Annotated in this window: 51 protein-coding genes (1 of these 51 running past the window's edge); 29 read left to right on the top strand and 22 right to left on the bottom strand. The window is 33.0% G+C overall.

Annotation, left to right across the window (positions count from 1 at the left end; translation table 11 throughout):
* A protein-coding gene (locus NJT12_RS04640) for a cytochrome c biogenesis protein CcsA (RefSeq protein WP_271334736.1) crosses the window boundary here: on the bottom strand, nt 1-2,579 show its 5' portion. The gene continues 634 nt to the left of window position 1, outside the view; only the first 2,579 of its 3,213 coding nucleotides appear in the window; it begins with the start codon at nt 2,577-2,579; its stop codon lies off the left edge, out of view.
* Nucleotides 2,580-2,962: 383 nt separating this feature from the next.
* Between NJT12_RS04640 and NJT12_RS04635 the strand changes: the two genes are divergently transcribed.
* The 12 genes from NJT12_RS04635 to NJT12_RS04580 all read left to right on the top strand — a co-directional run bounded on the left by NJT12_RS04635 (nt 2,963) and on the right by NJT12_RS04580 (nt 16,269).
* Nucleotides 2,963-3,724 (top strand): Rossmann-like and DUF2520 domain-containing protein, encoded by a 762-nt coding sequence (locus NJT12_RS04635; RefSeq protein ID WP_271334735.1) that lies wholly within the window; start codon nt 2,963-2,965, stop codon nt 3,722-3,724.
* A complete protein-coding gene (locus tag NJT12_RS04630) occupies nt 3,708-4,235 on the top strand; it encodes a KdsC family phosphatase (RefSeq protein ID WP_271334734.1) in 528 nt (175 codons plus the stop codon). The genes NJT12_RS04635 and NJT12_RS04630 overlap by 17 nt, the downstream gene beginning before the upstream one ends.
* Nucleotides 4,236-4,411: 176 nt before the next feature.
* The gene (locus NJT12_RS04625) at nt 4,412-5,338 is read left to right on the top strand and encodes a geranylgeranylglycerol-phosphate geranylgeranyltransferase (protein ID WP_271334733.1); all 927 of its coding nucleotides are present in this window, start codon (nt 4,412-4,414) and stop codon (nt 5,336-5,338) included.
* The gene (locus NJT12_RS04620; protein WP_271334732.1) at nt 5,331-5,915 is read left to right on the top strand and encodes a Maf-like protein; all 585 of its coding nucleotides are present in this window, start codon (nt 5,331-5,333) and stop codon (nt 5,913-5,915) included. The genes NJT12_RS04625 and NJT12_RS04620 overlap by 8 nt, the downstream gene beginning before the upstream one ends.
* A gap of 11 nt (nt 5,916-5,926) precedes the next feature.
* Nucleotides 5,927-6,457, top strand: coding sequence for a mechanosensitive ion channel domain-containing protein (locus tag NJT12_RS04615; RefSeq protein ID WP_271334731.1), 531 nt, complete (start codon nt 5,927-5,929; stop codon nt 6,455-6,457).
* A 109-nt stretch (nt 6,458-6,566) separates the two neighbouring features.
* Nucleotides 6,567-7,667, top strand: a complete 1,101-nt coding sequence (locus NJT12_RS04610) for an AI-2E family transporter (RefSeq protein WP_271334730.1) — start codon at nt 6,567-6,569, stop codon at nt 7,665-7,667.
* Nucleotides 7,668-7,750: 83 nt separating this feature from the next.
* Nucleotides 7,751-9,574, top strand: coding sequence for a BamA/TamA family outer membrane protein (locus NJT12_RS04605; RefSeq protein WP_271334729.1), 1,824 nt, complete (start codon nt 7,751-7,753; stop codon nt 9,572-9,574).
* 192 nt (nt 9,575-9,766) lie between these two features.
* Nucleotides 9,767-10,288 (top strand): hypothetical protein, encoded by a 522-nt coding sequence (locus NJT12_RS04600; protein WP_271334728.1) that lies wholly within the window; start codon nt 9,767-9,769, stop codon nt 10,286-10,288.
* A gap of 178 nt (nt 10,289-10,466) precedes the next feature.
* On the top strand, nt 10,467-12,998 hold the full coding sequence (locus NJT12_RS04595; protein ID WP_271334727.1) for a PIG-L family deacetylase: 2,532 nt from the start codon (nt 10,467-10,469) through the stop codon (nt 12,996-12,998).
* A 122-nt stretch (nt 12,999-13,120) separates the two neighbouring features.
* On the top strand, nt 13,121-14,857 hold the full coding sequence (locus NJT12_RS04590) for a sodium:solute symporter family protein (protein WP_271334726.1): 1,737 nt from the start codon (nt 13,121-13,123) through the stop codon (nt 14,855-14,857).
* An 18-nt stretch (nt 14,858-14,875) separates the two neighbouring features.
* Nucleotides 14,876-15,367, top strand: a complete 492-nt coding sequence (locus NJT12_RS04585) for a hypothetical protein (RefSeq protein WP_271334725.1) — start codon at nt 14,876-14,878, stop codon at nt 15,365-15,367.
* Between the two features lie 272 nt (nt 15,368-15,639).
* Nucleotides 15,640-16,269, top strand: a complete 630-nt coding sequence (locus NJT12_RS04580; protein ID WP_271334724.1) for an MCP four helix bundle domain-containing protein — start codon at nt 15,640-15,642, stop codon at nt 16,267-16,269.
* A 145-nt stretch (nt 16,270-16,414) separates the two neighbouring features.
* Here NJT12_RS04580 and NJT12_RS04575 read toward each other — a convergent pair whose 3' ends face one another.
* The 5 genes from NJT12_RS04575 to NJT12_RS04555 form a co-directional block, all read right to left on the bottom strand.
* Entirely contained in the window at nt 16,415-17,257 is an 843-nt protein-coding gene (locus tag NJT12_RS04575) for a DUF2911 domain-containing protein (protein ID WP_271334723.1), read from the bottom strand.
* A gap of 69 nt (nt 17,258-17,326) precedes the next feature.
* Nucleotides 17,327-17,989, bottom strand: coding sequence for an HAD family hydrolase (locus tag NJT12_RS04570; protein ID WP_271334722.1), 663 nt, complete (start codon nt 17,987-17,989; stop codon nt 17,327-17,329).
* A gap of 154 nt (nt 17,990-18,143) precedes the next feature.
* A complete protein-coding gene (locus NJT12_RS04565; protein ID WP_271334721.1) occupies nt 18,144-18,860 on the bottom strand; it encodes a tRNA threonylcarbamoyladenosine dehydratase in 717 nt (238 codons plus the stop codon).
* A gap of 343 nt (nt 18,861-19,203) precedes the next feature.
* Nucleotides 19,204-19,869: a TatD family hydrolase gene (locus NJT12_RS04560; RefSeq protein WP_271334720.1), complete on the bottom strand. Its 666-nt coding sequence runs from the start codon at nt 19,867-19,869 to the stop codon at nt 19,204-19,206.
* Complete coding sequence (locus NJT12_RS04555; RefSeq protein ID WP_271334719.1) at nt 19,869-20,468, bottom strand: DUF1684 domain-containing protein; 600 nt, start codon at nt 20,466-20,468, stop codon at nt 19,869-19,871. Before NJT12_RS04555 ends, NJT12_RS04560 begins: the two co-directional genes overlap by 1 nt.
* Nucleotides 20,469-20,565: 97 nt before the next feature.
* Between NJT12_RS04555 and NJT12_RS04550 the strand changes: the two genes are divergently transcribed.
* The 6 genes from NJT12_RS04550 to NJT12_RS04525 all read left to right on the top strand — a co-directional run bounded on the left by NJT12_RS04550 (nt 20,566) and on the right by NJT12_RS04525 (nt 27,185).
* Complete coding sequence (locus tag NJT12_RS04550; protein ID WP_271334718.1) at nt 20,566-21,783, top strand: MDR family MFS transporter; 1,218 nt, start codon at nt 20,566-20,568, stop codon at nt 21,781-21,783.
* Nucleotides 21,784-22,089: 306 nt separating this feature from the next.
* The gene (locus tag NJT12_RS04545) at nt 22,090-22,458 is read left to right on the top strand and encodes a BlaI/MecI/CopY family transcriptional regulator (protein ID WP_271334717.1); all 369 of its coding nucleotides are present in this window, start codon (nt 22,090-22,092) and stop codon (nt 22,456-22,458) included.
* A 6-nt stretch (nt 22,459-22,464) separates the two neighbouring features.
* Nucleotides 22,465-24,108 carry a M56 family metallopeptidase gene (locus tag NJT12_RS04540; protein ID WP_271334716.1) on the top strand — a complete coding sequence of 548 codons (1,644 nt, stop codon included), beginning with the start codon at nt 22,465-22,467 and terminating at the stop codon, nt 24,106-24,108.
* Nucleotides 24,109-24,177: 69 nt separating this feature from the next.
* Nucleotides 24,178-25,953: a M56 family metallopeptidase gene (locus NJT12_RS04535; RefSeq protein WP_271334715.1), complete on the top strand. Its 1,776-nt coding sequence runs from the start codon at nt 24,178-24,180 to the stop codon at nt 25,951-25,953.
* A gap of 138 nt (nt 25,954-26,091) precedes the next feature.
* Nucleotides 26,092-26,232 carry an SsrA-binding protein gene (locus NJT12_RS04530; RefSeq protein ID WP_264537765.1) on the top strand — a complete coding sequence of 47 codons (141 nt, stop codon included), beginning with the start codon at nt 26,092-26,094 and terminating at the stop codon, nt 26,230-26,232.
* 107 nt (nt 26,233-26,339) lie between these two features.
* Nucleotides 26,340-27,185, top strand: coding sequence for an EamA family transporter (locus NJT12_RS04525; RefSeq protein WP_271334714.1), 846 nt, complete (start codon nt 26,340-26,342; stop codon nt 27,183-27,185).
* Nucleotides 27,186-27,279: 94 nt separating this feature from the next.
* On the opposite strand, the gene NJT12_RS04520 is transcribed toward NJT12_RS04525, so the two are convergent.
* Nucleotides 27,280-27,834, bottom strand: a complete 555-nt coding sequence (locus NJT12_RS04520) for a fasciclin domain-containing protein (protein ID WP_271334713.1) — start codon at nt 27,832-27,834, stop codon at nt 27,280-27,282.
* A gap of 212 nt (nt 27,835-28,046) precedes the next feature.
* Between NJT12_RS04520 and NJT12_RS04515 the strand changes: the two genes are divergently transcribed.
* Nucleotides 28,047-28,979, top strand: a complete 933-nt coding sequence (locus NJT12_RS04515; RefSeq protein WP_271334712.1) for a cation diffusion facilitator family transporter — start codon at nt 28,047-28,049, stop codon at nt 28,977-28,979.
* 95 nt (nt 28,980-29,074) lie between these two features.
* Nucleotides 29,075-29,605 (top strand): ExbD/TolR family protein, encoded by a 531-nt coding sequence (locus tag NJT12_RS04510; RefSeq protein WP_271334711.1) that lies wholly within the window; start codon nt 29,075-29,077, stop codon nt 29,603-29,605.
* 302 nt (nt 29,606-29,907) lie between these two features.
* Here the strand turns inward: NJT12_RS04510 and rpsA are convergent, their stop codons facing one another.
* Together rpsA and NJT12_RS04500 are read right to left on the bottom strand one after the other, a co-directional pair.
* A complete protein-coding gene (gene rpsA, locus NJT12_RS04505; protein ID WP_271334710.1) occupies nt 29,908-31,686 on the bottom strand; it encodes a 30S ribosomal protein S1 in 1,779 nt (592 codons plus the stop codon).
* A gap of 362 nt (nt 31,687-32,048) precedes the next feature.
* Nucleotides 32,049-32,591, bottom strand: a complete 543-nt coding sequence (locus NJT12_RS04500; protein WP_271334709.1) for a hypothetical protein — start codon at nt 32,589-32,591, stop codon at nt 32,049-32,051.
* Between the two features lie 92 nt (nt 32,592-32,683).
* Here NJT12_RS04500 and NJT12_RS04495 point away from each other — a divergent pair, with 92 nt between their 5' ends.
* The 3 genes from NJT12_RS04495 to dctP all read left to right on the top strand — a co-directional run bounded on the left by NJT12_RS04495 (nt 32,684) and on the right by dctP (nt 34,449).
* Complete coding sequence (locus NJT12_RS04495; protein ID WP_271334708.1) at nt 32,684-33,193, top strand: hypothetical protein; 510 nt, start codon at nt 32,684-32,686, stop codon at nt 33,191-33,193.
* Nucleotides 33,194-33,481: 288 nt separating this feature from the next.
* Nucleotides 33,482-34,015, top strand: coding sequence for a type 2 periplasmic-binding domain-containing protein (locus NJT12_RS04490; protein ID WP_271334707.1), 534 nt, complete (start codon nt 33,482-33,484; stop codon nt 34,013-34,015).
* Nucleotides 33,988-34,449 (top strand): TRAP transporter substrate-binding protein DctP, encoded by a 462-nt coding sequence (gene dctP / locus NJT12_RS04485; protein ID WP_271334706.1) that lies wholly within the window; start codon nt 33,988-33,990, stop codon nt 34,447-34,449. The genes NJT12_RS04490 and dctP overlap by 28 nt, the downstream gene beginning before the upstream one ends.
* 67 nt (nt 34,450-34,516) lie before the next feature.
* On the opposite strand, the gene NJT12_RS04480 is transcribed toward dctP, so the two are convergent.
* The 7 genes from NJT12_RS04480 to NJT12_RS04450 all read right to left on the bottom strand — a co-directional run bounded on the left by NJT12_RS04480 (nt 34,517) and on the right by NJT12_RS04450 (nt 42,129).
* Complete coding sequence (locus NJT12_RS04480) at nt 34,517-35,893, bottom strand: nucleoside permease (RefSeq protein ID WP_271334705.1); 1,377 nt, start codon at nt 35,891-35,893, stop codon at nt 34,517-34,519.
* Between the two features lie 68 nt (nt 35,894-35,961).
* Nucleotides 35,962-36,654: a (d)CMP kinase gene (gene cmk / locus NJT12_RS04475; RefSeq protein ID WP_271334704.1), complete on the bottom strand. Its 693-nt coding sequence runs from the start codon at nt 36,652-36,654 to the stop codon at nt 35,962-35,964.
* A 35-nt stretch (nt 36,655-36,689) separates the two neighbouring features.
* Nucleotides 36,690-37,292 (bottom strand): murein L,D-transpeptidase catalytic domain-containing protein, encoded by a 603-nt coding sequence (locus NJT12_RS04470; protein WP_271334703.1) that lies wholly within the window; start codon nt 37,290-37,292, stop codon nt 36,690-36,692.
* A gap of 121 nt (nt 37,293-37,413) precedes the next feature.
* Nucleotides 37,414-38,016: a murein L,D-transpeptidase catalytic domain-containing protein gene (locus NJT12_RS04465; protein WP_271334702.1), complete on the bottom strand. Its 603-nt coding sequence runs from the start codon at nt 38,014-38,016 to the stop codon at nt 37,414-37,416.
* Nucleotides 38,017-38,577: 561 nt separating this feature from the next.
* A complete protein-coding gene (gene lon, locus NJT12_RS04460; protein WP_271334701.1) occupies nt 38,578-41,031 on the bottom strand; it encodes an endopeptidase La in 2,454 nt (817 codons plus the stop codon).
* 240 nt (nt 41,032-41,271) lie between these two features.
* On the bottom strand, nt 41,272-41,622 hold the full coding sequence (locus NJT12_RS04455) for a hypothetical protein (protein WP_271334700.1): 351 nt from the start codon (nt 41,620-41,622) through the stop codon (nt 41,272-41,274).
* A gap of 132 nt (nt 41,623-41,754) precedes the next feature.
* Nucleotides 41,755-42,129, bottom strand: coding sequence for a DUF6252 domain-containing protein (locus NJT12_RS04450; RefSeq protein ID WP_271334886.1), 375 nt, complete (start codon nt 42,127-42,129; stop codon nt 41,755-41,757).
* Nucleotides 42,130-42,467: 338 nt separating this feature from the next.
* Here NJT12_RS04450 and NJT12_RS04445 point away from each other — a divergent pair, with 338 nt between their 5' ends.
* From NJT12_RS04445 to NJT12_RS04430, 4 genes are all read left to right on the top strand, one after another.
* Entirely contained in the window at nt 42,468-43,022 is a 555-nt protein-coding gene (locus tag NJT12_RS04445) for an RNA polymerase sigma factor (protein WP_271334699.1), read from the top strand.
* Nucleotides 43,023-43,106: 84 nt separating this feature from the next.
* Nucleotides 43,107-43,649 (top strand): anti-sigma factor, encoded by a 543-nt coding sequence (locus tag NJT12_RS04440; RefSeq protein WP_271334698.1) that lies wholly within the window; start codon nt 43,107-43,109, stop codon nt 43,647-43,649.
* On the top strand, nt 43,633-44,694 hold the full coding sequence (locus NJT12_RS04435) for a DUF4097 family beta strand repeat-containing protein (protein ID WP_271334697.1): 1,062 nt from the start codon (nt 43,633-43,635) through the stop codon (nt 44,692-44,694). The genes NJT12_RS04440 and NJT12_RS04435 overlap by 17 nt, the downstream gene beginning before the upstream one ends.
* A gap of 44 nt (nt 44,695-44,738) precedes the next feature.
* The gene (locus NJT12_RS04430) at nt 44,739-45,473 is read left to right on the top strand and encodes a head GIN domain-containing protein (RefSeq protein ID WP_271334696.1); all 735 of its coding nucleotides are present in this window, start codon (nt 44,739-44,741) and stop codon (nt 45,471-45,473) included.
* Nucleotides 45,474-45,561: 88 nt separating this feature from the next.
* Here NJT12_RS04430 and NJT12_RS04425 read toward each other — a convergent pair whose 3' ends face one another.
* The 6 genes from NJT12_RS04425 to NJT12_RS04400 form a co-directional block, all read right to left on the bottom strand.
* Nucleotides 45,562-46,881, bottom strand: a complete 1,320-nt coding sequence (locus tag NJT12_RS04425; protein WP_271334695.1) for an MFS transporter — start codon at nt 46,879-46,881, stop codon at nt 45,562-45,564.
* Between the two features lie 163 nt (nt 46,882-47,044).
* Nucleotides 47,045-47,857 carry a M48 family metallopeptidase gene (locus NJT12_RS04420; protein WP_271334694.1) on the bottom strand — a complete coding sequence of 271 codons (813 nt, stop codon included), beginning with the start codon at nt 47,855-47,857 and terminating at the stop codon, nt 47,045-47,047.
* An 86-nt stretch (nt 47,858-47,943) separates the two neighbouring features.
* A complete protein-coding gene (locus tag NJT12_RS04415) occupies nt 47,944-50,343 on the bottom strand; it encodes a glycoside hydrolase family 31 protein (RefSeq protein ID WP_271334693.1) in 2,400 nt (799 codons plus the stop codon).
* A 202-nt stretch (nt 50,344-50,545) separates the two neighbouring features.
* Complete coding sequence (gene glgB / locus NJT12_RS04410; protein ID WP_271334692.1) at nt 50,546-52,450, bottom strand: 1,4-alpha-glucan branching protein GlgB; 1,905 nt, start codon at nt 52,448-52,450, stop codon at nt 50,546-50,548.
* A 36-nt stretch (nt 52,451-52,486) separates the two neighbouring features.
* The gene (locus tag NJT12_RS04405) at nt 52,487-53,767 is read right to left on the bottom strand and encodes a glucose-1-phosphate adenylyltransferase (protein WP_271334691.1); all 1,281 of its coding nucleotides are present in this window, start codon (nt 53,765-53,767) and stop codon (nt 52,487-52,489) included.
* On the bottom strand, nt 53,757-55,184 hold the full coding sequence (locus NJT12_RS04400; protein ID WP_271334690.1) for a glycogen synthase: 1,428 nt from the start codon (nt 55,182-55,184) through the stop codon (nt 53,757-53,759). Before NJT12_RS04400 ends, NJT12_RS04405 begins: the two co-directional genes overlap by 11 nt.
* A gap of 138 nt (nt 55,185-55,322) precedes the next feature.
* Between NJT12_RS04400 and NJT12_RS04395 the strand changes: the two genes are divergently transcribed.
* Nucleotides 55,323-56,189 carry an alpha/beta fold hydrolase gene (locus NJT12_RS04395; RefSeq protein ID WP_271334689.1) on the top strand — a complete coding sequence of 289 codons (867 nt, stop codon included), beginning with the start codon at nt 55,323-55,325 and terminating at the stop codon, nt 56,187-56,189.
* Between the two features lie 48 nt (nt 56,190-56,237).
* Nucleotides 56,238-56,882, top strand: coding sequence for an endonuclease III domain-containing protein (locus NJT12_RS04390; RefSeq protein ID WP_271334688.1), 645 nt, complete (start codon nt 56,238-56,240; stop codon nt 56,880-56,882).
* Nucleotides 56,883-57,671 lie beyond the last annotated feature (789 nt).

The raw sequence follows: 57,671 nt of genomic DNA, 5'->3' as shown, positions 1-57,671 counted from the left end.
GCTGCTGATGCAACGGTAAGTTTTGATTTTCTGTCGAAAGCTAACCCAAAGAACATCGTTGCCCATGCTACATACACAATTGCTTCGTAAGCATTACTCCAAGGTGCGTGACCTGAAATGTACCAGCGGGCTATTAATGCGACTGTATGAAATGCAAATATTATCCCGATTAATACATGAAAACCGTTTACTGTTATGCGTAAAAACTTTTTATCGAAGAAAACATTAAACAAGGTAAAAATCAACATAAAAATTCCGGCAAGAGAATACCAATAGAACATCTTTGGTAAAATGTTATACGTATTATAAGCAATCTCAAGATCGATTTTTTTATCGCTTGGACGCACTTTACTTCCAAATTTCTTCTGAAAACCATTAATACTTTCTACCAAATGATCAGCAGTTTTAAAATCTCTTGAAATAGATCCGTTGTTCAAAGCACTAAAATACATTGGTAAAATCTGCTTGACATAAGTAGAATCCATTCCTTTTAATCCTGCATTTTGCAGTTCTAAATAAGAAATCCATTTATTGTTTGGATCGTTTGGAATCGGGAAAATTTTAAGAATACTTCCGCTTAATGCAGATTCCATTAAATTTACTTTTTTATCAGTTTCGATAAAATCTTTTTCAAAACTGTTTGGATTCCCTGCTTTGTAAGCCGCGTCTAAATAAGGAGATAATTTGTAATTTCCGTTTTCATCAAAGAATTTTACAAATGGTACCAGTTTTGCTTTTCTGTCTACGCCAATGATTTTACGAATACTATCATCTTTTGTATTTAAATAAATAAGCGGAACCTGGATCCAAACCTGAGCGTATTGCGTCATCGACAAGAAAACCTGATCAGAATTCATTCCGTTATACGTATCGCTCTGGCTTACTTTTCTCAACAATTCAGATGAGAAAGTGTTAATAGGTTTCATTCTACCACCGGCATCCTGAATAATCAGGCGGCCAAATTTAGCGGCATGTTCTACCGGAGCTTTGTAAATCGTCAACAGTGAATCTATTTGTTTCTGGCTTGGCGCTGCAGTTACATGATTGGCATGATCGTTAGGATCTGCAGGCGCATGATTATGATTGTGATCATGATCATCACCTGGTGTGTGAACGTGTGGCGCCTGAGCAAAACCACTAAAACTTAGCATTAAAATCAGGATCGTAATTAGTTTCTTCTTTTTTACATTCTCTAATTTGCGTTTTAGATCAGCAAAACGTGAATGTTTGGTAAACATAATCGCCATCAAACCAAAGTATAACATAAAATATCCTAAATAAGTAATAGAAGTTCCCCAGAAATCGTGATTTACAGACAATACTGTTCCTTTTTCGTCCGGATCAAATGAAGATTGAAAAAATCTGTATCCTTTATAATCTAAAACGTGGTTCATATAAATGTCAGCATCAAAAGTTTCGGTTGAATCCTGAACAGTTACTTTACTTTCAAAAGCGGAATAGCTTTTCTCTGTTCCTGGATATTTTGTTGCAATAAAATCATTTAATTTTATTTTAAAAGGCAGGATATATGTTTTACTTCCGTAGAACAAGCTATACTCTACTTTACCAATTTTTACAGTTTGTGGCTCCCCTACACTACCTTTAGAACCTAAAAGTCTTACTTCTTTTTCCTGACCGTCCGCTTTAATTTTTACAATTAAGGCATCGTGATGCGTTTTTGCTTTAAAGTCATTGTTCGATTCATAATCTACAACTCCTCTTACTGCAGGATCCGGGAAAACAATTCTAATATCTCCAATACTATATAAAGAACGCATCATAAGTGGCTGTACATTGTCTTTGGTAACAGCACCTTTTAATTTATCAGCCATTCTCATAAACTCTCCTTCAAAAGGAGTCTGAATAGTATATTTATCACCAGTGGTATTAATGTTGATTGCGCCATCAGTTGGTTTATTCAAAGCAAATAATACATTATGAATATTCTGAACTTCTCCTTCTTTCAGGAAATGCTCTTCACGTCCGCCAGCACCCGCTTCAACAAGTTTAAGGTATAAAGTCCCTTTTGGGTCCGGTTTTATCGTTTCTTTTGCTCCCATAATATAATTAACATAACTCACTTCAAAAGGAGTTTCGTCAAATTTACCTGAAAGTGTAAAATTGTTATTTGTTACAGGTGAAAACAATAACGCTTTATCAAAAGATCTGCGTTTCATTTCGCCTTTATATTCTCCGTCTGCAAAAACAGTTAAGAATGTTTTGTCTGAGTACACTTGGTTTTCGGCAGCACCTTCACGAATTGGCATCATGCCTTCGTAGCTGATGTAACGCGTAATAAATGCTCCTAAAAGAATAAAAATAAAGGCAAGATGCAGTATAAGCGTTGCCCATTTTTCTTTTTTATGCAATTGGTAGCGTTTGATGTTTCCGAAGAAATTGATCATAAAAAACACCATTATCGCTTCAAACCACCAGGTATTATAAATTAAAATTCGGGCTGTATCTGTATTGTACTTACTTTCGATAAAAGTACCAACACCCATTGCGATTGCAAATGTTAAAAAAAGAACAGACATTAATCGTGTAGAAAACAAAAAAGAGAATATTTTTTTATCCATTTTTGAGGAATTACATTGTATAAAAGTGGCACAAAAGTACTTAAAAATGTTGAGTTCCAATATTTGAACTTTGTTAATAAAAACTAAAAAACAAATCGGCATTACAGTTAAATTCGCAAAAATGTACGCTTAATTTTACAAACCAATATTGAGTGATATTTATTAGAGACTTTGTTATTAGATGAAGATTTATAAGTTCTTTATAATAGAACGCTGTTTCATCACGTTATGAAATCAAAGCTTAATTACTATCTGGCTCTGTAACAGTGTTTGCATATCGTTAACAAAATAATATCGGGTCAAAATACATTTAATCTGCGCAAACTGTGGCTAAACTTTACTATGACTATTCTCTTTAAAAAAAATAATGCTAATTTTGCGCTATGATTCGAATAACGTTAATTGGTTCCGGGAATGTTGCCCAACATTTGATAAAAACTTTCACTAAAAGTGAACTTGTTGAAATTGTACAGGTATTTTCGAGAAAGAAGGAAACACTGGCTTCCCTGATAGAATTCGATAAAATTGTAAACGATTTTGAAGATCTAAAAGAGGCTGATTTATACATTATTGCTGTTTCTGATAAAGCTATTGCAGACGTTTCGAAACAATTACCTTTTCAAAACCGAATTGTCGTCCATACTTCGGGTGCGGCTTCGCTTGATGTTTTGGATTCAAAAAACAGGAAAGGTGTTTTTTATCCACTTCAGACATTTTCTAAAAGTAAAGAAATTGATTTCTCAACAGTTCCGCTTTGTTTAGAGGCTGAAAACACTTTTGATTTTCGCGTTTTAGAAACTGTTGCAAAAAGTATTTCGAATGCTGTTTTTGCAATTAATTCAGATCAGAGAAAAGCGTTGCACGTTGCGGCGGTTTTTGTCAATAATTTCACGAATCATTTATATCAAATAGGACAGGAAATTTGTGAAGAACATCAGGTTCCGTTTGAAGTTTTGAAACCTTTAATTAAGGAAACTGCAGAGAAAATAAATACACTCGATCCCGTTGATGCTCAAACAGGACCTGCAAAACGTCATGATTCTAATACAATAGAAGCGCATTTGGAGTATTTAACCAAAGAAAATCAAAAAAATATTTATAAAATACTAACACAATCTATACAAGATAATGGCAAAACATTTTAAAGAGATAATGAACGACATCACAACTTTTGTTTTTGATGTTGATGGCGTACTTACAGACAGTTCGGTTTTTGTAACCAACGAAGGAGAAATGCTTCGTACCATGAATATTCGTGATGGTTATGCGATGAAAGCAGCTGTTGAAAGTGGTTTTAACGTATGTATTATTTCCGGAGGAAGCAATGAAGGTGTGCGTGTTAGATTAAAAAACTTAGGAATTACAGACATTCATTTAGGAACTCCTGACAAAGTAAAAACCTTTAAGGAATACACTGATTTATATAACATTAAACCTGAGCAGGTTTTGTATATGGGCGACGATATTCCTGATTTTCATGTAATGAAATTAGTAGGATTGCCAACTTGTCCGCAAGATGCAAGTCCTGAAATCAAGAACATTTGCCGTTATGTATCTCACGTAAAAGGTGGCAGAGGTGCCGCGCGTGACGTAATTGAACAAGTCATGAAAGTACAAGGAAAATGGATGGAATATTTTAACGGGCAGCACGATTAAGTTAATATTGTTTCGGGTTTCAGGTTTGAAATTACACAAACTGTTTGTGGATCAGTAAAACCTTAAGCGAAGAAAACCTAAAAAAAACTTTGTAACTCTGCCTCTTTTAACCTTTTTTATCTTTTAAAAAAAAACTTAGTCCATTACCAACTTAGCCACCCAGAACCTCAAAAAAAATGAAATTCCTAAAACTCATTCGATATAGAAACTTAATACTGCTTGCTTTTATGCAGGCATTATTTCGTTATGCATTTTTAAAAGAGCAAAATATACCTCTTGCTTTAAACGACTGGCAATTCGGATTATTGATTTTGAGTACGGTTTTACTGGCGGCAGCGGGTTATGTTATTAATAGTATTTATTGTGTTGCAGCTGATACGATCAATAAACCCGAAGATGTAGTAATTAACAAAGGTATTTCTGAAACGGCAGCTTATAATATTTACATAGGACTTAATATTACTGGTGTTGCCATTGGTTTTATTTTATCGAACATTATCATGAAGCCCAGCTTCGCTTCTCTTTTTATTCTAATTGCTTCTCTTCTTTATTTTTATGCTACTACCCTAAAGCAAATCATGATTTTAGGTAATTTTGTAGTGGCATTATTGCTTGCATTGAGTATTCTTATCATTGGTGTTTTTGATATTTTTCCGGTAATTAATCATGAAAATCAGGCACAAATGGCAAGTTTATTTTCCATCTTAACTGATTATGCGATATTTGCTTTTCTGATTAATTTTCTTCGCGAAATTATTAAAGATATAGAAGATGTAAATGGCGATTATAATCAAGGAATGAATACGTTGCCAATTGCAATAGGAATTAGCAGAACATCAAAAATTGCTATTGGTCTTGCTGTTATTCCGTTTCTTTTATGTTTGCTTTATATCAATAAATATTTCGTTCAGAACAAGCTTAATATTGCTACATTTTATGCCTTTGCTTTTGTTTTGGCACCACTTTTATATTTTATTGTAAAAATATTTTCAGCAAAATCTAAAAACGATTTTCATCATTTGAGTACCATCCTCAAACTGATTTTGTTTTTCGGAATCTTAACTATTTTAATTGTCCCCCTAAACATCAAGTACAATGCTTAAAGAAAAACTAAAACAATATACCTTAATTCTTGCTTCAGGATCACCTCGCAGACAGCAGTTTTTTAAAGACCTTGATCTTGATTTCGAAATTAGATTAAAAGAAATAGAAGAAATATATCCGCCGGAACTGGAAGCGGTTGAAATAACGGATTATTTAGCAGCGCTAAAAGCCAGTGCTTTTGATGGGGAATTAAAAGAAAATGAAATTTTAATAACCAGCGATACAATTGTCTGGCATCAAAACAAGGCTTTAGGTAAACCAAAAAGTCCCGAAGAAGCTTTTGAAATGATCAAATCTATGTCTGGTGCCACACATGAAGTTTTTACCTCAGTATGCTTTAGAACAAGCTTTACTTCGACTGTTATCAATGACGTTACTAAAGTTACTTTTAATGATTTATCAGACGAATCTATTTTATATTACATAGAAAACTACAAACCTTATGATAAAGCCGGTGCTTATGGTATTCAGGAATGGTTTGGTTTTATGGCAGTTGCAAAAGTCGAAGGCTCTTATACAAATGTTATGGGCTTGCCAACAGCTAAAGTTTACGAATATTTGAGTACTTTAGTTTAAAAAAAATATTTATGTTTTCCTTAAAAGAATATAGTCACGAAATATTAACTACGATAGTGCTACTTTTTGCTTTAGCGGCATTAAGAGTCATTATCGCAAAATTAATTCGTCGTTACGCCAGTACAAGCCAATTATTAGAGCATCGAACAAATCTCGTTATCAAGTATATTCATATCCTGATGAACATATTGGTAACGATTAGCCTGATTGTAATTTGGGGAGTCGAAACAAAAGATATCTTTATAACAGTTTCTTCTATTGCAACCGTAATTGGAGTCGCAATGTTTGCACAATGGTCGATTTTAAGCAATATTACTTCAGGAATGATTTTGTTTTTTTCTTTTCCTTTTAGAATTGGTGATACTATTAAAATTCATGATAAGGACTTTCCTATCGAAGCAGAAATTGAGGATATCAGTGCTTTTCACGTTAATCTAAAGACAAAAGAAGGAGAAAAAATCATTTTTCCAAACAACCTGCTGCTTCAAAAAGGTATTTCGATAATGCCAGCGCATTACGAGGACAAAGAGTTTTATGATTAAATTATAATGGGAATTTTATAAACTAATACTAAAAAGCTAAAACGATATTTTTTAAATAAAATATAATATTTGTTTTACCAATTACTAGTTTATTAAATCACCCAACAAAATGATTCATTCCATAAAATTACCATTTTATGCTAAACTTGCCTTAGTTTTAGTTAGCTTAATCAGTTTCGCTTTTATTTTTTGTATCGGAAAAGATATTATTACCCCCGTGCTAATGGCATTTTTATTTGCTGTATTATTAGTACCGATTTTTACTTTTTTGCATACCAGATTAAAATTTCCAAGACATCTTGCAGCTGCTTGCTGTATCTTGATTTTTGCCCTTTTTATTATTGGCATATTAGTTTTTATATCCTATCAGGTAAGCGATATTGCAAACGATTTTGAAACAATAAAGAAAAATGCCAATTCTTTTATAACAGACATCCATAATTTTATAAAAGATAAATTTCATGTCAGCATCGGGGAACAGAAAAAATATCTTGATACCGTAACCAAAGATTCCGTACAGAACGGAAAAGCCACAATTGGCTCTGCAATATTATCTATCAGCGATCTGCTTTTAGATTGCACTATTATCCCAATTTATACTTTCTTATTCCTTTTATATAAAGATCATTTTATATTATTTCTGGCTAAACTGATTAATAAAGAAGATCATTCTGCTTTAAAAGATATTTTATCTCAGATAAAAGTTTCAATCAACAATTATATTCTAAGTTTAATTTTTGAAATGATCGTAGTTTCCATTTTAACCGGTTTAGGACTTTGGATTATTGGCGTAAAATACTTTGTTTTATTAGGGTTGATTACCGGAATCCTGAATATGATTCCGTACATTGGTATTTTAATTGCAGGAATCATTACAGTCATGGCTTCTCTTACAGGAACTCCGGAATCATCTATTATCCTGGGTATTCTAATTGTAAATATTATTGTTCAGTTTATAGATAATAATATCCTTGTACCATTAATTATAAATTCTAAAGTAGAAATTAATGCTTTTGTTTCTATTATGGGAATTATCGTTGGAGGAGCGGCTGCCGGAATTTCGGGAATGTTTTTAGCCATTCCGCTTTTAGCCATTCTAAAAATTATATTTGACAGAATTGAATCTTTAGAGCCTTGGGGGTATCTTATGGGTAATCATATGCCTAAAAGATTTACATGGAGAATCCGAAAACTAAAAGCTGAAAACTAAATAGTGGTTAAATATTAAAAATAATCCGACAAATTTCTTATATTCATATCAAAATCAACTTTTAAGCCATCATCAATTATCTAATGTCTGTAAACAAAAAAATAGTAGTTTTCATTTTATTATGCTTCTGCTTACCAAATGCCTATGCCCAGACAGATAAGGTAAGAGATGCTCATGATAAAAAAGACAGTATTCAAGTATATAACAAGATTAAGAATTATTCTAAAAAAAATAAATTCACACAAACTCTGCATAAATTATTTTTTCGCGGAAGCAAAACCAGAAAAAAAGAAATCCTGGTACAAAATGACACTACAGATTTTAGCGGAAAAATTATTCGTAATATCAATATTGTAACCCTGGACCCCTTTGGACATTCTGTTAATGACACCACTCAAATGCCGAGAAACTGGGGAGAAAGAACAGGAAACAGGTTACACTTAAAAACAAAAAAGATTGCAATACTTAATTTGTTATTGTTTAAAAGAAATGCTGTTTACGACACATATAAAGTACAGGAATCTGAACGTTTAATTCGTTCTCAGAAATATGTAACAGCAGTGAGAATAACCAATAAAGTTGTTGGTGTAGCCTCAGATTCTGTCGACGTGACCATTCGGGTTTTAGATTCATGGAGTACTATTCCTAAATTTTCAATTTCCAGTAATCAGGTTTCTCTGGGGGTAAAAGAAAAAGACTTCTTTGGTTCAGGCCAGCAACTAGAATATCAATTTACGAATAGGTTTGATGATGGACGAAATGCTAATGAAGTTACCTATACTATACCTAATATCAAGAATACTTATATTGCAACTACTTTATTTTATAAAATGGATCTCGACAATAATTATACTAAAAGTATAAACGTCGAACGCCTTTTTTACTCTCCTTTAACCAAATGGGCTGGTGGTGTATATGTAGGTCAGAATTTTAGGAGAGATACTTTGCAGGCGCCGGATATGTCTTATGCGTATCAGCCTTTCAAAAACAACTTTCAGGATTTATGGGCAGGACATGCTTCAAAAGTATTTGAAGATGAAAGCGGTATAACAAATTTAGTAGCAAGCGCACGTTTTCTGAATATAAATTATAGTGAATCTCCATCTGATCTCTACGACCCTACGCGATTCTACTCTGACGAGAAATTTATCTTGTCCGGAATTGGACTTAACAGGCGTAAATTTATCAAAGACAGCTACATTTTTAGAAACGGACAAACTGAAGATGTACCTATTGGACGCATTTACGGAATTACATTAGGATATCAATATAAAAATACGTTTTGGCGGCCTTATGTTGGTGCACAATTCTCTTTTGGAAATTACTATCGATTAGGTTTTTTGAGTATGAATTTTGAAGCCGGAACATTTTTCCATCAGGGTAAAACTTATCAGACGGCATTTTCGATGGAAACCAATTATTTTACAAAACTTTACAGCATAGGAACATGGAAACTAAGACAGTTCGTGAACCCACAAGTTGTTATTGGTATAAATCGTGAAGATATTATTGGTGATCAACTGAATATAAATAATCAGAATGGTTTGGCAGGTTTTAATAGTGCTGTTTACGGTACCAATAAAATGCTTTTATCACTACAAACACAAACATACTCACCTCATGCCCTTTGGGGATTTCGTATGAATCCGTTTTTTAATTATGCAGTAGCAGTATTAGGAGCTCCAAAGAATGCGATGGGAAGAAACAAAGCATATCAAAAAGTGACTTTAGGCTTATTGATCAGTAATGACTATTTAGTATTCAGTTCATTTCAACTTTCAATTTCATATTATCCCACAATCCCTTATCAGGGAGACAATGTATTTAAAACAAATACTTTTGAAACTACTGATTTTGGTTTACAAAGTTTTGAGTTGGCAAAACCAAGAACTGTCGAATATAAATAATAAAAAAATACGATTCTTAACCAAATCTTAAGACGACAGAATCTTTTAAAAATCAAAACTTTACAATACAACCAGCAATATTCAATCGTTAAAATGCATACTTTCTCCGACGAAATACACTGAGTTTTCATTTTTTGGCACAGTATATGAATATTCATAAACAGAATAACATTAATATTAAAACTAAACAAAATGAAAACAATAAAAATAGCAATTGCGGGATTATTCCTTTTGGTTGCAAGTACCACACAAGCTCAGGTATCAATAAATGTTAACATAGGATCACCGCCTGCCTGGGGACCTGCAGGATATGCTCAAATGGAATATTATTACTTGCCGGATATCGAAGCTTATTATGATGTTAGAGCTTCTCAGTTTATTTATTTTGGAGGAGGAAGATGGGTAAGAGCGAGTCGCCTGCCAAGACAATACAGTAATTATGATTTGTACGGAGGTTATAAAGTAGTTCTTAACGATTACCACGGAAGAACACCATATACATACTTCGATCGTCACAAAGTAAGATATTATAAAGGATATCACGGAGCTCCTCAAAGACCCTACAGACCAAGAGAAGTTTATGGTTACAACGATCGTCGTAATGATCACAGAGATTATAAGCATTATGATAACAAACACTACGACAAACACGACAAACACGATAAACACGACAGACGTGATGATGATCACAGACATGGTTCAGGAAGAAGATAATCAATATCTAAATAAATTTTCGACACAAAAAGAGTATCAAATAAATTGATGCTCTTTTTTTTTGAATCAAATTTTCTTAAAAAAGAAAATCAATAACCAAACATTAACATTTCATTTAAATACGGTTCAAAGATATAATTAGTATTTTTGAAGCAGTTTCAAAACACTAAAAGACATTATGCGAAAAATCCAGATACGAATTCTTCTTGTTTTTTTAACAGGGATTTCCCTTTCTTTTGCACAACAACCACAAAAATTAAACTCTGTCGAAATTTATAATCAAATAAAAAAATTGAACTTTTTAGGTTCCGTTTTGTATTTGGCAGCACATCCGGACGACGAAAACACCCGTTTAATTTCTTATATGGCAAATGAGATGAATGCGCGAACAGGATACTTATCCTTAACTCGTGGCGATGGAGGTCAGAATTTAATTGGTCCGCAATTACGTGAATTATTAGGGGTTATAAGAACTCAGGAGCTAATCGAAGCCCGAAAAATCGATGGTGGCGAACAGTTTTTTTCACGTGCCAATGATTTTGGTTATTCAAAAAACCCTGATGAAACTTTAGAAATCTGGGATAAAGATAAAGTACTTGCTGACGTGGTATGGACTATTAGAAAATTTCAGCCAGATGTAATCATAAATCGATTCGATCACCGCTCACCCGGAACAACACATGGACATCATACATCATCAGCGATGTTAAGTGTTGAAAGTTTCAAGCTTACAAATGACCCAAAAATATATCCTGAACAACTAAAACATGTAAAACCGTGGCAGGTAAAACGATTGTTTTTTAATCCTTCGTGGTGGTTTTACGGAAGTCAGGAAAAATTTGATGCCGCCAATAAATCAAAATTCACTAAACTGGAAACCGGTGTATATTATACAGGAATTGGAAAATCGAATCAGGAAATTGCGGCGTTAAGCCGAAGCAGACACCAATCACAAGGTTTTGGAAGCACAGGTGTTCGTGGCGAAGAAACTGAATATCTGGAACTTATAAACGGTGACAATTCTAAAGAACGTGATAATATATTCGAGGGAATTGATACTTCATGGAATCGTGTTAAAAACGGAAAACCAGTTGGCGATTTGATCACTGCTATTATTGCAAAATATGATTTTAGCAATCCATCAGCAAGCGTTCCGGATTTAGTTAAAGCCTACACTATGATCGAAGCACTAGAAGATGATCATTGGAAAACTATAAAATCAGCGGCAATAAAAAATATAATTGCATCGTGCTCAGGATTGTATTTAGAAGCAGTTGCCAGTGAGCAGGAAGCAACGCCGGGAAGTGCGATAAGATTAAGCCTCGAAGCGATTAACAGATCTTCTGTAGAAATGCAATTGATGAGCGTTACTTCATTACCGGATAATAAAAGTACGATTCAGAATATTCAATTAAAAAATAACGACGATCAGAAAATAAACTTACAAATTCAGCTTCCAGACAATATTGAATACACACAACCTTACTGGCTTAAAGAAAAGGCAAGTGTTGGAATGTACACGGTTTCTAATCAGGAAAACATAGGTATTCCGGACATTATCAGACAGGTAAAAGTCGTTTTTAATATTAAAATAAATAGTATTGAAATTCCGTTTGAACGCACTGTTGTATATAAATATAATGATGGCGTAAAAGGCGAAATGTATAACTTTCTGGATATTGTTCCCGAAGTTACGACTTCGATACTGGAAAAAGTGCTGATTTTTGGAAGTACCGCCAGTAAAATGATCCCTGTAAAAGTACGAGCAGGAAAAGATGGCATCAAGGGAAACTTACAATTAGAATTGCCTAAAAGCTGGAATATTTCTCCAAAAGAAATCCCTTTTACTTTAGATAAAAAAGGAAACGAGCAAATCTTTTATTTTGAAGTTACCCCGCCCGTAAATCCGGAAGAAGCAATTGCTAAAAGTGTTGCAATTGTTGATAATAAACGTTTTGATAAAGATCAGACTATTATTGATTATAGTCATATTACCAAACAAATGGTTTTAAAACCGGCTGAATCAAAATGCATTCGAATTGACTTAAAAACAAACGGCGATGCGATAGCTTATATTATGGGAGCCGGTGATGAAGTACCTGAAAGTTTAGCTCAAATGGGATATAAAGTGAGCATAATAAAACCGGAAGAAATCACACCGGAAAAACTGGATTCATTTAATGTTGTAATCACCGGAGTTCGTGCTTATAATACCGTAAATGCTTTAGCTAACAAACAAAATATCCTTTTCAATTTTGTAAAAAGCGGTAAAAATATGATCGTACAGTACAATACTTATGGAAAAACTGTAACAGATCAGATTGCGCCATATCCTTTAAAAATATCAAATGACCGTGTGACTGAGGAAAATGCCAAAGTAACTTTTCTGGCGCCCAATCATCCTGTATTAAATACGCCAAATAAAATCAGTTCTAAAGATTTTGAAGGCTGGACACAAGAGCAGGGTTTATATTATCCTAATCAATACGATCCCGCCTTTACTCCTATTTTATCGTCTCACGACAAAGGCGAATCGCCTAAAGATGGCGCCTTATTGGTGGCACCGTACGGAAAAGGATATTATATTTACACAGGATTAAGCTTTTTTAGAGAATTACCTGAAGGTGTGGCCGGTGCATATCGATTATTATCGAATATGATTTCGTTAAAACAGCCAGTAGAAGCTCCAAAACAAGAATTAAAGCAATAAAACATTCAAAAATGGAAGCTAAAAAAACAAAAAAATGGAAGAAAAGCTACACCTATGTTTTGGTAGCGAATGCAATTTACATTCTTATTTTTTTCTTAATCATGCAATTATACTCATAACCTATGCAACTATTTGACTGGATCGTACTTATTGTTACACTTTTATTTATTGTTGGTTATGGATCCTGGAAAACCAAAGGAAGTAAAAATGTAGAGGATTTTATTCTGGGCAATAACGAAACACCCTGGTATACAGTAGGACTTTCTGTAATGGCGACGCAAGCCAGCGCTATTACGTTTTTATCTACTCCGGGACAAGCGTATCATGACGGAATGGGTTTTATACAATTCTATTTTGGGTTGCCAATTGCTATGATTGTTATTTGTGTAACCTTTATTCCGTTATATCATAAGAACAAAGTATTTACCGCTTATGAGTTTTTAGAGAAACGATTCGATTTAAAAACCCGTTCACTTGCTGCTATTCTGTTTTTAGTTCAAAGAGGTTTAGGAACAGGTCTTACCATTTATGCACCAGCCATTATTTTGTCAGCTCTTTTGGGGTGGAATTTAACATTGATGAACATCATGATTGGTGTTCTCGTAATTATTTATACTTTTTCAGGAGGGACAAAAGCGGTAAACGTAACACAGAAACAACAAATGTTCGTGATTATGTCCGGGATGTTTATTACGTTTTTCCTGATTTTGCATTATTTGCCAAACGACATGACTTTTACAAGTGCATTGCATATTGCAGGTGCAAATGATAAAATGAATATCGTAGATTTCTCGTTTAATCCTGAGGAAAAATATACTTTCTGGAGCGGAATAACAGGTGGTTTTTTTCTGGCTCTTGCCTATTTTGGAACTGATCAGTCACAGGTAGGACGTTACTTGTCTGGAAAATCGGTTCGCGAAAGTCAAATGGGATTGATTATGAATGGTCTTTTAAAAGTACCAATGCAATTTTTTATTCTGCTGACAGGAGTTATGGTTTTTGTGTTTTTTCAATTCAATCCCGTTCCTTTAAATTTTAATCCGAATAATAAAATTGTAATCGAAAAATCAGCATATAAAGAGGAATATCATGGTTTAGAGAAAAAATTAAGCACACTTTCTGAAGATAAAAAAGTAATTAATTTATTGTACATCGATCAGTTGAATCAGGATTTTGACAATCCAATTTTGCGAAAGGAATTAGTGACTATATCCAATAAAGAAAAAGACCTCAGGGATCGTGCCAAAGAAATCATCTTGAGAGCAGACCCAAATAGTGAAACCAATGATAAAGACTATGTGTTTTTTCACTTTATCCTGCATTATTTACCTAAAGGTCTTATCGGTTTATTACTAGCTGTAATTCTTTCAGCAGCAATGTCGTCAACGGCCTCAGGATTAAATGCTTTGGCATCTACAACGGCAATTGATATTTATAAACGTAATCTGAAAACCGAAAAATCGGATAAGCATTATTTATATGCAACAAAGTTCTTCACTTTATTCTGGGGAATTGTAGCGATACTTTTTGCCTGCGTTGGTACTTTGTTTGAGAATTTAATTCAATTGGTAAATATCATTGGTTCTATTTTCTACGGAACTGTTTTAGGAATCTTTTTAGTTGGATTTTATTTAAACAGAGTAAAAGCAAAAGCAATGTTTATTAGTGCTATTATCAGTCAAATTACTATATTCATCATTTACTATTTTATGATCGCAATTTACCCAAGTGGTCAGGAAAAGTTAGGCTATTTATGGCTGAATTTTATTGGAGCAATGTTGACGATAATATTATCTCTTGTGCTTCAGTTTCTGTTTTTCAGAAAAGAACCCGATAATGAGGAAGTGGTTTTGGAATAAGAAATTTTTTATTGAATTATGATCGAAAAATTTCTTTCCCTACTATTACTAATTTTATGCTCTCAGGTAAAAAGTCAAAATGCTACTGCTCAGAGTCGCGAAATTGAAGACAATTCGATCTCATATCAACTTTTTACAAAATGTTTTGATAATTTGAATCAGGGTTCTGAGATTTTAGAGAAGTATCCTGCTCTTAAAGATGCAAAACTTTGTTCTCTTTTGTATTGCATGCATCTTTTAGCATATCCTGAGAAAGATATACAATTTGCAGCTGAAAATAGACTAATAGGAATTGCAACACAACTTTATAATGAAAATACTCCCGCTATATTGATTATGGGTTTGGATAGTTCCAGAACTGCTAAGGAGAGAAATAAAAATCTGGAGGACGATAACAATATTGTTTACATCAGTTACGGAGAATGTACAAATCCGGCGTTTTTAAGAGAAGGTGCTGACATTGTAAACAAGCAGACAATGCAATTGATTAATAAAAACTCTCTTAGATAAATTTTCTTTTAAAAAGAGATTCCCTAGCCCAGATAGAAGCGGTATCCTTTTTCTTGCTCCTTTAGCAAGGAAAAGATACAAGTGAATAGCTGGAAATTGCTCCCGAAAATTATAATCCTAAAATACCATACTCTGTTTATTGACGTTCAACATATCTTCGCTAAACTTTAAAACTTTACCAAAGATTGTAAAAGCTAAAACATTTTGATTCTACCCCAAAAATTATATCTTTGAGAAACTAAGTATTTACAAATTAGCAAAAACACATCACTATGAAGGACCTGAAGAGATATAGCAATAAAACTAAGGCCGCTTTTATTTTACTTATTGTGATGCTGATCATTTTGCTGGGGAATTTTAATACACTGCAAAATTCAAAAAACGTAAACAAAAATATTAATGAAATTTATAACGACCGATTGGTTGTAGCGCACTATATTTTTCAATATTCAAAAGAGCTTCATTTCATAAAAGCCGAAGCGGAAAAACTCGATTTAAGCGATAATATCAAAAAGGACGAGATCATTCATACTTTGAGTATTATTCATAATATTGATGATTTATACGCAAAGACTGTACTGACCAATAAAGAAAAACAATATTTCGATATTCTCTTAAGTACGTGTAAAGAAATTGACAAACAAGTGGTTAACAAAGACTGGAGCAAGATTGCCAACCTAAGTCATTATGCTTTAACGACTTTAGAATCTTTATCGCAAATCCAGATCCAGGAAGGAAAGGCAAAATTGGCAAGCGCTAATGCTATGTATAGTAAAAATAACAGTCTGGGTCAATTGCAAATTGCGTTGCTTATAATTTTGGGCGGAATCACTTTTTATCTGTTAATCGTAAAAAAAATTAAGAGAAGTATCAAAATTCCGGAGCCGCCAAGTATGAACTAATTCACTTTTTTCGGTTTTGTATCTTCTCCCTTAATTACAAGATCGTTTATACTGGAAAATCACCAAAAAAAAATCCAAATTCCAAACTTCAACAAGTTTAGAATTTGGATTTTTAATATTTAGATTTTAATAATTCAAAGAATTATTATCTGCTCCATTCAGCAATACTGTCTTTATTCAATTTTACGTAATCCTGATTATTAGCAGCTTCAGCAGCAGCAAGAGAAGCTTTTGCAGTTTCAACAGCTCCTTTTTTATCACCTTGTTTTGCCTGGATCTGTGCTTTTAATCTTAGTATAAAGTATGGTTTCTCAGTACTCATATCTAATGATTTATCTACGTAAGTTCTGGCTGTTTCGATGTTTCCATTAGATTGAAACAAATATGTCGCTGCAGCAAAATAGTCGTTAGATGTTGGTCCTGCTAATGTTTTTTCGATACTTGCCGTTGCAATTTTTGCAGTAGGAACTTCAAATTTTAAGGCTACATGAGAGTTTTCCCAAGCCATGTCCAGATATCCAAAGTTTGGATCTAAACCATTAATTCCAATCGTAAAAGTCTCAAGAGGTGTTGATAAAGCATCTTCTTTTACCGTAGTTCTCAAAGCTACATACGAATCGCTCCAATTTTCAGGCAATCCCCAGTTGTCAGTAGAAAGGTAAAAAATCACTTCCCAGCTTTCTATTTTCGGAATTGTATAAATTGCATATTTTCCTTTCTTCAATGTTTTGCCATCGATCACAACATCATCACTAAAATTAATGATTGTGTTTTCGTTAGCTCCGGTTCTCCATAATTTACCAAACGGAACTAAATTTCCAAATACCGCTCTACCTCTGGCGCCTGGTCTGGAATATGTAACTTCGACATCAGTTAATCCTACAGTTTGCTTAATATAACCTTTCGGACTCGCTTGTGGTGTTTTTATTTGTGCTTCTGTAGCAAATGGAGCCAAAACAATGGCCAATGCAATAAGTAGTTTTTTCATGTTTGAGTATATTTTGTTTGTTCAAATTTACAACTTCAAATACTGAACAAATGTTAAATTTTCTATAATTCAGCCCTGTAACTGTGATATTTTTTGAGCATTTAACTCGTTAAAATTATTTATAATTATATCTGCCTCAGATAGATCCTGCAATTTAGAATGATGGCTGTTATAACCAACACAAAAGATACCTGCCGCTTTTGCCGCTTTTACCCCATTTGTACTGTCCTCAATGATGATACACTCTTCTTTTGGAGCTATTGATAATGAAGCGGCGTGCAAAAAAATGGCCGGATTTGGTTTTGACTGCGGAAAATCTTCCCCACTCACAATATCCGTAAAATACTGATGTAAATTGAATCTCGTAAAAACACGTTCAATGGTTACTTTTGAAGCTGATGAAGCTAAAATCAATTGTATTCCGCTCGCATATAAATCTTTAATAAGATTTTCGACACCTTCTAATAAATACAAATCTTCTTTAGTATCAAAAGCATCATTAAATATGCTTCTCTTTCTTTGTATCAGATCTTCTACCTCGTGCTGTATCGTTGGAAAAAATCCTTTTAGGGTCTGAAACGTATTACGAGTCGAAAATCCGGTAAACGAAGTATACATTTCTTCGGTTACTTCTATTTCTAATTCAGAAAATTGTTTGTAATAGGCATAACGGTGAACAGGCTCAGTGTCAACAATTACACCATCCATATCAAAAATTACTGTTTTTATCATTTTTTTTAAGTTACTAAGGTTCTGAGTTGCGAAGGCTCTAAGTTTTTTTGTTTCAGGTTTCTCCCTTGTGATATCCTTGTTAAAGTTTAAAACTTTGACAAAAATTGCCGTGTTCAGAACTTGAAACAAATAAAACCTGAAACCTAAAATAAATCTATTCTTTCTTCAACAAATATCTGATCACAGTTTCGGCAGCATACAGGCCAAATAATCCTGGCATATAACTGTTGGTTCCATAAAACGATTTTTTAAAGTTTTTCCCGTCAGTCAGTTTTAGGCTTTTTTCGTCTTGGATTTCAGAAGAGAAAACCACTTTCAATTTATTAATATTTTCTCCTTTTAATCGTTTTCTAATGGCTTTAGAAAGAAAGCAATTCATAGTTTTAGAAATATCACTCACTTTTACTTTAGACGCTAACATTTTTCCACCAGCGCCCATACTGCTAATGATTTTAACCCTTTTACGTTTTGCTCCAATGATTAAATTCAATTTTGGAGTTACACTGTCAATACAATCCAGTACATAATCAAAATCAGGTGAAATGATTTCAAAAGCTCTTTCCGGAGATAAAAATTCCTGCACGCGTGTTAGTTTCAATTCAGGATTAATATCCATCAAACGGTCTCCAACAATGGTTATTTTAGGTTGCCCAACTGTAGAATTTAGTGCCGGTAATTGTCGGTTAATATTCGTGATATCCACTACATCTCCATCTACAATAGTCATGCTCCCTACTCCTGCTCTTGCCAAAAATTCAGCAGCAAATGATCCAACTCCTCCTAATCCGACTACCAAAACATTCGAGTTTTGCAAGTTATGTAATCCCTCTTTTGTAAATAAAAGCTCGGCTCTTTCTGTCCACTCTGCCATATGTTATTTTGTTATTTTTTACTTGTTTTAAAATTTTGCTTCAAGTTAAGATTCGCCAGCTTTCAACAAACCCAACAGCTAATCTTGCTTCTTTCTTCTATTCTCTATTCTCTTTTCTTTATATTCTATTCTCTATTCTCTATATTCTCCTTCTCAAACACTTTTCTATATTTAGACTCGCCAGCTTTCAACAAACCCAACAGCTAATCTTGCTTCTTTCTTCTATTCTCTATTATCTATTCTCTTTTCTCTATATTCTCCTTCTCAAACACTTTTCTATATTTAGATTCGCCAACTTTCAACAAACCCAATAGCTAATCTTGCTTCTTTCTTCTATTCTTTATTATCTTTTCTCTATATTCTCCTTCTCAAACACTTTTCTATAATTACTTGAGATAATCTCTTGTAATTCATTAATTGTTATATTTTTATATTCTGATGCTACATTATAAACTTCGCTAATTCCTTCTTCGATCGTATCCGTTTCAAGAAAAAACCGATCGTTTGGAATATCCTGAAAAACAGTTTTTAAATCTGGTTTTTTAAGTAAATATTTCCCAAACGAAATATAAAAGCCATCTTTAATGAGTTGATTCGCAATTTGACTATTTTTAGAAAAACCATGAATAATCATCGGAACAGAGATATTCAGCTTCTTTTTAATCGCAATTACTTCCTGAAAGGCAGCGACACAATGTATTACTACAGGTTTACTATATTTTTCAGCCAAAGCTAATTGCTTTTCGAAAACTATAATTTGTTTCTCTAACGGAATTTCAATTCGTTTGTCTAAACCACATTCACCAATTGCCAGACAATTTTCAGTTTGTAATTTTTCTTCTATAATTCTCAAATCCTCATCAATTCTCTCATCTTTAATATACCACGGATGAACTCCTATGGAATAAAAAGGAATCGAAACATCAAACTCATTTGGATATTGATTTACTAATTCCAAAATATGAGCTTCATTCGTGAATTGATGTGTATGACAATTAAAAAATTCCATTAGTGAAATGTTTTTACACCTGCATTAATTGCTACACTCAAATCATTTTCTAAAGGAACTAAAGGACATGAATATTTATGATTATAAGCACAATACGGATTGTACGCCTGATTAAAATCGACTGCGATCGTATTCCCTTTCGGTATTTTCAAATCGATATATCTTCCTCCAATATAACTTTCCTTACCACTGGTTAAATCTGAGAAAGGAAGGAACAAATGATCTTTATATTCTTTCTTTTTCGAAAGCTCAATATTTCTATAGACATTCAGTTTAAGAGCAACACCATCTATCGTAAAATACAAAGTTCCGTATTTTATATATTTTGGTGTTCTCGTTCCTGTAGTTTTCATTTCAAAAACCTTTTCGTCCTTTGCCTTTTCAAATTTTGCATTCACGAAGTAGTTGGAATTTACAGGAAAAAAATCCAGCGATTTAAAAGTTTTTAAATCTTCTTCCATTAACGGACTTTCTTTAGGATCAGCATATTCTGAGTTTATCTTCTTTTGAAATTTTTCAGTTTCTTTCTGATCAAATTTATTCTGGCCAAAACAGAAATTTACAAGTAACAATACAAGAAAAGCAATAACATTTTTCATCTTCGAAATTTTGAGCAAAAATAGTTTAAAAGTAACAAAGCAGCAACGGATGATCTCTACAAAGTTTCTTAACTTTGTTGCAAATAACATATTTGTAATGCTCAAAACCGCTTTTAGTCACTATATCAATAATTTTAAAGGATTTTCAAGAGAAATTTGGATACTCGCAATTGTTACATTTATAAATCGTGCCGGAACGATGGTACTTCCTTTTCTGTCAAAATATTTAAAAGAAGACCTTCATTTTACTTATAATCAAGTTGGTTGGATTATGGTTGCGTTTGGTCTTGGGTCAATGTTAGGTTCGTGGCTGGGTGGAAAATTATCTGATAAAATTGGTTTTTATAAAATCATGATTTTTAGTTTGTTTACGAGCGGAGTTTCACTTTTCTTTATTCAATATATCACTACTTTTTGGACTTTATGTTTCGCAATGTTTTGTTTAATGACTATTGCAGATATGTTCAGGCCGGCGATGTTTGTTTCTTTGGGTGCGTATGCAAAACCCGAAAACAGAACCCGTGCTTTGACTTTGGTACGTTTAGCGGTAAATCTGGGTTTTGCTGCAGGACCTGCTTTAGGAGGTTTAATTATTATGGGAATTGGATATTCAGGATTGTTCTGGATTGATGGTGCATCGTGTATTGTTTCGATTTCGATTTTTGCCTTATTAGTTAAGGAGAAGAAAAAAACGGTGCATGAAGATAAAGCGGAAAGTGCAGCAGATATAAAATCAGTTTTTCATGATAAAATCTTTTGGGTTTTCTTATTCGTGAGTTTTGTGACGGCTATGATTTTCTTTCAGCTTTTTACTACGTTACCTTTATATCACAATGAAAAATTTGGCTTAACCGAATTTCAAACGGGTTTATTGATGACTTTAAACGGACTTTTAATATTTGCTCTCGAAATGCCAACAGTTGGTTATATGGAGAGAAAAGGTTTTCCTAAAATAAGAATAATTATTCTGGGGTCTTTTGTTATGGCTTCGAGCTTCTTTTTATTATTAATAAATGTTTGGGCCGGAATTCTTGTTATTAGTATGATTTGTATCTCGATTGGAGAGATCCTGACTTTTCCGTTTTCTAATGCTTTTGCATTAAGCCGTGCGCCACGTGGACAGGAAGGACGTTATATGGCGCTTTATACAATGAGTTTTAGTTTAGCACATATTATTAGTTCTAAAGTTGGTTTCGAGATTATCTCTCGATTAGGTTACCAAATCAATTGGCTTTTTATGGCCTGCATTGGAGTTATTGCAACGCTGTGTTGCTTTTGGATCAAAAAAGAATTGCTCAGAGAAAAAATCTCTTAAAACTAAATTTTACCACACAGGTCTATAAGATTTTATCCGGAATAATCTTGACAGCTCAAAGTTTGCAAAGCTTTTATCAAATGTAGCTTTGCGAACTTTGCGTTTTTATAAAACTACTTAATTTTAAAATCTTCGCGCGTTTTGCGGTTATTTTTTTCACTCCTATTTCAACCTCCGGATTTACAAGGCTAAAGCACTATTTTCTATACTTTAAAATCAGACCAAACGTCTTTTTTAGTTAAATAACTATATTTATAGTTGCGTAACTATAAATATAGTTGTACGTTTGAATTAAAATTAGAAAACATGCAAAAGTTAACAAACAAAGAAGAGGAAATCATGCAGATTTTATGGAAGCTCAAAAAAGCATTCGTAAAAGAAATTCAGGCAGAAATCACTGAAGACCAGCCACATTATAATACACTTTCGACTATTGTGCGTAATCTTGAAGAAAAAGGTTTTGTTGCTCATAACGCTTTTGGAAACACGCACCAGTATTATCCTGTAATAACATTGGAGGCTTACAGCAAAAAATATATGAATACTGCCATTGATAACTATTTTAATAGCTCATATAAAAACATGGTTTCATTTTTTGCTAAAGAAGAAAAAATTTCAGCAGCCGAATTACGTGAAATCCTGGCCATGATTGAAAATCCTAACGAAGAAAAATAATCCCTTATGGAAACACTTTTCATATTTATCGGAAAATCAAGTGCATTACTGGCTTTGTTTTATTGCGCTTATTATTTTTTATTGCGCAAAGAGACTTTTTTCAATAATAACAGATGGTTTTTATTGTCCGGTTTATTTACTTCGATAATCTTACCATTCATAGTTTATACTAAAATTGTCTGGGTTGCTCCTGCTCCAATTTCCAATATAAACTTTTCTGAAATTAATGAAGTGCAAAATATTGAAAATAGTGTTTTGCAAATTAATCTCAATGTAGTTTTGCTTTCCCTTTACAGTATTGGATTCCTCGCGTTATTAATAAAATTCGCTATCGATTTCTATAGTTTAAATACTGTTTTAAAAGGTAAAAAAGTAAAACAACAAGCTGATTTTAAATTCATTGATACAAATCAAAATATTGCGCCTTTTTCTTATTTCGACTATATCGTGTACAACTCATCACTGTATACTGCAATAGAATTAGAAAGTATTATTGAACATGAAAAAGTGCATAGTGAGCAAAATCATACTATCGACGTGTTAATATCAAGAATCTTTTGTGTCTTATTCTGGTTTAATCCTATAGTTTGGCTTTACAAAAAAGCGATCCTGCAAAATCTTGAATTCATTGCAGATAATGAAGCTGCACAAAAAATATCCGATAAAAAAGCATATCAATACACGCTTTTAAAAATAACAACACATGAAAACTGTGTTGCCATTACCAATCATTTTTATCAATCATTAATCAAAAAACGAATCATTATGTTAAACAAAAATCAATCAAAAAAGAGAAATTCATGGAAATTTTGTGTTGTAATTCCAGCACTTGCAGCTTTTGTACTTTTATTTCAAATTGAAGTTATTGCAAAAGAGAGACAGCAAATTATAAAAGAGCTTTCTGGAAAAATTAAATCTGTGGACGTTTATAAAATCAAAAAGAATTCTACCGATGCTGAATTAAAAGAAATCAAAGAGAAATTAAAAACAATTCATAATGTTGACTTTGAAGCTTCTGAAATTAAGAGAAATTCTTTAAGCGATTTAACATCACTTAAAATTGATATCAAAAACGGAAATCAGCAAACACAATCTATTCAGACTGGAGGAAATAAAACGATCCAGGATTTTGGAATAATTGTTACAACAGACAACGATGGCAGCAAAAAAGTAGGTATTCGTACGGCTGATGAAACAGATAAAGATCAAAAAATTGTTGCTCGCAAAAACCTGAAAAATGTTGTAAACACAAGCGATAACACTAATTCAACCACTACAAAAACCAATTCTAATTCTGATAACAATGTTAAAGCTAATTCTAATACTAATAAAAATGTTAGTGCAAACACTAGTACAACTAATGTAAATACTGATGTAAGTACAAATGTCGATAGTTCAGTCACTGTAAATGTGAATGATGATGCTAAATCAGGAACTACAGTTAAGATATCTTCTAAAAAATCAGGGTCTCAGAAAAATTTAGATCAATTAGTAATTGTAGATGGTGTCGTTATTAATGAAAAAGTAACAACTGACGATCTTCAGGAGCTAAATATAAAAAGCATGGAAATTTATAAAGGAATTGACGCAATTGTAAAGTATGGCGAACAAGGAAAAAATGGCGTTATTATAATTGAAACCAGAAAATAGTTTCAGTTTAAAAAAATCCGGATCACACGGTAAATAACCAATTATAGAAGAAGAAATAATCCAATTTTTATGGAAGCACTTTTTATTTTTATCATAAAATCGAGCGCGCTATTAGTGTTGTTTTATTGTGCTTACTATTTTTTATTAGACAAAGAAACCTTCTTCAATAGCAACAGGTGGTTTTTATTAGCCGGCTTATTCACATCATTGATTTTACCTTTTGTAGTTTTCACTAAAATAGTCTGGATCGATCCGGCGCCTGTTTCGATTTTAAATACAAATGCAATTTCAGTTCTAAACAAATCTCAGATTTCTTTCTATCGCAGTGCCGAAATAGAATCTTTCGATATTAATTGGAGTTACATTTTACTAGCCATTTACAGCATAGGATTTTTAACCTTATTAGTAAAATTTGCTATTGATTTCTATAGTTTAAATTCTGTTTTAAAAGATAAAAAAGTACAACAACAGGCAGATTTTAAATTCGTAGATATTAAAGAAAATATCGCTCCATTTCCTTATTTTGATTATATCGTGTACAACTCATCAATGTTTACGGCCTCAGAATTAGAAAATATTATCGAACACGAAAAAGTACATAGCGATCAAAATCATACTGTAGATGTTTTAGTTTTAAGAATATTCTGTATACTATTTTGGTTCAACCCGATAATTTGGATGTACAAAAAAGCGATTTTACAAAATCTTGAGTTCATTGCAGATAATGAAGCTGCGAAGAAAATATCAGACAAAAAAGCGTACCAATACACGCTTTTAAAAATAACAACACATGAAAGTTGTGTTGCAATCACCAATCATTTTTATCAATCATTAATCAAAAAACGAATCGTCATGTTAAACAAAAATCAATCAAAAAAACGAAATTGCTGGAAATACTATACTATTATTCCAGTACTTATAGCTTTTGTGCTTTTATTTCAAATCAGGACAATAGCACAAGAAAAAGAGAGAAAAGATCTTAAAGAGAATACTCAAAATGAAACTCCGGTTTATGTTTTAAAAATTCGAAAAAACACGACCGATCAAGAACTAAAGGAGATGGCCGAAAAATTAAAGAAAGATCATAATATTGATATGGTGGTATCAAATGTAAAACGAAACACTCAAAATGAGCTAACAGCTATTAAAGTTGATATCAATAAAGAGACAGAAAATGCTCAGAGCATTGAGGTAGAAGGAGATGAAGCGATTAAAAATTGTGGAATTATAGTTACAACTAAAGATGGTTTAAAAAATATTAATTTGCTTACTGATGGTTTAATTGATGAACCAGCGACTATTAGAAAACGTATTGCAGAAATAAGCCAGACGAATGGTTCTAATCTTCTTCCAGCTTCTCCTGTGTCCCCAACTCCTCCAGCTCTTCCTGCTTTCCCTACCGGACCAATGCCTCAAGCTCCAAATGCTGATATATCTAAAATGCCAAATCCCCCTATAGCGCCTGCAGATCGTAAAGATAAAGTAGCAATGGCTAAATTTGAAATAGAAATGGCTGAGTTTCTGAAAAAGATGGAAACTTTTCAGCCTGATATGTCAGCTTACGAAAAACAAGTAGAAGAAATCATGTCGCAAAGAGAAGCTGCGTACGAAAAAGAAATGGCAAAATACAATCTTGCCATGGACAAGTTTAGTAGTGATATGGACAAGCTCAATATTGAGATGGAACAAAAATATGGAAAGGATTCTAAAATATACGAAACCAGCATGAAACAACGGAACCTGGAAATGAGGAGACTGGAGATAAACAAAAGACAACACGAGAAAGATGTCCTGCTTTATGAAAGGGAACTTCAGAAAATAGAAAGACAAAATAATAGATTTTAATTTTAAACCCTCATAAATCTTAATTAAATACTCAAAAAACAGAATAAATTCCTGCGTAACATACTAGGAAAAACTCCAAGAAAGACTTTGCCCAACCGCAAAGTCTTTTTTTATATCTTTGAGGAAAATTAACCTTCCATGTATAAAATTTTAGCCAAAATAAATAAAATCCTTCTGCCCAGTTTTACCAAACAAGGTCTGGACATCTCTAAAGCCAAAAAATGGCAAATGGCTATTATTGGTTATCGTGCTTATGTTACAAAACGTGCTTTAGAATAATACAAACCTTATAGGTAAACAGTTGATTTTAAGCTCAAAAAACACTTTTTTAAGAAATAAGAAATAGCTTACTCTAAATACATTTCTTATTTCATTACATCTTTCTCATGAAAAATAAAGAATTCAATATCCCTCCTATTTACGCCGTACTTTTAGCTATTGTCAGTGTGCAATGTGGAGCCGCAATTGCTAAAAGCCTTTTTCCTGCAATTGGTGCTGCGGGAACAGCATCAATTCGAATTGGGGTTTCGGCAATAATTTTATTAATAGCCTATAGACCAAACCTAAAAGCCATTACGCCAAAACAATGGAAAATTGTAGTTCCGTACGGTTTGTCTTTAGGCGCCATGAATTTGATCTTTTATCTCGCAATAGAAAGAATTCCAATTGGTTTAGCCGTTACATTAGAATTTATAGGTCCTTTGTTAGTAGCCATTATTGGATCAAGGCGTTTAATAGATTATTGTTGGGTTTTGCTTGCAGCAACTGGAATTGTCTTAATAGCCCCCTGGTCAAATGATCGGGTCGATATATTAGGGGTTGCTTTTGCACTCTTAGCCGGTGCTTTTTGGGCAGCATATATTATTTTAGGAGGTAAAGTTTCTCAGATTATGAATGGAGGACAAGCAGTATCAACCGGAATGTTGTTTGCTGCTATTTTAATTCTTCCTGTTGGTTTTTATGAAAACGGATTGGTCAATCTTACTCCAAAACTTTTTGGTATGGGCGTTGCATTGGCATTGCTGTCAAGCGCTATTCCGTTTACGCTTGAAATGAAAGCCCTGGGTCAACTTCCTCCACGAACTTTTAGTATTTTAATGAGCTTAGAGCCTGCAGCGGCTTCTATTTGTGCCTTTTTATTTCTACAGGAAAAACTGGACCTTTATGAAGTTCTGGCTGTGTTTTGTGTGGTTGTAGCTTCTGCCGGATCAACATTGACAGCTAAAAGATAAAACTTAAAAAGATTAAAAATCAAAAATTCCAAATTCCAATTTAAAAGTTGGGATTTGGAATTTTTAATTATTGCAATTTTTATTAATACAGCTATTATTTTTTTGGCAATAATACAGTATCAACTACATGAATTACACCGTTAGACTGATTTACATCTGCAATCGTAACTTTAGCATTATTTCCGCTTTCGTCAGTGATGTATAAATCTTTTCCTTTCATCCAGGCAGTAAGAGTTCCACCGCTAACAGTTTTGAAAGTAGCTTTTCCTTTTCCTGCTTTAATTGCTTTTGCAATATCAGAAGCATTCATTTTTCCTGCAACAACATGATAGGTCAGGATTGTTTGCAACATTTTTTTGTTTTCAGGTTTCAATAATGTTTCAACAGTACCTTTTGGTAATTTATCAAACGCTGCATTTGTTGGGGCAAAAACGGTGAATGGTCCTTTGCCTTCTAGTGTTTCAACTAATCCGGCAGCTTTTACAGCAGCTACTAATGTCGTGTGGTCTTTTGAGTTTACGGCATTTTCAATAATATTTTTGTTTGGGTACATTGCAGCTCCGCCAACCATTACAGTTTTCTGTGCAAATGAAGTAAATCCAAATCCTAATGCTAAAATTGCTACGGCTAAAAATTTTCTAGTTTTCATGATTAAATATTTTAAGTTATAAGCTCATTTACGGGGTAATAATTGTTTTGGTTTTATTAAATATCTAAAAAAGATTAAAAAAAGTTGAAAAATTCACAAAGAAGGCTGTAAAACAAGCCTTTAATCCCTAAAATTATTTTTGATTATTTTTAAATTCAGAAGGGCTTTCGTCTTTTTATTATTACTAATTTTAAGTATAAAATTTAATTTTAATGGAAAATCAAAACCAATCCGATCACGGAACTAAACATATTATACAAAGTTTACTCGTAAATGTTGCCATTGCAGTATCAAAAGGATTTGCTGCATTTATGACCGGATCCGGTGCAATGCTTGCTGAAACTATTCACTCTACCGCAGATTGTGCTAATCAGCTTTTACTATTGCTTGGGGTAAAACAAGCTAAAAAAGATGCCGACTCTGAACATCCGTTCGGATATGGAAAATCAGTTTATTTTTGGTCTTTTATGGTAGCCATGCTGTTATTTTCTATTGGTGGAATGTTTTCTGTCTATGAAGGTGTGCATAAATACAACAATCCCGAACCGGTACACAATATTGGCTGGGCGATTGGAATTATTATTTTTTCAATTTTAATGGAAGGTTATGCTTTAATTTCTAACATTAAAGAAATCCAAAAACGCAAAAAAGCAATTTCATTTTTTCGTTATCTCCATGTTACAAAAGACAGCGATTTGATTATTATATTTGGAGAAAATGCGGCAGCTGTTTTAGGATTATTCCTCGCTTTAATTGCACTTTTGGTATCACATTATACAGGTGACAGCCGCTATGATGCTATTGGCTCTCTTTGTATTGGCCTTGTATTGATTGCCGTTGCAATCTTTCTCGCAAGTGAAGTAAAGTCATTATTGATTGGAGAAAGTGCTGATCCTGAAATCTTAGAAATGATACATGAAATAGCCAAGGCAGAAAATAATATCACCGAAGTATTAAATTGCAGAACGGTTCAGCAAGGCCCGGGAGAAGTTTTGGTATGCATTAAAATAAAAATTGTTCCGGATCTCAATACTCAAAGTATTAGCTTACTAATTAATGATTTCGAAGAAAAGTTACGAACAAAACGACCTGATGTAAAATGGCTCTATATTGAACCTGATTTTCAGGAATGGAAAACAATTTGAAATTAAATGTCATTTCTATATTAAAATTATTATATTTATTTAACATTTTTAGTAAAAACAGTTCTGTTCTTAATTTATTTAAAATTTGATTTATTATGATACCAAATAAAGTTAGAAGTAAAAAGTTAAGTACAAGGGTTGATTTAACCGCAATGGTCAGCGTTTCTTTTTTGTTGATTATATTTTTTATGGTTGCAACTGAATTAAGGAAACCTAAAACCGCTGATTTAAGTTTGCCTCCAAAAGATTTGGATGAAGAATGGAGTCGTGTAATTAGTTGTGGTGGAGATGCAAGCCGCATTATAACAGTTTTACTAGATGATAATGATAAAGTAATTAGTTATTCCGGACTTTTATTTACTCCAATAACAGGTCCAAAAGAATTAAGTTATGGAAAGAATGGAATCCGTAAAGAACTTTTTAGCAGAAGTAAAACTATTCATGAATATTCGGCAGCACTTGGAAAACCAAGAAACGGTCCGATTGTAATTATAAAACCAAGCAAAAAATCAAACTTTAAAAATTTAGTTGATATTCTTGACGAAATGGCGATTGCTAAAATTGAAACTTATGCGATTGTAAATGATTACACTCCTGAAGAATCAAAATTATTGGCTTCAAAATAAATATCTTTTGAAAACAAATGCCCTAGCCCTGATTGAAGTGGAAATCCTTTTTATTTTTTCCTTTAAAAAATAAAAAGATTGAAGCGCAAAGCAGGAAACAGCTCCTGATTAAACAAAAATTAATTCCTAAATTTCTAATCTCAATGCTTAAATATTGCTTTCTAATAGAAATGCACTTCTCCCGAAGCCTCGGGACACTGAGCGTGACAACTTGAAACTTAAAACAAACAAAACCTGAAACAAAATAACATAAAAAAAGTCCCACATTGCTGTGGGACTTTCTATTTAGAGGAAACTAAGAATTATTTTTTCTCAGTTTTTTCCATTTTAGCTTTCAATGCAGCTAATACATCATTGTTATCTCCTAAAGTTGCAGCTGGTGCATTTGTAGATGAGTTAGATGAAGTATTTTCAGTTTGAGTTTTTACATTTTTCTCTTCTTCTTCACGGAAGATAGCAGTGTGAGATGCAACTACTCTTTTGAATTCTTTGTTAAATTCGATTACTTTGAAATCAGCAGTATCACCTTTTTTCAATTTCTTTCCGTCTTCTTTTTCAAGGTGACGAGTAGGAATGAAAGCAACGATATCATCTCCGAATTCTACAGTAGCTCCTTTGTCAACGATTTCAGAAATTTCACCATTGTGGATAGTTCCTACAGCGAAAGAATCTTCGTATTGATCCCAAGGATTAGCAGTAGTTTGTTTGTGACCTAAAGATAATTTACGTCCTTCAACATCTAATTCTAATACTACTACATCAAGTTTCTCACCAACATTTACAAATTCAGATGGGTGTTTGATTTTCTTAGTCCAAGATAAGTCAGAGATGTAAATTAATCCATCAATTCCTTCTTCTAATTCTACGAAAATACCAAAGTTTGTAAAGTTTCTAACGATACCTGTATGTTTAGAACCTACTGGGTATTTAGAAGTAATGTCAGTCCATGGATCCTGAGTCAATTGTTTGATACCTAATGACATTTTACGGTCATCTCTATCTAATGTTAAGATAACAGCTTCAACAACATCTCCAACTTTTACGAAATCCTGAGCAGAACGTAAATGAGTTGACCATGACATTTCAGAAACGTGGATTAAACCTTCAACACCTTCAGCAACTTCGATAAATGCACCGTAATCAGCGATTACAACTACTTTACCTTTTACTTTATCACCAATGTTTAAGTTAGCATCTAAAGCGTCCCATGGGTGAGCGTTTAATTGTTTCAATCCTAATTGAATTCTTGTTTTCTCATCATCGAAATCAAGGATTACAACGTTTAATTTTTGGTCTAATTCAAGAACTTCACTTGGGTGGTTGATTCTACTCCAAGAAAGGTCAGTAATGTGAATTAATCCATCAACACCACCTAAGTCAATAAACACACCATAAGAAGTAATGTTTTTAACAACACCTTCTAATACTTGTCCTTTTTGTAATTGACCGATGATTTCTTTTTTCTGTACTTCGATATCAGCTTCGATAAGCGCTTTATGAGATACAACAACGTTTTTGAATTCGTGGTTAATTTTTACCACTTTGAATTCCATCATTTTGTTTACGTATACATCGTAGTCTCTAATTGGCTTAACGTCAATTTGAGAACCAGGTAAGAAAGCTTCAATTCCAAAAACGTCAACGATCATACCACCTTTAGTTCTGCATTTTACAAAACCATTAACGATTTCTCCTGTTTCGTTTGCAGAAATAACTCTATCCCAAGATTTGATAGTACGTGCTTTTCTGTGAGATAATACTAATTGACCAGTTTTATCCTCACGGATGTCGATTAATACTTCTACTTTGTCACCTACTTTTAGGTTTGGGTTGTAACGGAATTCGTTTAAAGAAATAACACCTTCCGATTTTGCATTGATATCAACGATAACGTCTCTATCTGTAATTCTAACAACTACACCTTCTACTACTTCTTCTTGATCTGTAGCGATGAAAGTTTTTGATACTAAGTCTTCGAATTCTTGTAAGTTTTTCTCATCTACTGCATCGATACCTTCTTCGAAGTTATGCCAGTTAAAATTTGCTAAAAACTCTTCTTGTGATTTTAATTGTTCAGACATGCTGATAAAAAATTTGTATTCTGCTTTTCTTGAGTTTCATAAAGCGATAGAAAAAACAGAAGTTGTTTTACATAAATAGTTGATACCTAATGGAAACTCTTCTCTGCCAAAAGGTTTGCAAAATTAATACATTTTTCTGTAATAGCAAAACAATTCTAAATGATTATCACTCTATTGTTCAGGAGCAGCAAATTTAAGGGTTTTCAAGGCCTGAAGTCCCGCTCTCGCTCCTATCTTTTTCTGTCTAAAGAAGCCAGAAAAAGGATACCCGCTCTATCGGGGCTAGATTAGAGGTTTTGTGGTTTTAAGAAACTATAAATTATTAGGAATTTAAACTATTTAATAACGCAAAAATAAAAATATTATAATTTACTCCCTTGTCTCCCATTCTTACTAATTTGCTTCCAAACTTCTGCGTTTGAAAATACTTGCTTCTTAAAAAACAATTGTACATTAGGAAACTCATCATAAAAACGCTCAGTCCCCATATCAAAACTTATTGTAAAATAAGATGATGAAAAAGCTTTATCGTAATCTGATGACCAAGATAAAGTGAGTGTTGAAAAATGAATTCCTTTAATTTTTTTCAAAATATTTTTTTCTACAAACACTCTTTTATTTTTGCACATTATATCAATTGAAGTGCAATTTTCCCCATCAAATTTAACATTTACTACTTCTCCTGTTTTATAAGTTACATACGCTTCAGTTAATTTCCTTTTTCCGGAAATTATTTCATCACAAATATTTCCTAATCTCGAATCATCGTAATTCAAGACTAAAGTCTCTTTGTCATCAAAAATAAATTTAACGCTTTTTGGATACTCTCCTCTATCCTTATGAGCATATATAGAAGCAAAAGCCAACAATGAAAAAATCAAAAAAAACACTTTTAAATTTCTCATAAATATTTTTATTTTTTACAATTCTTTATTCATCAAAGTAAGTAGGCTAATTTATGCAATAAGTTTTAATTACTTACTTTTACTTTATGACCATGACACTCGACCAAATAAAACTAAAAATTGAAACTTTCCATCAAAACGGACAAGTCATCAACGCCGTTTATTGGCTTTTAAAAAAGTACAACCTCAAAAACAAGAATTTAAAAAGATTTGAGTTTAGAGAAAAAGCAAAACCTGACTTTATCCTAATGACAACTGAAGGTGAATTTGGCGAACCACAAATTATCAGAATCCCAGAAAACACTTTTGAGTTTCCACTAGAACTAATGCTGATTCTTATTGTGCATGAAATGGTTCATGTCAATCAAAAAACAGCAAAACCATACGTATTGGATAAAAACGAGCGGGAGTGGCAAGCGTATTATGAAATGAACTTTCGCAATTTATTTCCGCAAGTTCCTCAAATATCTAACTTTCATAAGAAATTCTTCGCTCAAAAAGGCTTAGAATATTACAACCGAATGGGCGAAGGTTCTGAACTACAAAAAAAATACGCCATACAGAAAAAACAAGTCGAAGATTTGATTGAGTCATTGCCATAATTTTTTTAGACGCCAAACTTCAACAGGTTTTAAAAATCAATAGAACTCACTATATGTAAAGATCTGTTAATAAATAAGTTTAAAACCAAATAGAGTTAATTACATAAGAATTTTATGTCTTATTTTGATAGTTTTGAGATTATTTAAACCGTTTCGGGACAAATGCGTGATAAATAAAATTATATTTTGCCTCCTATTTAAATATAAAAGCAAAAACAATGAAAAAAAACATTTTTCTCCACTCTATTCACAATGATTATCTTATCAGTTAATGCACAAAAATCAACAGTGAAAATCCTAAAATATTCGGATCATGAACCACTCGGCGGAATGCGAACCCGATTCATAAAAGAAGTTTTCTTTCCTGCAATTGAAAAAGAATCAAAAGGACGCTTAAAAATAGATGATCATTGGGGAAGCGAAATTGCAACTGGCTACGATGCTTTACAAGCAACGGGGAAAGATAATACTACAGACGTGTCTATTGTCGTTCCTGAATATGTAGCAAATAATCTGCCCTTACATCAAATCTTTAAAAGTTTTCCAAAAGGTCCAACCGGAGATAATCAAGTAAAATTCTTTCGTCAAGTAAATGAGAAAATTCCAGCTTTTCCGGAAGAATTAGAAAAACAAAACGTAGTCAACGTATTTTTTGCAACTGGATTTCCAGTAGCTTTCTTAAGTACAAAACCATTAAATAATCTCCAGGACATTAAGGGCGAAAAGTGGCGATCTGCCAGTTTTTGGCACAAAGATTTTCTACAAAATGCAGGAGCTATTCCTGTTACGATGCCATGGGCAAAGGAGTTTATGGTGCTTTGAAAGAAGGCACTTTAGACGGGCTTATGGTAAACATTGATAGCGGACATGATATAAATGCTCATGAAGTCGCTCCTAATGTTGTCGCTTCAAAAGAATTATGGCTAGGACACGTTTATCTTCTGGTCATGAATAAAGATACATGGAACAGTCTTGCAAAAGAAGACCAACAAGCCATTCAACGCGCTGCTGAAAGTGCATATAAAACTTTAGGTGCTGTAATGGATAAAATCTTTACTGCTATGATAAAAAGCATGAAAAATGATGGTGTAAATATCCGAATTTTAAAATCTAAAGAAGTTAAAGAATGGCAAGACATGACTCGTTATAAAGAAGTCCAACGCAATTGGGCAAAAGAACAAGAATCAAAAAACATTAAAGACGCCAGTACTATTGTTGAAAAAGTCAGCGTTATTTTAAATGATTTCACTAAGTAAAATTTCCAAAAACAAAAATCCCGTTTTCAATAAATCGAAAACGGGATTTTTATATATTATAAAGTCATTAATGACTTAAATTTTCTATTTCCTTCGGGTCATGTTTATGCTTGAATAAAACAGCAAAAGCAATTGCGATCACCAAAGCATAAGCCGCAAACGACAACCAGATTGTATGCCAGTCTTTCATTAAGATTGGATTTGTGAAAATTCCCTCTGTCGAAATTGAGTTTCCTTGTCCTTTTACAAATTCCAGCATTTTAGAATTCGTGCTGTCTGTTTGTAAAAAACCTGCTAATTCAGTTGTATTAGTAAATGATTTTGTAAAGAAACGATCAATAGCCCAACCTGAAGTTAAACTTCCTAAAACCGCTCCTACTCCATTGGTCATCATCATAAATAACCCTTGTGCTGATGAGCGTATTTTAGAATCAGTATTGCTTTCTACGAATAATGAACCGGAGATATTAAAGAAATCAAATGCCATTCCGTAAACAATACAAGACATAATAATCATCCATAATCCTCCTACAGGATCTCCAAAAGCGAATAATCCGAAACGCAAGACCCAAGCCAACATACTAATTAGCATTACTTGTTTGATACCAAAACGTCTTAAGAAAAACGGAATTGCCAAAATAAACAAAGTTTCAGAAACCTGAGAGATCGACATAATAATAGTCGAATATTGAATTACAAAAGAATCTGCATATTTTGGAAAATGTTTGAATTCATCCAGAAATACATCTCCATAAGCATTTGTCAATTGTAATGCGCCTCCCAGAAACATAGAAAACACAAAAAACAAAGCCATTTTATAATTTCCAAATAGCTTAAAAGCTTCCAGACCTAAAGTTTCTACTAACGTGGCATCTTCTTTAGTCAATCGCTGTGGCGCACATTTTGGCAATGTAAAAGCATAAACCCCAAGAATTAACGCACCAACTCCGGCAATATAAAACTGATATTCAGTTGCTTTACTTCCACTTAAATTAGTAATCCACATTGCAGCAATAAAACCAATAGTTCCCCAAACACGAATAGGCGGAAAATCTTTTACTATGTTTTTATTATTTAATTTTAGTGAAGTATACGAAATCGAATTACTCAAAGCAATTGTTGGCATATAACAGCACATTGCAGCAAACATTACGTATATAAAATTATCCGGTGTAGTAACTTGAGCAATGCCAAATAAAACCAATGCATAGATTATATGTAAAAAACCATATAACTTTTCTGCGTTTATCCATCTATCTGCAATAATTCCGGTAAGAGTGGGCATAAATAAGGAAGCGATTCCCATGGTTCCAAAAACAAGACCAAATTGGGTTCCTTCCCAATTTTTAGTTCCAAACCAATAATTTCCAATTGTTATAAGCCAGGCTCCCCAAACAAAAAATTGAAGAAAGCTCATTATAATCAACCTGTTTTTAATTCCCATATGATGAAATTGTCTTTTTTAATAAATGAAGCGGTAAAACTACCATTAAAATAAATATCTACAAAAATTTAATTCGTTTTAACAACATCATTTATCAATTCTAAAACAGCTGAAAATTGCTCTTCTCTATTTAAGTAGGAATTATCTATTTCTATTGCATCATCAGCAATTATTAAAGGCGAATCTTCACGGTGTGTATCTATATAATCTCTCTCGACTACATTTTTTAAAACATCCTCATAAGATACATCATCTCCTTTTTCCTGTAACTCATCAAAACGTCTTTGTGCACGGGTTTCAGCACTTGCAGTCATGAAAATTTTAAGTTCGGCATTCGGAAAAACAACCGTTCCTATATCCCTGCCATCCATAACTATTCCTTTGTTTTTCCCCATTTCTTTTTGTTGTTCTACCAATTTAGAACGCACTTCAGAAACTTCTGCTACTTTACTGACAAAACTGGAAACCTCTATAGTTCTAATTTGCTTTTCAACGTTTTCGCCATTCAGGTACATTTCGCCAAACCCTAAATCAGCATTGAATTTAAACTCTAATTGAATTTTTGGCAAAGCATCAACCAGGGCTTTTTTGTCAAAAGAGTCAGTACCTATAAAGTGATTTTGCATTGCAAAGTAAGCAACGGCGCGATACATTGCTCCGGTATCGACATAAACATACTCCAACTCTTTTGCTAATTGTTTTGCTAAAGTGCTTTTTCCTGTTGATGAAAATCCATCAATAGCAACCGTAATTTTTTTCAATGTTTTATTTTTTAAAGTTTAAATAGTTATGGCTCTTAATAATAAATACTCATAACAATATGTGATTTTGAGTTATCGATTATTTGAGCGATTCGGTTAAAATATTTTTTATTTACCATAGGACAACCGTAACTGTTGCAAATATAGTTATCCTGTTCTTTATATGGAACATCAAAATAATAATGAAATACAATATCACGACTAAATGCATTACTATTTGTCGCATCTAATCCGTGTAGTCTGTAAGATTTTCCAAACTTACCGTAATACTGATTTCCTATAGAATATGTGCCTAATGAAGTACTTAGTGAATTTGGGATATTACTAAATTTAAGCTTTCCTTTAATTCCCGTTTCAGAACCGGAACCATGCGCAACGATTCCTCTGTCGATTATTTTATTATTTTTTAAATCATAAACAAAAAAACGAAACTTACCTGAGTGCACTTTCATGTCAATAAAAAAAGCAAAATTTTTATTATACTTTGCGCTACTGTTTACGATCTTTTTAACGGCATCGATCTGAGCTATGTCAATACTTTTCGTATTAAGCAAAGAGAAATCTTTCTTTTTAAAAACAATTACATATCCAATAAAAAGCGATAACATTAAAAGAAAAATAAAAAAAATCTTCTTCATATTATGCTTACAGTTAATTTATTAATGATTTAAAAAAGACCAATTGCCAGAAATAAGCACTTACTATTGAGAACTATCTCAATAACAAACCAAGTACAAGAATATAAGTTATGTGAAGTATTTAATAGTAAATATCCAAAACGATATTTGACTTAGAAGTATCTATTATTTTTTCGATTCTCTTAAAGAATTGCTCGTTAACCATTGGGCACCCATGGCTATTACTGATATAATAATCCTGCTCCTCATATGGAACCGCTGAATAATAATGCAAAACAATAGCTCTCGACAAAGCATTGTCATTAGTTTGATCTAAACCGCTTAATTTGTAAGCTTTACCAAATCCTCCCTTATAACATTTTCCTATAGCATATCTGCCTAATGCTGTGCAATTTGAATTGGGTGTATTACTAAATCTCAGACTTCCTTTTACTCCCGTTTCAGATCCGGAACCGTGAGCAACAAGGCCTTGATCTATTATCTTATTGTTTACAAGGTCATAAACAAAAAAGCGATTTTTGCCTGATGGTATTCTCATGTCAACAAAAAAAGCAATCTTAGTATTGTACTTAGGATCAATACTAATCATGTTTCGTATTTCGCTCACTCTGGTATTCATTCTTTCTACTTCCACAGTAGTCATCACATCATCTTCTTTAAAGTAATGTTTTGAGGCCGTAAAAAACCCTACAGTCACAAATAAAAACAAACTGATTATTTTCATATAACTATTGAAAATTTAAGATTAGACTAAAAAGACTTGTGTTAGTTGCCAATATATATCTTGAATACGAATAATTAAACTTTAACTTTTTCACTTTTAAACAAAAACTGATGAAACTCCTGAGGATCAGGAATTACCAGCGCCAAATTTACATAATTTTTTTTTAATTTTATATAAAAACCACAAATCAATTACTTTGCCAATACAATTAATTAACTTTCGAAGGCTGAATACACTACCTCTATTTTTACTCTTTATAAGGCGACTCGCGAGTGTGAGAAACCGTTACACAAGGAATTATTCTATAATACCGCCTCAGAATTTAGATTCTATGATTAAATAGCAATTAATTGAAATCTTTATCATAATTTATTGTATTTCCCCTTCTTATTACACTTCCAGTTTAACATAACAAATCGTTTTTTAGGATATTTTCCATATGGAAATAACGCAATTATAAATATAAAATTATATAACTTCAGAAAATAATAAAAAAATCCAAATCCCATTGGACAATTAGTCCTGGAATTTGGATTTTTAAGTTTATAATTTTAACTGAAACTATTTCAACTGCTTCGCGTTTTTAACATTCTGATCTGTTATCGCTAAAGCTAAAACTTCACTCATTTCTTTTACATAATGAAAAGTTAAGCCTTCTAAATATTCTGATTTAATTTCATCGATGTCGCTTTTGTTCTCGTGACATAAAATGATCTCTTTAATATTAGCTCTTTTTGCTGCTAAGATTTTTTCTTTGATCCCTCCTACTGGTAAAACTTTTCCTCGAAGAGTTATTTCGCCGGTCATAGCTAAGCTTTTCTTTACTTTCTTTTGTGTTAGCAACGAAACCAAAGAAGTCAGCATGGCAATACCCGCGCTTGGTCCGTCTTTTGGTGTTGCACCTTCCGGAACGTGTAAATGGATATTATATTTTTGGAACAGCTCTACACTTAATCCTAATTTTTTAGCATTGGCTTTAATGTATTCTAAAGCAATCGTGGCAGATTCTTTCATTACATTACCCAGATTTCCGGTAATCGTCAAAGAACCTTTTCCTTCAGAGATCAATGATTCAATAAACAAAATATCACCACCAACACTTGTCCAGGCCAAACCTGTAACAACTCCGGCAACATCATTGTTTTCGTATTTATCACGTTCTAATCTTGGCACGCCTAAAACCTTAAGAATATCTTCGTCAGTCACTTTTTTATTGTACTCCTCGTCCATTGCAACTGATTTTGCTGCATTACGAATAACCTGAGCAATTTTAGTTTCCAGGTTACGTACACCAGATTCACGTGTATATCCTTCTACGATTTTCTCTAATTGTTTTTTACCAATTGTCAACTCCTTAGTTGTTAATCCGTGAGCTTCTAATTGTTTCGGAAAGAGATGCCTTTTAGCAATTTCTACTTTTTCTTCAATTGTATAACCTGACATTTTAATCACTTCCATTCTGTCACGCAAAGCGGGCTGAATTGAGCTCATATTATTTGAGGTAGCGATAAACATAACTTTAGACAAGTCGTATCCCATTTCAAGGAAATTATCATAGAAAGCATTGTTTTGTTCCGGATCCAACACTTCTAACAAAGCAGAAGAAGGATCTCCGCTATTACCGCTGGAAAGTTTATCTATTTCATCTAAAATAAATACAGGATTTGATGTTCCCGCTTTTTTCAAACTCTGGATAATTCTACCCGGCATTGCACCAATATAAGTCTTTCTGTGTCCGCGAATTTCAGCTTCGTCACGTAAACCACCCAACGAAATACGCACATATTCACGACCTAAAGCTTCGGCCACTGAACGGCCAATCGAAGTTTTACCAACTCCCGGAGGTCCTGTCAAACATATAATTGGCGATTTCATATCGTTACGAAGTTTCAATACGGCCAAATGTTCGATCATTCTTTTCTTAACTTCTTCAAGTCCAAAATGATCTTTATCTAATATTTTCTGAGCGTATTTTAAATCGAATTTATCTTTAGAATATTCGCCCCATGGCAACTCTAAAAACAATTCTAAATAATTACGCTGAATTCCGAAATCAGGCGATTGCGGATTCATTCTACGCATTTTAGACAATTCTTTTTCGAAATGCTTTTGCGTTTTTTCATCCCATTTTTTAGTTTTTGCCTTCAGACCCATTTCGTCCATTTCTTCCTCTTGCGAAACGCCTCCCAATTCTTCCTGAATGGTTTTCATTTGCTGATGAAGGAAATATTCACGTTGCTGCTGATCTAAATCAAAACGAACTTTTGACTGGATGTCATTTTTCAATTCTAATTTTTGCAACTCCACGTTCATATAACGTAAAGTCTCAAGCGCCCTTTCTTTTAATCCGTTTATCGATAACAAACCTTGCTTCTCTTTTACGGATAAATTCATGTTTGAAGAAACAAAATTGATCAAAAACGATTGGCTTTCAATGTTTTTAATAGCAAAAGTTGCTTCTGATGGAATGTTTGGGCTTTCTTTTATAATTTGAATCGCCAATTCTTTTACTGAATCTAAAATAGCTGTAAATTCAGTATCATTCTCTTCCGGACGTTCTTCTGAAACTTCTTTGATAGTTGCATTAATATAAGGATCCTCTGAAACGATCTCATCTATTTCAAAACGTTTTTTTCCTTGTAGAATAACGGTAACATTTCCGTCAGGCATTTTTAAAACACGCAGAATTCTTGCTACAGTACCTATTTTATGAATATCATCTTTTGACGGATCTTCATCTTCTTCATTAATTTGAGAAACAACTCCAATTATTTTACCGCCTGCGTTTGCATCGTTTATTAATTTAATCGATTTATCTCTTCCCGCAGAAATTGGAATTACAACTCCCGGAAATAAAACAGTATTACGTAATGGTAAAATAGGTAACGAAAGCGGAAGCTCTTCATTGTTCATTTCCTCTTCGTCTTCTGGAGTTAATAATGGAATCAATTCTGCTTCTGAATCAAATTCCTGAAGTGACAGATTGTCAATAGTAAGTATTTTATGGTCTGACATAATAGTATATAAGTCGTTTTGTCATTAAATTTTTAATCCTAACTTCAAATGTAGTCTTAGATTCATTAATATGTAATAAAAACATACTAAGCGTCTCATTTACAAGATAGATCTTTAAAAGAGACAATCACTGTGCCAAAATGGATAATATATTATCTATTTAGCGAGCCAATCTAGTAAAATCAAATTGTTTTACCAAAAAAAAATCCACCCAAAGGTGGATTCTTTTTTGCATAGTTACTAATTCAGGTCTACTATACTAATGTCAAAGGATCCTGTGATTGACTTTTTATTAATTTTATCAAAATCACTAACAACAAAACTATAACTGCCTTTCATGCGTGTTGCAGATTTCGAAGTAATAATAACCGAACCTGATTCTAAATTATACAGAGTACCGTTTATCCTGCAATAAGCACTCGCAACATGTACAGTATTCTCTCCGCCATTTAGTAAAACACTAGAAGCTGGATAAGTTCCAACTGAGTATGAGTGATCTATACTAACACCTATACTGTCTGCATTGTCGCCTTTCTTTTTCCCTACAATACTGTAATAAGGATAAGCTCCCAGGGAACTTATGCTGGCCACATCAATTTTGTCTTCAATAAACTCAACTCCGTCTATTTTTGCGGTAAGAAAATGATCAGGTTCTTCAATTGGTAAATTTGTGTGTAAAATATATTCGTAAATGAACCATTAGTAATTACTTTTGTTTCTGCCCTATTTATTGCTCAACTCTCTAAATCCTGTAAACTGAAAGGTGCCTGAAATAGTTTTTTTGTCTTTGTCTACATCTGTAATTTTAACTATTGCTGTATCTGTATATCCCTGAATTTCAAAAAGTGCCGCGTCCTCCTCTGATATACTTGCAAATGCATCTCCTCCAATTTCTAAAGCATAAGCCAATATAAAATTTTCAGCATTTTCGTTACTGTTTTTCCATGTATATGTTCCTACTTTATTACTTGGCAGAATTATTTGAATTAAATCGCCTTTAGAAGATCTAATACCCTCAATTGCCACATAATCATCAGTTACAATAGCTTGTACCTGATCTCCCACAAAAGCATGTCCTCCCACTGTTGCAGTAAAGATTCCTGTATTAATTGAAGGGTTTCCGTTACCATTTCCGTTCCCGTTATTATAATTTAACCCATCCTCAAAGTCTTTGGTACAAGAATTAAAAGAGATTCCTAAAACAAAAAGTAAAAGGAATAAAATTTATTTTTTTTTCATAAATAATTTATTGTAAGGTTAAAATATTATACCGCTCAAAACTAAGTAAAAAATCTTACAATAAGTATGATTTGCAACTGTAAATTTTATCATATCTAAATTATTAAAGCTATTATCAAAAAAAATACATTTATTTTTATCCAAAGTGTAACAAATCAAAAAAAGCAAAGTCATTATTAAAAACTAGCAATCATTACTTGAATATAACTAACCAAAATATCGAAGAATTAATCGCGCTTTGTAAAGAAAACAATCAAAAGGCACAATTCGAAGTTTACAATCGTTACAGTAAAGCCATGTATAATGTGGCCTACCGTATTGTAAAAGATGAACATTTTGCACAAGACGTCATGCAAGAAGGTTTTCTTAAGGCTTTTACAAAAATTAATGATTACAGACAAGAAGTAGCTTTTGGAGCATGGTTAAAAAAAATAATTGTCAATTATAGTATTGACTTTTATAAAAAAAATAATGCGTTTCAGGTCGAAGACCTAAGTAAAACATTATATAAAATAGAAGAAAACGACAGCTTCTTTTCTGAAAATATAGATTTGAATTCACTTAAAGTGAAACAGGTCTTGGATTCAATTTTAAGTTTAAAAGACAATTACAGGATGGTGTTAACGCTCTTTTACATTGAAGGTTATGATCAGGAGGAGATTTGCGAAATTTTAAATATTTCCTATGCCAATTGCCGGACTACATTGAGCAGGGCGAAAGAAAGTTTGCGAAAAAAATTAGAGGAGATATGAGATTGCTGAAAACAAAAAGTTTGTGCGCACAAATGATTAAAAAAGCGATAGCAGATTCACCATTAAAAAATAAATTTTAGATATATGAAAAAGGAAAATGACGATTTAGATCAATTATTTGAAAAATTCGAGAATCAATGGGATGTTAAAAGAATGAATGCTGACCATCAGGTTGATTTCTTACACAAATTAAACAAAAAGAAACAACCTAAGAAAAAAAATAATGCCGTTTGGGCAATAGCTGCGTCGATTGTAGTATTGCTTGGGATCTCTTTGTTCTATAACAATAATGAAAAACCAAAGGAATTTAAATTCGCATCGAAAGAAACGCAAAGAACAGATTCGATCTTCAGTATTTTAATTGATAATGAGTTGGTTAAATTAAAAGAAAAAAGTTCGCCGGAAAATGAACAAATTATAAATGACGCGTTAAAGCAAATGAAAGTTTTTGATGCTGATTATACAAAAATTATAAAAGAAGTTCAGAAAAATGGCGAAAACAAACAGATTATTTACGCTATGATTAGCAACCTTCAAACCCGAATATCTTTTTTACAAACGGTATTACAGAGAATTGAAGAAAATGAAAAATTTAAAAATACTACAACACATGAAAAAACATTATAGCATACTAATCTTATTTCTTTTGATTCCTTTATTAGGATTTTCAAATGATGACAGCTTTATTTCTAAACAAAAAAACATCAAAAAAACCTATATCGTCAATTCCAATGCAGGAATAGACATCGATAATAAATATGGGAACATCACAGTAAGTACATGGGATGAAGACAAAATCGATGTTGACATTACAATAAAAGTTTCGGGAGGAAATGAAAATTGGGTCAATGAACGGTTAAATAGTATTGATGTTGATATTACTGCTCTTAAACATTTAGTTTCTGCGGTAACAAATCTTGGTAATTCCTCCTTAAAAAGCCGAGGAAGCAGCAACAGTTTTGAAATTAATTATGTAATTAAAATTCCTAAAAACGGAACTGTAAAACTTAATAATAAATACGGGAACATTACAACTCTCAATTTAGAATCTACTGCGGATATTTCTTGTAAATATGGTAAGATCATACTTGGCAAACTTAATGGCGACAGCAATAGAATCGAAATTGGATACAGCCAAAACTCGAGTATTGATTACATTAAAAACGGAAACATTGAAGCACGTTATTCAGGAATAAAAATAAATGAATCCGGAAATTTAAATGTCGATGCAAATTATACTGACGTCTCAATAATGGAGGGGCAAAACATTAAATTCAAAGGGAATTACGGCAGTTTTAAATTTCAAAAAATAAATTCACTCGTTGGCAGCAGTAATTATGTAACAATATCTATTGCAGAGATTTCGAGCAACCTGAATATCGATGCAACTTATTCTAAGATAAATGTAGAATCGCTTAATGAGAAATCAAAAAATGTAAATATCAATACAGGATATACAAACGTATCGCTGGGATACAATGCAAACTTTGCTTTTGATTTTGATATAAATACAAAGTACGGCAGCATAAAAAGTGATAGTTCTTTAGAAGTTTTCGTTAGTGAAATTAAAAATAATGCAAAAAGATTAAGTGGGTACAATAAGAAAAAAGGGCAAAATAAAGTCATTGTAAATTCTAATTATGGTAATGTAATATTAACCAAAAGGCAATAGTTTCGAAAATCAGTCAAAAAATAAAAATCAAAAAAATCAAAAAAATGAAAAAATCAATTCAATTATTAGTGTGTGGAGCGTTTTTAATAACTTTTATTGCAAATGCACAATGGTCATCTAACGATAAAAAGAAAGGAAATGGTAACATCGTTACTGAGACAAGAACAACAGCTGATTATGATGCTATAAAAATATCGGGCTCTTTTGATGTAGATCTAGTAGCAGGAAAAGAAGGAAAGATCATCATTAAAGGGGAAGAGAACTTAATATCAGCCATAAAAGTTGAAGTTGAAGGAGATGTATTGAAAATTTACACCGAAAAAGGCATAAATATCAGGCCTAGCATGGGTAAAAAGATCCAGGTAACTATACCATTTGAAAAAATATCTGAAGTGACTTTATCTGGTTCAGGAAACGTTCAGTCAAAAGATGTTATTAAAAATGATAAGCTTCTTGCTAAATTATCCGGTTCAGGAAATTTTTATCTTGCTGTTGATTCCAATACTTTAGAATTAAATCTAAGCGGTTCAGGAAATGTACAATTAAAAGGAAATGCAGACAGTTTTACTACAAAACTTTCAGGATCTGGCGATATTGACACTACCGATTTGCAATCAAAAATTGTTGATGTAAACGTTTCAGGGTCTGGAAACAGCAAAATTAACTGCAAGGAAAGTTTAACTGCACGAGTTTCTGGTTCAGGAAATATTAAATACACAGGGAATCCTGAAAAACGTGATGTAAAAGTTTCGGGCTCAGGAAATATCTCAAAAGTATAATTATCTAAAAAAAAACATCATCAATCAAACTATACAGCTTTGTCGTGTTTCATGACAACTTAAATCCCCGAAAGGCACTTTAATTAATTTAAAGTGCCTTTTTTGGTATTCTTCTCAATAGAAAAATGGCTGTGACAAAGAATATTCCCAAAATAACAATCGCAGAACGGGAACTTCCTGTAATTTGATCTATAATTCCGTAAACACACATTCCTATTACGATTCCTATTTTTTCAGCAACATCATAAAAACTAAAAAAGGAAGCTGTATCTTCTGTTTCAGGTAATAACTTTGAATATGTAGAACGCGACAGTGCCTGAATTCCCCCCATTACAAATCCTGCAATAGTTGCGGCAATATAAAAGTGGATTGGCAAATAAATAAAATAAACAATCACACAAAATACTACCCAAATAGCGTTAATCACGATCAGGGTTGGAATATTTCCAAATTTAGCCGAGGCTTTTGAGGTTAATATTGCTCCGGCAACAGCTATTATTTGTATCAGTAAAATACTAACAATCAAACCAATTGTAGATTCTTCTTTAGACTCCCATTGAATTTCCTGGGCTCCAAAATAGGTGGCTACCAATAATACAGTCTGTACTGCCATACTTGAAACAAAAAAACCTCCCAAATAACGTTTTAGCGGAATGTTTTGTTTTAATAATGCCCAAACCTTCTTTAATTCATTAAAGCCATTAAAGATAGTTGATCTTGTTAATTTTTCATTATTATTTTTTCTTCCATTCGGCAAGTAATAATAAGTATACTGACTGAATACGATCCACCAGACACCAACCATTACAAACGAATAACGCATTGCTTTCATTGCTGCTTCCCCGTCTGATCCCGTAATTCCAAAAAGCTTTGGTTTCATAATCATTGCCAGGTTGATGATCAATAAAATTACACTTCCAATATATCCTAACGAATATCCTTTAGCGCTAATACTATCTTGTTGCTCTTCAAAAGCGATGTCCGGTAAGTAAGAATTGTAAAAAACCAAACTTCCCCAAAAACCAATTAATCCTAAAAAATAAAAAGCCAATCCGATATAAATATTATCAAGGTCAAACCAATATAATCCGATACAAGATGTAGCTCCCAGATAGCAGAAAAACTTCATGAAAGATTTTTTATTTCCTACATAATCAGCAACTCCTGATAATAATGGGGACATAAAAGAAACAAACAAAAATGCCATCGCTGTAATAAAACTGATCAAAGCCGAGTTTTTCAAATGCATGCCAAAAACATCAATATAATGATCGCGCTTCGCAAATAAGGCTTCGTAAAAAATAGGAAATACTGCAGATGCAATTGTAAGGGTATAAACTGAATTTGCCCAATCATAAAAGGCCCAGGCGTTTAGCAGTTTTTTATCTCCTTTTTGTAAGTTTTTCATAGACATGGTTTTGTTAACAGGCTACGAATTTATCCAATTTTTATTATAATCAGGTAGAATTTTGATAAATCGTACATTAATAAATTATAAACAATTTTTACAAAAAAAAAGCTACTCTTAAAAGAATAGCTTTAATAACTTGTATTGAATAATGTAATATTTTTTATTTTATAACTCCTACTTTTAGTGCTGTTGCTTTTGCTTCCGGAATTAGCGATCTTATATTTGCAATTCTTGTTGCGTCAGAGGGGTGTGTACTCATGAATTCAGGTGTACCTCCAGCCCCAGATTTAGCAGACATTCTAGTCCAGAATGCAATTGCATCATCCGGATTATATCCTGCAATTGCCATTAAGGTTAATCCTATTTTATCAGCTTCAGTTTCATTACTTCTGCTAAACGGAAGCATCACTCCTACTTCAGAACCAACACCGTAAGCTTGAGCAAATATTTGTCTGGTTACCTCAGATTTTGTGCTTGTTGCAGCATCTAATGCGGCGCTGCCAATTTGTTGCAATTGTGCGGCACTCATTCTTTGTGCTCCGTGGTTGGCTAATGCGTGCGAAACTTCGTGACCCATAACTGTGGCTAAACCTGCATCATTTTGAGTAATAGGTAAAATTCCTGAATACACAACAATTTTTCCACCAGGCATACACCAGGCATTCACTTCTTTACTGTCAACTAATTTATACTCCCATCGATAATCTTTTAAGTATTGCGACTGTCCTAAAAATGTCAGGTATTTTTCTGCAGCAGCTTTAATTCTCATTCCAACTGCTTCTACTCTTTTTGCATCTGCAGTACCTGTTATAACTTTATTTTCTGTTATAAAAGTATTATACTGTTGAAAAGAGGACGGAAACAATTCACTGTTTGAAACGAAATTTAGGTTTTTCTTTCCTGTAACAGGATTTGTAGCGCAACCAACTATCAAAACAGCTGTAAAAATTCCCAATATTAATTGTTTTTTCATGATCGATATATTTTTAAAACACACAAAAATACAATTATTATTACTTTATGATTTACATAATTAATCAGGAAAATACCAAAATTTACTTACTCTCCAATAATATGAAGTTCATTGAACTCTTTATCAACCAGTAAGAAATGATTCTCTTCAAAAGCGATGGCGTCAAATGCAACCTTTTCATTGTCGATTTCAATTTCTGTTACTTTAAATGGCAATCCAATTAAATTGATTTTATATTTTGAGTAAGGTGTATCGTATTTTCCTTCTTTATGAAGTTGAATTATAAGTTCTTTTTCTTTACCAATAGTTCGAAAAGACAAGAAGCTGTATCTACCTTTTTTATAGTCGTAACCATCTTGGGCATCTTCATAAACTACTGATTTTTCTTTACCGTTTTTAAAGTATAAATCAAGTGTTAATTCATCAAATTCAAGTTCGCCAACATATTGCTGAACAGGATATTTTGGTATTATTGCACCTGCTTTTACAAATAGTGGAATTTCGTCAAATTTTGTATCTACCCATACTTCTCTTCCTCCTGTAGAAAACTCATTTGTCCAATAGTTATACCATTCACCTCTTGGGATATACATACGTCTACCTACAGCATTAGGTTCAAGAATTGGGCATACTAATATTTGATTTCCAAAAATGAATTCATCGTTACGATAATGCGTTTGCGTATCGTCCTGATCATAATATACCAATGGTTTCAACATTGGAATTCCTTCTTCAATATATTGCCAGAACATGGTATACAAATAAGGCAATAATTGATAGCGAAGACTAACGAACTTTCTGGTAATATTAATCACTTCTTCATCAAAAGCCCAAGGTTCCTGATTGCCATGGTCCCCGGATGAATGTGTTCTGCAAAAAGGATGAAATACTCCTAACTGAATCCATCGTGCGTATAATTCTCCGGTTGGCTGCTCAGCAAAACCTCCAATATCTGAACCTGTAAATCCCATTCCGGAAATACACATTCTTTGTACCTGAATATTAGCAAGCCACAAATGTTCCCAGGTTGCGACATTATCTCCTGTCCACGACGAAGTATAACGTTGTGCTCCTGAATATGCAGATCTCGTTATTACAAAAGGACGTTTAGGATATGCAAAGCGCTTCACGCCATGATAGGTCGCTCTTGCCATTTGTGTACCATAAATATTATGTGCTTTTCTATGGCTACAAGGATTTCCGTCGTAATCGTGGCGAACATCCATTGGAAATGTTTTATTTGGCACCTCCATAACTGCAGGCTCATTCATATCGTTCCAAACTCCTTTTACACCAATATCTGAAATTAATTCTTTAAATAATCCCGCCCACCATTCTCTAACTACGGGATTTGTATAATCTGGAAAATTACATTCTCCCGGCCATACTTTTCCTTTCATATAAGGTCCATCGGCTCTTTTACAGAAATAATCTTTTTCTAAAGCTTCCTGATAAACCCAGTAATCCTTATCTATTTTGATTCCCGGATCGATAATTACGACAGTTTTAAAACCATCTTCCGCTAATTCAGCCACCATTCGTTTTGGATCAGGAAAATAATCTTTATTCCATGTAAAACATCGAAACCCTTCCATATAATCAATATCCAGATAAATGGCATCGCAAGGAATTTTTAATTCTCTAAATTTTGACGTAATTTCTTTTACTTTACTTTCAGGATAATAACTCCATTTGCATTGATGATATCCCAAAACCCAAAGTGGCGGTAATTCAGGCTTACCCGTTAAGTCTGTGTATGTCGTAACAACATCTTGCATTTGAGGACCGTAAACAAAATAATAATTCATTTCGCCACCTTCTGCCCAAAAGCTGGTAACATTTCTTCTTTCCTGACAAAAATCAAAAAAAGTTCTAAAGGTATTGTCGAAGAAAATACCGTAAGATTGTTTGTTTTGCAGTCCTATATAAAAAGGAACTACTTTATATAAAGGATCTTGTTCTTTTTGATAAGCATATTGATCTGTGGCAAAATTTTCAAGTCTTTTGCCTTTTAAATTCATTTGCGTGGCTTTATCTCCTAATCCGTAAAAACATTCTCCGTCTTTAGAAGATTTACTCATTTTTACGATATTTCCACCGTATTCATAGCTCTCTTCCCAATGAAAGCCAAGTTCGTCCTCCAGGATTAAAAGATCATTTAAATCATAAATAGACAAACGAAGATCGATTTTCTGAATTTTACATTTTACTTTACTTGTTCTGATCTGGAAATAAGTTTCTTCTTCTGTAAGTTCTAAAAAATTATAACCATGTAACTGCGATTTATCAATTGCATATGAAAAATCGTTACTGAAATAGCCTTTTGTAGTAAAACGAAAACGGATCAAACTGTCCCTTAGAATTGTAACTTTTAATATTACTTTATTGTCTGTATTAAAAAATATAGAATCTCCTTCATGTTCAAACGAAACAATTTTTGAGGGATATAAATCGCCTTTATATTCTAATGATGTATTTGTAATCATATCGCTAAATGAATTAATTATTCTGACTCTGTCTCTCTTTCAAACATACAAAAAAACCTCTTAAACGGCTATCAATAAAAGGTTTATTCACGAAAACGTTTTTTCTGAATGAGTCTCTAATTATTACTTAAAAAATAAACAATTCGATAATTTTAAATCGTAAAACTAACAAATTGGTACTGTAAAAAAACTCCTTATCTTTTTACGAATAAGAATAAACGGTAACACTTAATGGAGGTAAAATTAATTCGACAGAATAATCCCTGCCATCATAAGCTATAGCTTCAGTTTTTAAGGTTTTGGCATTTCCAACACCGCTGCCGCCGTAAATGACAGCATCACTGTTAAAAATCTCTTTTAACTTGCCTTTTTTAGGTATTCCTATTCTGTAATTTTCCCTAATTACCTGGGTAAAATTGCAAACCACAATTATGTTTTCTTCCGGATTATTTCCTTTTCGGATATAAGACAAAACAGCATTTTGATGATCCGAATAATTAATCCATTCAAAACCTTCTCCCGAAAATTGTTTTTCATACAGCGCAGGACGAGATTTATACAATTGATTGAGATCTGTAATCAGCTTTTTTATTCCGGAATGGTAATCGTATTGCAGTAAATGCCAGTCTAAACTTTTTTCAAAGTTCCATTCATCGCTTTGCCCAAATTCAGAACCCATAAATAATAATTTAGTTCCTGGATGAGTAAACATATAACCGTATAATAATCTCAAATTAGCAAATTTTTGCCATTCGTCGCCGGGCATTTTATTCGCTAGTGATTTTTTTCCATAAACAACTTCGTCATGAGAAAACGGAAGCATAAAATTTTCAGTAAAGGCGTACGTCATCGAAAATGTCAAATCATTCTGATGGTATTTTCTATAAACAGTTTCTTTCTGAAAATACTTTAATGTATCGTGCATCCATCCCATCATCCATTTCATTCCAAAGCCCAAACCACCTGTAAAAGTTGGTCTTGAAACCATAGGAAACGAAGTGCTTTCTTCAGCAATAGTTTGAACTCCATAGAAGTTAGCGTAGATAACTTCATTAAATTCTTTAAGAAAACTAATGGTATCCAGATTTTCTCTACCACCGTAAATATTGGGTTCCCATTCTCCTTCATTTCTTGAATAATCAAGATATAACATCGAAGCTACGGCATCGACGCGTAAACCATCAACATGATAATGTTGGAGCCAGAAAACAGCATTACTTATTAAAAATGCGCGAACTTCATTACGTCCATAATTAAAAACCAAACTTTTCCAATCAGGATGATATCCTTTTTTGCGATCAGGATGTTCGTATAGATGCGATCCGTCAAAGAACCCTAAGCCGTGTGCGTCATCTGGAAAATGTGACGGAACCCAGTCTAAAATCACTCCAATTCCTGCCTGATGCAGTTTATCAACCAGAACCATAAAATCCTGTGGCTTCCCAAAACGAGACGTGGGGGCAAAATATCCAGTCAATTGATATCCCCACGACGGATCATAAGGATACTCCATTATTGGCATAAATTCGACGTGTGTAAAACCTGTTTCTTTTACGTAGTTTACCAAATCATCAGCAAGTTCAAGATAAGTCAAAAAACGGTTATTGTCACCACGTTTCCACGATCCCAAATGTACTTCATAAACAGAATAAGGTTTATCTAAACCATTTATTTCCGGACGCGATTGCATCCATTTTTCATCTTTCCATTTATAATCCAGATCCCATACAACAGAAGCCGTATGAGGTGGTTTTTCACAATACAAAGAAAAAGGATCAGCTTTCTCAGTGACAATTCGATTAATGCTAGATTCAATTTTATACTTATACACCGCACCTTTTACAACATCAGGAATAAAACCTTCCCAAATTCCGGAAGAATCCCAACGTACCTGCAGCAAATGCTCGCCTTGGGTCCAATAATTAAAATCCCCCACAACAGAAACAGATTGAGCTGTTGGAGCCCAAACCGCAAAATAAACGCCTTTTATTCCGTTAACTTCAACTAAATGCGCTCCTAATTTTTCGTATAATTTGAAGTGTTTTCCCGCTTTGAATAAATCAATATCAAAATCAGTAAACAAAGAATGCGTGACAACTTTACTCATATTTGGTTTTTATGGCAATAATTAATTTTAATAGTTTTATTCGATTCTAAAATTATCCGAGAGTACAACCCCTTTTTTAATTACTACGATACCATCTTTTATACTGTACAATTCATTAGTAAAATTGTCTAAATGTTTTCCGCCGTTAATATGAACATTGTTTCCTATTCGCACATTTTTGTCGATCAGGGCGTTCTTTATAAAACAATTTTCACCTATACCTACATGAATCTTATTAATAGTACTTTCATTATTCATCTCATCTAGGTCCTGATAAAAATCGTTCCCCATTACGTAACAATTTTCCAATACAGTACCTACCCCAATTCTGGATCGAATACCAATCACAGAACTTTTTATCTCCTTAGCGTTAATTATACAGCCTTCAGAGATTAATGACTGATTTATGATAGAATTTCTAAATTTAGATGGAGGTAATAATCTTGGTCTGGTAAAAATCTTATTCTCGTTGTCAAACAAATTAAATTCAGGAATATCCGCAGTTAAACCAATATTAGCCTCAAAAAATGATTCAATATTCCCAATATCTGTCCAATATCCTTCATATTGATAGCTCAAAATTTTATGTTTACCTACAGCTTGCGGAATGATTTCCTTACCAAAATCTTTTGTATCCGGATTCGCCATTAATTCTTCAAGCAATGGCTTGTTAAAAATATAGATTCCCATCGAAGCCAGGTATTTTTTGCCTTTTTCTTCCATATGCTCGCTTACCTCAGATTCCCATTGCGGTAATAATGACGCATCTGGTTTTTCGATAAAAGCTTCGACACAATTCTCATGATTTGTTTTTAGAATTCCAAACTCCGGAGCGTCTTTAGCATTTACCGGTAAAGTTGCAATAGAAATTTCTGCATTTGCCGCAATATGCGCTTCCAGCATTTCGTTAAAATCCATTTGATATAATTGGTCACCTGAAAGAATCAAAGCGTGATCGAAATCGTGTTTTAAAAAATGTGACATACATTGTCGAACAGCATCTGCAGTTCCTTGAAACCACGTTGGATTATCCGGGGTTTGTTCTGCTGCTAAAATGTCAACAAATGACTGACTGAAAATACTAAAATTGAATGTGTTTTTAATATGTGCATTTAAAGATGCCGAGTTAAATTGTGTCAAAACAAATATTTTGAAAATATCAGAATTGATACAATTTGAAATAGGAATATCGACCAATCGGTATTTCCCTCCAATTGGAACTGCCGGTTTTGATCTGGTTTCTGTTAATGGATACAAACGTGATCCTTGTCCTCCTCCTAAAATAATGGCAACTACATTTTTCTTTTTAAACTTCATTTTTCTCAATTATTAAGGTGTATATCTCGATATATTCTTGGCAAACTCGCTCCCAGGAATGGTCAATTTCCATTCCCATTTTTCTTATTTTATAAAAACTTATTTTATCATTGTATAATTTCACAGCACGATTGACCGAATAACAAATATCTCCAACCGAAGCCTGATCATGACATATTCCGTTTCCGTTATCGCCAAAATCAATTACTGTATCTCGCAAACCTCCTGTTCTTCTCACAATTGGAATTGTTCCATAACGCAAAGCATACATTTGGTTTAAACCACAAGGTTCTACTCTTGAAGGCATTAAAATATAATCTGAACCTGCATAAATCAAATGCGCTAATTCTTCATTATAACCTATAAAAACATTATAATTGCCATTATAATCATTTCGCAACTGCAGTAATTGTTCTTCTATTGCTGAATTTCCCGATCCTAAAATCAGAATATTAATATTTTCGAAATTTTCAGATAAGGCCAATGCTGATGCCTGAGGCAATAAATCGCCTCCCTTTTCTTCAAATAAACGGCCAATAAAACTAAACAGTGGTTTTGTAGCATCTAATTCAAATTGCTCGCATAGTTTTTCCTTGTTTTTTTGTTTTCCTGTTTCAGAAGTTTCAATCGCATAGTTTTCAGCAATCATTTGATCTTTAGACGGATTCCATACTTCAAAATCGATTCCGTTTAAAATTCCTTTTGATTTTTCCCTAACCGACCTAAACAATGTTTCTAATCCATTTGCAGAAATATTTATTTCATTCAGATAGCTGGGAGAAACAGTGGTAACAGCATGTGCGCATTTAATTCCGACTGCCAATGAGTTAATGGAATTGTTCCACTCTAAGAATCCAACATGAGTTAAATCAAATTCTGGTAAATAACGTAATTTATCAAAACCGAACCAACCTTGGTATAAAGCATTATGAATCGTAATAACTGTTCTCACAGTCCTTAAACTTTCATATTTATAACCATATTTAACCAGGAATGGAATTAATCCTGTATGATGGTCATGACAATTAATAATATTAGGTACCGTATTTCTCGTCAAAATCCAATCTAAAGCAGCTATTTGAAATGATAAAAATCGTTCTATATCGTCGTCATAGCCGTAAATATTATCACGATTAAACAATTCACTAATTTCTATCAGATACAATTCATAACCTAACTTATCCGTTGTCTCCTTTAATACTCTAAACGGAAAATCAAAATCTCCCAGAGATATGCTTCCCTGATGAACACAATCAAAATCATTTTCATTTTTGAACTTTGTGTTATAACACGGAACAACAACCCGAACCTGATGACCTGCATTCTTTTGATATTTTGGTAATGCCCCAACAACATCCGCCAAACCACCTACTTTTGCCATAGGATAGCACTCGGCGCTAATATGAAATATTTCCATGTAGAATTTATAATCGTATTAATAAAACTAATTTCTAAATTATTTTTTTTAGTAAGCATTCATTTATATCTTACTTTTATGTTTCCTAAATTTAGGAAAAAATAAGCATAATTAAGGCTTCAGACAAAAATTATTAATATGGCAAAAAAGGTTACTAATCCTACTCAATCCTTAAAAATTCCACAGGTTATTATACTTTCCGGTAAATTACTCGCTTTTATCTCACCAAAGCTGGCTACGAAATTTGCGGCAAAGCTTTTTACAACTCCCATAAAACATAAAACTCCCAAACGAGAGTTTGAGATGGATGACAAAAGTATCAAGAATAGAATTTTCGTTCCGGCAATTAACAAAAGTATCGTTACATATAAGTATGGAAAAAGTGACCAGAAAATTTTGTTAGTTCACGGTTGGTCCGGTCGCGGTACACAGTTATTCAAAATAGCCGATGAACTTGTTCAAAAAGGTTACTCCACTATAAGTTTTGATGCGCCCGCTCATGGAAAATCTGAGGGAACAACAACAATAATGTCTGAATTTATTGATTCTATTCTGGAAATAGAAAAGCAATATGGTCCCTTTGAAATTGCAATTGGGCATTCACTTGGCGGAATGTCTGTTCTAAACGCAATTAAAGATGGTTTAAAAGTAAAAAAAGCTATCGTTATTGGAAGCGGAGATATTGTGCAGGATATTTTAGATGAATTTATTTTGAAGCTTGGATTAAAACAAAAATTTAGCGAGCGTCTTCGTTTTCTCTTTGAAGATAAATACCAAGTAAAAATGGATGATTTTTCAGCTTATCGGGCGGGACAAAAAATTCAGATTCCTGTTCTGGTAATTCACGATAAAGATGATCCGGAAGTTCCTGTAGAAGCAGGAATTCACATTCACAAACATCTGAAAAATGGAAGTTTATTCTTAACTGAAGGCTTAGGACACAGAAAAATCCTTGGCAATCAAAATGTTATAAAAAAAATTCTTGATTTCATCAAAAGTACCTAATTTTGTGATAGTTATACTTTTATTGTTTAATCTAAAAACTGCATTACGATGAATTTATTTGGAGAAACATCAGATTGGGAAACTAAGTTAAAACCTATTTTAAAAAAATATAAAGGAAAAAAACATCCCTTAGAATATAAAAATACTTACCAGCTATTAGTTATGGTAGTTTTATCTGCTCAGGATTCTGACGCAAATATTAATACTATTGCGCCTGATTTATTTGCTAAATTTCCAACACTAAAAAGTTTATCTGAAGCTGATTCAGAAACTTTTATTCCATATATAAGCAAGATTCGAAATTATCCGACAAAAGCACAATGGCTTCTCGAAATTGCCAAAACTATAAAAAATGATCAGGATATTCCCTTGACAATGCAAGGATTGACTGCGTTAAAGGGTATTGGTCGAAAATCTGCAAATGTTATCTTAAGAGAAACTCACAAACCTGCCGAAGGTATTATAGCAGATTTGCACGTAATTCGCGTAGCTCCCCGAATTGGAATAATAAAAGAAAGCAAAGACGGAAATAAGGTCGAAAAAGATCTAATGCAGGTATTGCCAAAATCAATTTGGTCAGAGATTGGAATGGCAATTTCATTCTTAGGAAGAGAGACTTGCCGACCAAAACCAAAATGCGAAGAATGTTTGCTTACAGATGTATGTCATTACTATTTGACAGAAGTAATTTAAACCTAGTTTTTTAGTCTGTTGGATAATATTTAATGATATAAATTATTGAAGTAATAATTATCTTTATGGCGTTTCCCTCCGGGTCGGGCTGTTCGCTAAATCTTTTGCCTAAGATATTTTGTTTTTTTAGAAGTATGGTTTTTCGCAAAAGGATACCGCTGCCATCCCTAACGCGATCTATGGTTAACTACAAAATTTATTTTTAAAAGAAATTCCAAATTTTAAAAATCCAAATTTCAAAGTTTTTTTACGTTTAGCCTTTGCGAGCTTTGCATTCACAAAGAATTTAAACTACTTTGCGTCCTTTGCGGTTAAACCATACCTGATTTTCAGAAAAAATCCAAAACATTACCCATGCATCTTTGCGAACTTTGTATTTACAAAGAATTTAAAACTACTTTGCGCGCTTTGCGGTTAAACCAAACTTGATTTTCAGAAAAATCCAAAACATTACCCATCCAGCTTCGCGAACTTTGTATTTACAAAGAATTTAAAACTACTTTGCGCACTTTGCGGTTAAACCACACTTGATTTCCAGAAAAAATCTAAAACAAAACAACTTTCCACAATTGCATTTGGTCACAAAATATCATCGGATCCAGCTTTGCGAACTTAACAATTACAAACTTTCCTTGCGCACTTTGCGGTTAAACTACAAAGCATTATAAAACATTACCCCAGTATTTTGTAAAACAAAAAACCCTGTTTCGCTAGAAACAGGGTTTTCAAAAGAAAGGCGACGACATACTCTCCCACATAACTGCAGTACCATCTGCGCAGGCGGGCTTA

Origin of the sequence: Flavobacterium azizsancarii (genome assembly GCF_027980145.1) — a bacterium.
Classification (GTDB): Bacteria; Bacteroidota; Bacteroidia; order Flavobacteriales; family Flavobacteriaceae; genus Flavobacterium; species Flavobacterium azizsancarii.
This window is presented reverse-complemented; position numbering and strand designations above follow the sequence as displayed.

Excerpts from the sequence above, each read along its gene's own strand:
- NJT12_RS04545 (WP_271334717.1), top strand. The coding sequence starts at position 22,090 with ATGCAAAAGTTAACAAACAAAGAAGAGGAAATCATGCAGATTTTATGG.
- NJT12_RS04420 (WP_271334694.1), bottom strand. The coding sequence starts at position 47,857 with ATGAAAAAACAATTAATATTGGGAATTTTTACAGCTGTTTTGATAGTT.
- NJT12_RS04510 (WP_271334711.1), top strand. The coding sequence starts at position 29,075 with ATGATACCAAATAAAGTTAGAAGTAAAAAGTTAAGTACAAGGGTTGAT.
- NJT12_RS04465 (WP_271334702.1), bottom strand. The coding sequence starts at position 38,016 with ATGAAAATAATCAGTTTGTTTTTATTTGTGACTGTAGGGTTTTTTACG.
- NJT12_RS04525 (WP_271334714.1), top strand. The coding sequence starts at position 26,340 with ATGAAAAATAAAGAATTCAATATCCCTCCTATTTACGCCGTACTTTTA.
- NJT12_RS04520 (WP_271334713.1), bottom strand. The coding sequence starts at position 27,834 with ATGAAAACTAGAAAATTTTTAGCCGTAGCAATTTTAGCATTAGGATTT.
- NJT12_RS04535 (WP_271334715.1), top strand. The coding sequence starts at position 24,178 with ATGGAAGCACTTTTTATTTTTATCATAAAATCGAGCGCGCTATTAGTG.
- NJT12_RS04555 (WP_271334719.1), bottom strand. The coding sequence starts at position 20,468 with ATGAAAAATGTTATTGCTTTTCTTGTATTGTTACTTGTAAATTTCTGT.
- NJT12_RS04430 (WP_271334696.1), top strand. The coding sequence starts at position 44,739 with ATGAAAAAATCAATTCAATTATTAGTGTGTGGAGCGTTTTTAATAACT.
- NJT12_RS04620 (WP_271334732.1), top strand. The coding sequence starts at position 5,331 with ATGCTTAAAGAAAAACTAAAACAATATACCTTAATTCTTGCTTCAGGA.
- NJT12_RS04630 (WP_271334734.1), top strand. The coding sequence starts at position 3,708 with ATGGCAAAACATTTTAAAGAGATAATGAACGACATCACAACTTTTGTT.
- NJT12_RS04570 (WP_271334722.1), bottom strand. The coding sequence starts at position 17,989 with ATGATAAAAACAGTAATTTTTGATATGGATGGTGTAATTGTTGACACT.
- NJT12_RS04610 (WP_271334730.1), top strand. The coding sequence starts at position 6,567 with ATGATTCATTCCATAAAATTACCATTTTATGCTAAACTTGCCTTAGTT.
- lon (WP_271334701.1), bottom strand. The coding sequence starts at position 41,031 with ATGTCAGACCATAAAATACTTACTATTGACAATCTGTCACTTCAGGAA.
- NJT12_RS04590 (WP_271334726.1), top strand. The coding sequence starts at position 13,121 with ATGCAACTATTTGACTGGATCGTACTTATTGTTACACTTTTATTTATT.
- NJT12_RS04595 (WP_271334727.1), top strand. The coding sequence starts at position 10,467 with ATGCGAAAAATCCAGATACGAATTCTTCTTGTTTTTTTAACAGGGATT.
- rpsA (WP_271334710.1), bottom strand. The coding sequence starts at position 31,686 with ATGTCTGAACAATTAAAATCACAAGAAGAGTTTTTAGCAAATTTTAAC.
- NJT12_RS04395 (WP_271334689.1), top strand. The coding sequence starts at position 55,323 with ATGGCAAAAAAGGTTACTAATCCTACTCAATCCTTAAAAATTCCACAG.
- NJT12_RS04560 (WP_271334720.1), bottom strand. The coding sequence starts at position 19,869 with ATGGAATTTTTTAATTGTCATACACATCAATTCACGAATGAAGCTCAT.
- NJT12_RS04415 (WP_271334693.1), bottom strand. The coding sequence starts at position 50,343 with ATGATTACAAATACATCATTAGAATATAAAGGCGATTTATATCCCTCA.
- NJT12_RS04470 (WP_271334703.1), bottom strand. The coding sequence starts at position 37,292 with ATGAAGAAGATTTTTTTTATTTTTCTTTTAATGTTATCGCTTTTTATT.
- NJT12_RS04565 (WP_271334721.1), bottom strand. The coding sequence starts at position 18,860 with ATGGCAGAGTGGACAGAAAGAGCCGAGCTTTTATTTACAAAAGAGGGA.
- NJT12_RS04390 (WP_271334688.1), top strand. The coding sequence starts at position 56,238 with ATGAATTTATTTGGAGAAACATCAGATTGGGAAACTAAGTTAAAACCT.
- NJT12_RS04615 (WP_271334731.1), top strand. The coding sequence starts at position 5,927 with ATGTTTTCCTTAAAAGAATATAGTCACGAAATATTAACTACGATAGTG.
- NJT12_RS04635 (WP_271334735.1), top strand. The coding sequence starts at position 2,963 with ATGATTCGAATAACGTTAATTGGTTCCGGGAATGTTGCCCAACATTTG.
- NJT12_RS04550 (WP_271334718.1), top strand. The coding sequence starts at position 20,566 with ATGCTCAAAACCGCTTTTAGTCACTATATCAATAATTTTAAAGGATTT.
- NJT12_RS04530 (WP_264537765.1), top strand. The coding sequence starts at position 26,092 with ATGTATAAAATTTTAGCCAAAATAAATAAAATCCTTCTGCCCAGTTTT.
- NJT12_RS04515 (WP_271334712.1), top strand. The coding sequence starts at position 28,047 with ATGGAAAATCAAAACCAATCCGATCACGGAACTAAACATATTATACAA.
- NJT12_RS04495 (WP_271334708.1), top strand. The coding sequence starts at position 32,684 with ATGACACTCGACCAAATAAAACTAAAAATTGAAACTTTCCATCAAAAC.
- NJT12_RS04480 (WP_271334705.1), bottom strand. The coding sequence starts at position 35,893 with ATGGGAATTAAAAACAGGTTGATTATAATGAGCTTTCTTCAATTTTTT.
- NJT12_RS04540 (WP_271334716.1), top strand. The coding sequence starts at position 22,465 with ATGGAAACACTTTTCATATTTATCGGAAAATCAAGTGCATTACTGGCT.
- NJT12_RS04580 (WP_271334724.1), top strand. The coding sequence starts at position 15,640 with ATGAAGGACCTGAAGAGATATAGCAATAAAACTAAGGCCGCTTTTATT.
- NJT12_RS04440 (WP_271334698.1), top strand. The coding sequence starts at position 43,107 with ATGAAAAAGGAAAATGACGATTTAGATCAATTATTTGAAAAATTCGAG.
- NJT12_RS04625 (WP_271334733.1), top strand. The coding sequence starts at position 4,412 with ATGAAATTCCTAAAACTCATTCGATATAGAAACTTAATACTGCTTGCT.
- NJT12_RS04425 (WP_271334695.1), bottom strand. The coding sequence starts at position 46,881 with ATGAAAAACTTACAAAAAGGAGATAAAAAACTGCTAAACGCCTGGGCC.
- NJT12_RS04405 (WP_271334691.1), bottom strand. The coding sequence starts at position 53,767 with ATGAAGTTTAAAAAGAAAAATGTAGTTGCCATTATTTTAGGAGGAGGA.
- NJT12_RS04400 (WP_271334690.1), bottom strand. The coding sequence starts at position 55,184 with ATGGAAATATTTCATATTAGCGCCGAGTGCTATCCTATGGCAAAAGTA.
- NJT12_RS04585 (WP_271334725.1), top strand. The coding sequence starts at position 14,876 with ATGATCGAAAAATTTCTTTCCCTACTATTACTAATTTTATGCTCTCAG.
- NJT12_RS04575 (WP_271334723.1), bottom strand. The coding sequence starts at position 17,257 with ATGAAAAAACTACTTATTGCATTGGCCATTGTTTTGGCTCCATTTGCT.
- dctP (WP_271334706.1), top strand. The coding sequence starts at position 33,988 with ATGGGCAAAGGAGTTTATGGTGCTTTGAAAGAAGGCACTTTAGACGGG.
- glgB (WP_271334692.1), bottom strand. The coding sequence starts at position 52,450 with ATGAGTAAAGTTGTCACGCATTCTTTGTTTACTGATTTTGATATTGAT.
- NJT12_RS04605 (WP_271334729.1), top strand. The coding sequence starts at position 7,751 with ATGTCTGTAAACAAAAAAATAGTAGTTTTCATTTTATTATGCTTCTGC.
- NJT12_RS04500 (WP_271334709.1), bottom strand. The coding sequence starts at position 32,591 with ATGAGAAATTTAAAAGTGTTTTTTTTGATTTTTTCATTGTTGGCTTTT.
- NJT12_RS04600 (WP_271334728.1), top strand. The coding sequence starts at position 9,767 with ATGAAAACAATAAAAATAGCAATTGCGGGATTATTCCTTTTGGTTGCA.
- NJT12_RS04435 (WP_271334697.1), top strand. The coding sequence starts at position 43,633 with ATGAAAAAACATTATAGCATACTAATCTTATTTCTTTTGATTCCTTTA.